Genomic DNA, 50,017 nt, shown 5'->3' on the forward strand with positions numbered 1-50,017 from the left:
AGCAGGCGACTTGTCGCACCCGGCAATCACATAGGCCGCATGATAGCTGTGACCTTCAAAGGTGATATTGACTGCCGCCGCAGTGTGGTTGCGCGACGCCAGTGAATAACTTTGTCCGATATTGTTTTGCGCTGTGCCATCACAAATGACCGGGACATGAAACAGGAAGGGAACACCCCCCATTTCCCAAATGCGAATTGCCGCCATCAATGCCTGTGGACGGTCCAGAAGATGGGCCGGATGATCCGGTGCACCGCCGATGATTGCGATCCGCGGGCGGTTTTCCACCAAACGTCCGACGACATCCTTGATCTCGGGCACGACAAAACCACGATCACGGCCAACAACCGGGTTCTCATTCACCGCATCACGCAGCAGACGGACCACTGTGATCGGTTGATTTGCCAATCCCTGAATGCAGTCGCGATACGGGTTGGCTTTTTCATCAATGATGATCGGGGTATTAGGCAGGTTTGCGGGCGACGACATATTGTTTTTCCAAGTTCGAACAGTGGCCTTCGGGCTTACACCCGTCAAAACAGGCGATCAGACGATGCCGCCATCAACGATGAAGTTCTGCGATGAACAAGCCGATGAGACATCTGATGCCAGAAATAGCACCATCTGTGCAACATCATCTCCCACCAATCGGCGCTTTACGCATTGCTGTTCCTGAATACGTTCCTCATCCGCAGGGGAAATCCACAGATCAAGCTGGCGCTGCGTAATGATGCATCCCGGCGTCACCGCGTTAACACGGATGCCATGTCCCCCCCAATCCCGCGCAAGAGCACGGGTAAGCCCGATGATTCCGGCCTTTGCAGTCTCATACGTTACGAGATCCGGCAAGCCCATCATATAACTTACGGAACTGAAATTAATAATACTGCCCGACCCTTTTTCCTTCATGCCCGGCGCCACAGCCTGAGCACAGAAAAAATGGTGATTCAAATTGACATCAAGTCCGTCACGCCATTTTTCAGGATCAATATCTTCCGGCGTGTGGCGGTCATCGCGCGCGGCATTATTTACCAGAACCTCTATCGGGCCGATTGCAACCGACATTTCACGGACCGCCTCGGAAATCGAGGATTGCTGCCGTAAATCAAGAGACTTGTAGACCGGGGTTACGCCGTATTCGTCCTGAATGGCTGCAATAAGTTTTTGCGCAGCAGCATCATCAATATCGAAAAATCCGACACGCGCTCCTTGCGCACAGAATGCACGAACGATAGAGGCGCCAATCCCGGATGCGCCGCCTGTTACAAGCACGGACTTGCCGTCAATGTCGTGATAACTCGCTGTCATAACGTTCCCTGTCACTTTTCATATTATTTTAGGTGAATGAATTAAATGCTGCAGCGCACCATCCAATATCAGCCATAATTCAACCAATGATTATGATTTAATCCCGATTGATACACCAAATTCGCTGTTTTTAATTTATTCACTAAAAAATATTTGACAGGACGCCTTCTTCACGTCAACATTTTTTCGACAACAAAAATAAATGTCATCTAAAGACACTCACATTCAGGGAAGAAACCGATGAAAAAACTCCTATCGACGGCCATGTTGGCCGGAACCGTACTTCTGTCTGCAAATGCCTTTGCCGCTGACCTGACCGTTGGCGTCAGCTGGTCGAACTTCCAGGAAGAACGCTGGAAAACCGACGAAGCCGCCATCAAGGCCGCTCTTGATGCCGCTGGCGCCGATTACATCAGTGCTGATGCTCAGAGCAATCCTTCAAAACAGCTTGCCGATATCGAAAGCCTGATTGCCCGCGGTGCCGATGCACTGATCGTACTGGCACAAGACTCCGCTTCGATTGGTCCGGCAGTCCAGCTTGCACTTAACGAAGGCATTCCGGTTGTCGGGTATGACCGCCTGATTGAAGACCCGAACGCCTACTACATTACGTTCAACAACAAGGAAGTCGGTCGTCTTCAGGCCGAGGCTGTTTTTGCTGAGCAGCCAAAGGGCAACTATGTCTTCATCAAAGGCGCACCGACCGATCCGAACGCCAACCTTCTGCATGAAGGTCAGCTTGAAGTTCTTCAGGCAGCAATTGACGCTGGCGACATCAATGTCGTTGGCGAAGCTTACACCGACAGCTGGCAGCCTGCGATTGCCCAGCGCAACATGGAACAGTTCCTGACGGCTGCAGACAACAAGGTTGATGCAGTGGTGGCCTCGAATGACGGCACCGCCGGTGGCGTGGTCGCGGCCTTGTCAGCACAGGGCATGCAGGGCATCCCGGTATCGGGTCAGGATGGTGACCATGCAGCACTTAACCGTGTTGCTCTTGGCACCCAGACTGTTTCGGTCTGGAAAGATGCCCGCCTTCTTGGTCAGCGCGCGGCTGAAATCGCCGTCGAACTGGCAGGTGGCACGAAACTGGGCGATGTTGGTGGCACGCAAGACTGGCAAAGCCCGAATGGCGTAACGATGAAATCGTTCTTCCTTGATCCGGTTGCAATTACCCAGAACAAGCTCGACCTGGTGATTGATGCCGGCTGGGTTTCCAAGGACGTTGTTTGCCAGGGCGTTACCAATAGCAAGGTTACTGCCTGCAACTAGGCATCCCTGTTTCTTCTGACCTTGCTTAAACCCGGGGCCGACTGCATTTCCCATCTCGCGCAGATATTGTATGTCGGCCCCGCTGTATTACGAGCTTATTCATGTCACGACTGCTTTCAAAAATGGAAGTCGACCGCCGTCTGGTCGGCCTCGCCGTTGTCCTGCTGATCATCTGGGTCGGTTTTGACATTGCTTCTGGCGGGCGTTTTATAACCCCACGCAACATCTTTAATCTGTCGGTTCAGACTGCCTCTGTTGCTGTAATGGCATGCGGTATGGTCCTGATCATTGTCACACGCCATATTGACCTGTCAGTTGGGGCTGTTCTTGGCGTTCTTGCCATGATCATGGGAGTTGTTCAGACTGATTTCCTGCCACAGTTTTTTGATTACAATCATCCTTTGACCTGGGTGCTTACACTGGCAATCGGCATTGCAGTCGGTGCGATGATTGGCGGCATACAAGGCGTTGCAGTCGGCTACCTTGGTGTCCCGGCCTTTATTGTAACGCTGGGCGGACTTCTGGTCTGGCGCGGGGCGGCATGGTGGGTCACGCAGGGGCGCACCGTAGCACCGCTTGACCAAAACTTTATCCTGCTGGGTGGCGGCATCGAGGGAACGATTGGCGCGACCTGGAGCTGGATTGTTGCTCTGTTGGCGACCCTGGCGATCATCTATGCCGCAATCATGGAACGCCGTCGTCGCCTTTCATTCGAGTTTCCGGTCAAACCGATCTGGGCCGAATATACCAACACCATCATCAAGGCCGGTCTTGTTCTGGTGGTCATTGCCACCTTGAACGCCTACCACCTGCCCACCCGCGCGGCAGAACGCCTTCTTGAAAACAAGGGCATTCCGGTAACGCCTGAAAACCTTGAAATTTCTCATGGCATTCCAATCCCGCTTCTGATCGTTGCTCTGGTCGCAATTGTGTTGACCATTGTGGTCAAGCGCACGCGCTTTGGCCGGTATGTCTTTGCGATTGGCGGCAACCCGCAAGCCGCCGAACTTGCCGGCATCAACGTCAAGCGCATGACTGTTGCTGTCTTTGCGTTGATGGGTGTTCTGTGTGCGATCAGCGCGGCCATCTCGTCGGCACGCTTGCAGTCAGCAGGCAATGATCTGGGCACACTTGATGAACTTCGTGTGATTGCTGCGGTTGTGATTGGCGGGACATCCCTTGCTGGCGGACTTGGTACGATCTATGGCGCACTGATCGGTGCGCTGGTGATGCAAAGCCTGCAAAGCGGTATGGCGCTTCTGGGTGTTGATACCTCGCTGCAAAGCATTGTCATTGGCCTTGTCCTTGTTCTGGCGGTCTTTAGCGACAAGTATTTCCACCGCCGCTACAGCGATCCCAGCGCGTAAGGAGACCCGTAATGACAGATACAAAGCAGACCACCGACCCACTGGTCGAAATGCGCGACATCCACATCAGTTTTGGTGGTGTCAAAGCAGTCGATGGCGTCTCCATTGACCTTTATCCTGGCGAGGTTGTTGGCGTTCTGGGCCACAACGGCGCAGGAAAATCGACACTGATCAAAATCCTGTCCGGCGCCTACAAGGCTGATAGCGGCCAGATCGTTGTCGATGGCAAAGAAGCAAAGATCGAAACAGCCCGCGATGCGCGCGACAACAATATCGAAACCATCTATCAGAACCTGGCGCTTGCCGACAATCTTGACGCTGCCCAGAACCTGTTTCTTGGCCGTGAAATCACCGACAAGTTCGGCTTTCTTGATGATGCGGCCATGGAACACAAGGCACGCGAAGTCCTTCATCGACTGAACCCGAACTTCAAAAAGTTCACATCCCCCGTCTCGGCGCTGTCCGGTGGGCAGCGTCAATCCGTGGCGATTGCACGAGCACTGCTGTTCGAAGCCCGCGTTCTGATCATGGATGAACCGTGTGCCGCCCTTGGCGTGCATGAAACAAAGATGGTCGGCGAACTGATTGATCAGCTCAAACGTGACGGTCTTGGTATTTTGTTGATTAGCCATGATCTTCATGATGTCTTTGACCTTTCGGACCGACTGCATGTTATGAAGAACGGGAAGCTCGTCGGCAGCGTTCGAACCGAAGACGTCACCCATGACGACGTTCTTGGAATGATTATTTTGGGCAAAATGCCCGAACACCTTCTGCATCTGGCGGGTCCGGGCGCAACCAACGCCCCGGATGCACAATCTGCCGCCAACAACAGCTAAGCAAGCGAGATACCGAGATGACCAAAGGTTTTCCGACAAATACTTCCGATATCCTGCCTGATGACGCCAACCGAGCCGTCCTGATTGGTCGAATATGGGATCCACGCGTGGCAGGTCCGACGCCCGTCCTTCTTGATGGGGAAACGCTGCGTGACATCAGCAAGCTTGGCCCAACCATTAGCCAGATCTTGGAACGTGATGATCTGCTGGAAAGTCTTTCAAACGCTGCAAACTTCCCAACAGTAGCGTCGCTTGACGAAATTCTTGATCAATCGCGTCCGGATGCTGATGAAAACAACCCGCATCTTTTGGCACCGAACGATCTTCATGCGATCAAGGCCAGCGGCGTGACATTTGTCGCAAGCCTTCTGGAACGCGTCATCGAAGAACAAGCACGCGGTGACGCCAGCAAGGCCGACCAGATCCGAACCGAGATTACAGGCATCATCGGCGATGACCTGTCACAGATCGAGCCGGGCTCTGCAAAGTCTGCCGACATCAAAAAGGTGCTGATCGAAAAAGGCGCCTGGTCTCAGTACCTTGAAGTCGGTATCGGACCCGATGCCGAGATCTTTACCAAAGCCCCGGTCATGTCCGCAGTTGGGCACGGCGCGCATGTCGGCTTGCATCCGATCTCAAACTGGAACAACCCCGAACCGGAAGTGGTTCTGACGGTAACGTCGCTTGGTAAAATTGTCGGCGCGACCCTTGGCAATGATGTCAACCTGCGTGACGTCGAAGGGCGTTCGGCATTATTGCTTGGCAAGGCAAAAGACAATAACGGCTCCTGCGCCATTGGGCCGTTCATCCGCCTGTTTGACGATCACTTTACCCTTGAAACCGTCAAGTCGGCCGATATCGCCATGGCCGTTGATGGGCCGGATGGCTACCACCTTGATGCGGTCAGCTCGATGAGCCAGATCAGCCGAACGCCGGAAAGCCTTGTTGGACAAGCGATTGGAAAACACCACCAATACCCGGACGGTCTCATGCTGTTTCTTGGGACGATGTTTGCACCGACCGACGACCGTGGCGGGGCCGGCAAGGGCTTTACCCACGAGATGGGCGACCTTGTCAGCATCTCCACGCCCAGCCTTGGCAAGCTGGTCAATCAGGTTGATCGATCAGATGCCATCAAACCCTGGGATTTCGGAATCAGTGCCTTGATGAACAACCTTGCAGGTCGCGGATTACTGTAATAACGACCATGCAGGCAACCAATCCGCTTGCCAAAGCGGTGTTTGAGATGACCATATTGACCCGGTCGAGTACGTTTTTGATCGGGTTAATTTTAAAAGGATACAGTCCGACCTCATGATGCGCCGCACAGAAAGCGAGACCCCACGCCAGCCATCCCAAACCGCCATTTTGCGGTATCTGCGGGTGCACGGCCCGGCTGCGCGTATTGATATTGGCACAGCAACAGGATTGAGCCCGGCGACGGTGACCTCCCTGACAGCTGACCTTATGGCGCAAGGATTGGTCCGCGAAAGCGAAGGCGGCAACGGCAACACAAACGGCAACACACGTGGCCGCCCCAAGGTCCTGCTTGATCTTGTCCCGAATGCTGCTTGTGTCATCGGCGTTAAAATCACCATTAATCTGATCGAAATCGCTTTGGGTAACTTCAAGGGCGAGATCGAACGCAGCATTGAACACAGCATCAATACGCGTGATCTGGGATCAGAGGAGCTCACCAGAACCCTGATTGCACTGATTGATCGCTTTGTTGAACGCAATCAGGACTTCTGCAAACATCCACCGGCAGGTATCAGCATTGCCGTTCAGGGCGTGACAGATAGCAATAGCGGCGAAATCATCTGGTCTCCGGCCCTGCGCCATCGCCATATTCCGCTGGTTCGGTCTTTGACAGAGCGCTATGGCGGCGCCGTCCAGATGTCCAACGACGCAAACTGTATCGCAACCGCGATATCGCAAAACACCAACCTGCATGATGGCGGTGACTTTGCCGTGATCATGCTGGGCTACGGGATTGGCATGGGGCTTGTGCTGAACGGAAACGTTTATAACGGCGATTTCGGCACCGCCGCCGAGTTTGGCCATACCAAGTTTCAGCCCGACGGCCCGCTTTGCAATTGCGGACGACGCGGCTGTCTTGAGGCCTATATCGGGGACTACGCCATCCTGCGCGATGCCCGCGGCCTGATTGACCTGCCCGAAGCCAACAACCTGCATCCCAGCGAAGATCAGATGATGGATCTGGTTGCGCGCGCACGCAATGGCGATACAGGCCTGGCCGAGCTGTTCCGCCACGCTGGCAAGGTTCTGGGTTACGGGATTGCCAACCTGATTGCCCTGTTAGGTCCAAAACAAATCTTCATTACCGGATCGGGCGCACGCGCCTTTGACATGATGGAACCGGAACTGCGGCGCGGTCTGGCAGAGGCACAAGTCCCGGAACTCAGTCGCGGGCCGACAATTACCCATCTGGCATGGGACAAGGACCTTGCCCTGCAAGGGGCAATTGGCCAAAGTCTGCTCAGGCATGACGAAAACATGTTTCAGGCCGCAGGAACAGCCCACAACTAAATCAGTCGCCCAATCAAAAAAGCCGCCCGGTTGGGCGGCTTTTCTTTGATGTTTTCAAACGTCCTATTGCCAGGATCAGGCAATGTCGGCTGGCAACACATCCGTCGGGATGTTCTGATAGCAGACCGGGCGCAGGAAGCGACGGATTGCCATCGTTCCGACCGAGGTTGCCCCGAAGTTGGTCGAGGCCGGATACGGACCGCCATGTACCATGGTGTCAGATACCTCGACACCGGTCGGGAAGCCATTGGCCAGAACACGACCAGCCTTGTGTTCAAGGATCGGCAGAAGCGAACGGGCATCCTCTGCGTCAGAGGCATCCAGATGCAGCGTGCAGGTCAGCTGACCTTCAAGTGATTTTGCAATCTTGCGCATCTCTGCGACATCCTTGACCCGGACAACAAGACCAAGCGGACCAAAGACCTCTTCGCCCAGTTCATGGTTGGCAAGCCAGTTTTCACCAGTGGTTTCGAACAGATACGGTGTTGCATTGCGCAGGTCACACGATGTGGTCAGAACCTCTTTGACACCTGACGTCGCGGCAACACGCTTTGCACCGGAACGATAGGTTTCCGCCATGCCATCGGTCAGCATGGTCTGCGGGCCAACTTCCGACAGGCCTTCCTTGGCGGCCGCGACAAATGCATCCGCATCCGGGCCTTCGATCACAACGGCGATCCCCGGGTTGGTGCAGAACTGGCCGGCACCCATGGTAAGCGAACCTGCCCAGCCTTTGCCGATTTCCGCACCGCGCGCCTTAACAGCATTCGGCAGCAGGAACATCGGGTTGACGGAACCGAGTTCACCAAAGAACGGGATCGGTTCAGGACGGGCAGCACAAAGATCATAAAGCGCACGACCACCGCCAAGCGAACCGGTAAAGCCAACCGCCTTGATCAGCGGGTGCTGCACCAGGCTTTGTCCAACATCGCGCTTGCCACCCTGAATCAGGCTGAATACGCCCGGATGAACGCCGCATTTCTTGATGGCAGCGTCAATTGCCTGTGCGACAATTTCGCCCGTGCCCGGATGGGCAGAATGGCCTTTGACCACGACCGGGCAACCAGCAGCCAATGCCGATGCAGTGTCACCCCCCGCGACAGAGAAAGCCAGCGGGAAGTTGGACGCACCAAAGACAGCAACCGGACCAATCGGACGCTGCATCAAACGCAGGTCAGGACGCGGCAGCGGCGCACGATCCGGAAGGGCTTCGTCATAACGACGGTCCAGATATTCGCCATCAAGAATGTGGCTGGCAAACAGGCGGAGCTGACCAACGGTACGGCCACGTTCGCCCTGAAGGCGGGCTTCGGGCAGACCGGTTTCCTGCGTACCGATTTCGGTGATTTCTTCACCGCGCGCATCAATCTCATCGGCAATGGTATTGATGAGTTTCGCGCGCTCTTCGCGGCTTGAATAACCATAGGTCCAAAACGCTTCTTCAGCCGCCTTTGCAGCCTGATCAACAAGCGCAGGCGTTCCAACCGGGAAGGTATTGGCCGGACCATGGGCAGGTTCAGACTGGAAGGTCGTCTCGCCAGCGACCCAGTCTCCGGCAATCAGATGTTTTCCTGTCAGGGTATAAGACATTTCAATCAATCCTCTGGAATTCATGGATGGGGTAAAAATGGCTGCGTTACCGTCAAGGTAACCGGGACTTTACCGAGTTGCCAGCCATTCCTCATACTTTTTCTGATTCTCTTCTTTGGTGCAGGGATAAAGTCCGATGATTGACGCACCATTGGCCACCTGTTCGATCACAAAGGCCTCGTAACTTTCCATACCTGCACAGGCATCGGCGATCTCGTCTGCAAGATGTGCGGGGATCACCATGACCCCGTCCGTATCGCCAACAAGCACATCACCCGGGAAGACGGCAACATCACCACAGGCAATCGGAACGTTGATATCAAGCGCTTCATGCTTGGTCAGGTTGGTCGGGGCTGACGGGCCAGCATAGTAGGCAGGCATGTCAAGTTCACCGATCCCCTCGGCATCGCGGAAACCGGCATCTGAAACGATCCCGGCACCACCGCGCACCGCAAGACGGGTAACAAGGATCGACCCGGCCGATGCCGCTGAGGCATCCTTGCGACCATCCATCACCAGAACATGACCCGGCGGGCAGGTTTCAATCGCAACACGTTGCGGATGGTCTTCGTTGCGGAACACCTCGATCGGGTTGCGGTCTTCACGTGCCGGGATATAGCGCAGCGTAAAGGCCTGCCCGACCATGTTCTTCTTTTTCGGTGCCACCGGTCGGACACCCTGAATGAACTGGTTGCGCAGGCCCCGCTTGTAAAGCTGGGTTGCAACAGATGCAGTGGACGCGCGCATCAGTTTTTCGCGCGTGGCATCAGACAATACATATTCCGTCATGGTCGGTGTCCTTAGAAAATGTCAGGTTCGCCGGCAGTTTTGCCGAAATCGGTTTCAAGGAAGTCAAAATCGCAGCCCTGATCGGCCTGGGTCACATGGCGCGAGAACATATAGCCATAACCACGTTCGAACCGCGGCTCCGGCGGTGTCAGGGCCTTGCGCCGCGCTTCAAGCTCTTCTTCGGGCACGAGCATATCAAGCGAGCGATTTGGCAGATCAAGGCGGACCGTATCGCCATTTTTCAGAAGTGCGAGTGGCCCACCGATATAGCTTTCCGGGCTGACATGCAAAACACACGCGCCGTACGATGTGCCCGACATACGGGCATCGGAAATCCGCAACATGTCACGATGGCCCTGTTTGATCAGCGCCTTGGGGATCGGCAGCATGCCCCATTCCGGGAAACCGGGACCACCTTGCGGACCGGCATTGCGCAGAACCATGACGTGATCCGGCGTGATATCAAGGTTCTCGTCGTCGACGGCCTTTTTCATTTCCGGATAGCTGTCAAAGACCAGTGCCGGTCCTTCATGCACATGGAATTTGGGGTCACAGGCGGCGGGCTTGATCACGGCACCCGTCGGGCACAGGTTGCCCTTGAGCACGGCAAGGGAGCCTTCCTTGTAGACCGGGTTATCAAGCGGACGGATGACATCGTCATTGTAAACTTCCGCCCCCTCAAGGTTTTCACCAAGGGTCTTGCCGGTGACGGTAACGCAACTGGTATCCAGACGATCTTCCATCTGTTTCATCAGGGCGCGCAAACCGCCCGCATAGAAGAAGTCCTCCATCAGGTAATCCTTGCCCGATGGCCGGACATTGGCAATCAGCGGCGTGTTGCGGCCAAGCTCGTCGAGATCTTCAAGCTTAAGACCCACACCAGCACGTTTGGCCATCGCAATCAGATGCACCACGGCATTGGTCGAACAACCGGTCGCCATGGCAACAATGGCCGCATTTCGGCAGGACGCGTCGGTGATGATCTGATCGGGTGTCAGGTCTTCCCAGACCATTTCGACAATACGACGTCCACAATCAGCCGACATGCGCTGATGGCCGCTATCCACCGCCGGGATCGATGACGCACCGGGCAAGGTAAGCCCCATGGAATCGGCAATGGCCGTCATGGTGGATGCGGTGCCCATGGTCATGCAGGTCCCGGCAGAACGGGCAATCCCGCCCTGAATGCCAAGCCATTCTTCGTCACTGATATTGCCTGCGCGCCGTTCATCCCAGTATTTCCAGGCATCCGAACCCGACCCCAGGATTTTACCGGCATAGTTACCGCGCAACATCGGGCCGGCTGGCAGGTAGATCATCGGCACCCCGGCCGAAATCGCACCCATGACAAGACCCGGCGTGGTTTTGTCACAGCCCCCCATCAGGACCACACCATCAAGCGGGTGACAGCGAATGTTTTCCTCTGTCTCCATGGCAAGCAGGTTGCGATAAAGCATTGAGGTCGGCTTGGTGAAACTCTCATCGACTGACAGGGACGGTAGTTCGACAGCAAAGCCGCCCGCCTGCGCGACACCGCGTTTGACATCAACCACCCTTTCTTTGAAATGGGCGTGACAGGTGTTGAGCTCCGACCAGGTATTGAGAATGCCGATAATTGGCTTTCCGCGAAAATCATCTTCGGAGTAGCCAAGCTGCATCATCCGGGACCGATGTCCAAATGAACGCAGATCATCGGGGGAAAACCAGCGTGCCGATCTCAGGTCCTGAGGCTGTTTCTTACTCATTGTCTTATCCTCGGAATGTAAAACGTAACCGTGACAGCGTTGGGCGGCGATCAGACAGGCGATCTCCGATCTTGGACGCAAACACACTCATCCGAGGGTTTCCGCCGCCATCATCAAACACGGAAAGATATTCGCTTTTGACTGCTTGATATAGTAATATATTAGTGCATATCCAGCAAGACGCCTGTATACAAATTGCCTGACCAGACATGAATTGCGGGAACATCATGGTCGAAAACCTGTTCAAAGATGCACCGATTGCCAAGAAACGCCTGCCCAAACTCAAACGGGGTTCGGCCAGCACGCAACTCCATAATTCCTTGCGTGAGCGCATCATTGATCTTGAACTTGCGCCCGGCCAGTACCTGTCGCGGGTCGAAATTGCCGAAGCATATGGTGTCAGCCAGACGCCGGTTCGTGATGCTTTGCTCAAGCTAGAAGAAGAAGGTCTGGTAGATACCTTTCCGCAATCCAAGACAGAAGTTTCGCGCATTGACGTCGAACACGCGCTTGAAACGCAGTTCTTGCGCCTGTCGGTCGAGCTTGAAATCACCCGCCGTCTGGCAAATGCCAATGACCCTGCCCTGACTGTCAAAGCACACTCCATTCTTGCTCAGCAAAATGCGGTCAGCACCGCAAACGATCTTGATACCTTTGGCAAACTCGATCGCGATTTCCATTACGCGCTGTATGAGGCAGCCGGCGTTGCCCAACTCTATGGCGTGGTCGAGGCACGATCCGGTCACATCGACCGCCTGCGCAAACTCAACCTGCCAGACCCGGGAAAATCGGCATCTATCCTTGATTGCCATAGCCGCATCCTGGATGCGATTGACAAGGGCGATGCCGATACCGCCTGCGAGGTTGTCCGCGAACATCTGATGGGCACGCTTGCCACCGTCGAAGACATTCGCGAACGTCATCCATCCTACTTCTAGGACGGGTTGCCCAAACCCCTTCGACTTAGCCGATCAACCCGTTGCTCTTCATGAAGCTTGCCAGTTTTTCCTGCTGCACATCCGTCAGCGGCCAGGCGGATGGCGGACGGGTTGCGCCACAATCATCACCCAGCAGTTTGAGTGCCGCCTTTACGCCGGTAACGTTCGTGCCATTCATTTCCTCGGCCCGAACATCCTCGAATGCCTTCATCTCGGAAATCAGTTTGCGTGCCGTGGCGTAGTCACTGGCCTCAAGGGCGGCGTGAATGGCCATCGAACGTTCCGGCCAGACATTAATCAGGCCTGATGTAAAGCCGCGCGCGCCCACGGCATAGAATGCCGGCGCCCATGTTTCGGCCAACCCGCCGACCCAAACAATATCCGGGTCACAGGCATTGATCGCCTCGGCCAGTTTCATCGGGTTTGGCGTTGCCCATTTAACCCCGGCAACACCTTCGACCGCGCACAAATCAGCGATTGCTTTGGTGCCAATAGCATCGTTGCGCAAATAGAGCATCATCGGCAGGCCACCGGATGCGTCAGCAACACGTTTGATGTAGTCAACCACGCCACGCGGGGCGACAAACGGGTCCGGCGGCTGATGGATCATAAGCGCCTCTGCCCCGGCCTCGGCCGAGGCCTTTGCAAGCGCACAGGCATCACGTACACCACGACCGATTCCGGCCAGCATCGGCGCACGGCCATCGAGCATTTCGGCAACCGACTTCGCCATCGTGATCGCCTCGTCGGTGGTCAGGGCGTAAAATTCACCGGTATTGCCATTCACAACCGGGAAATGAACACCTGCAGCCAGCGCACGATCAATCACCGGCATGAGCTTCTTGGGCGCGACATCGCCATTGTCATCATAGGGCGTGACCAAAATGCCTGAAATCCCTGACAAAACATCGCGCAATTCGGTTTTTGAAAGTGCCATGGTTTCCTTATCCCCGTGCCGTATCCCGCAGGTACCGAACCAGTCGGCACAGGCGTGTGCGGGATCGTCTTGTAATATTTACTTACATCTTGAATAACAAGTATCGCACGCGATGGCAATTCCCTTTGTTTACACACGGAGCTTTAAACCCCACACGCCAAGGACATGTGCAGGTGCACCTGTCGTTAAGACAAGCAGTCAAAGGAAATTTACAAGTTCGGGAAGATTATTGGTCGGTCAGGCAAACCGGCGGAACAGCCCGCGCCGTTCACGGCAAATCATGGTAAGGCCCGCTTTTCGGGCAAGGTTCACTGCCGTCAAGGTGGGGCCCGAAAGCGTTACAAGCCCACCTACGCCAAACTGTACGGTCTTGATGACAATTTCATAGGAACAACGGCTGGTCATCAGAACGAAACCGCCAGCCGGATCAATCCCCAGCCGCGCCACAGCGCCAAGCACCTTGTCGAGTGCATTGTGACGACCGATATCTTCGCGGACCACAACGATGTTGCCGCGTCCATCAACAAATGCACTGGCATGCAGCAACCCGCCACCTTCGCGATTGCGGGTCTGATGTTCGGGAAGCGCATCAATCGCGCGCAAGACGACATCCTGTGACAGGCTAGATGGGGTGACCGTCCCGATCTTGTCCATCGCAACAGCATCAAGCGATTGCACACCACACAAACCACAGCCGGACCGGCCTTCAAGGGTGCGTTGACGATCTGCAAGGCGATCAAAAACATCCTCGTGAAGGTCTGCTTCAATCACATAACCCTGCAGGGTCTTGCGCACATCGCGCAGGGTGATCTGGGAACTACTGTCAGCAATTCCTTCTGACAGGGCAAAACCCACCATGAAATCTTCAAGGTTGTGGGGCGACACCATCATCACAGCATAGGAGTGCCCATTGAATGTCAAAGCAGCCGGAACTTCCGGCTGCAACATGATGGGGGTATCATCAGTGCCATCATCGCCTGAAACGGCGCGCGCAAGATCAACGTCACGCCCGTCCAGAATGCGATTTTCAGATGGATTGGCCGTCATGCGTCTTCCTTGACCTTCCGGATCTTTGGTGCGGCTTTCAGAACCAGAGGATGGAAGTCGGCATTGCCTTCCGCGATCATGTCAAACAGTTGCTTGCGCATGCGCGGTTCCCAGAAATCGCTGATATGGTTGGCGACACCTTCGGCAGCCTCATTCTCGGGCTGGGACTTGAAAAAGGTCGCGATCTGATTGGCCATGTAGACAAGTTTGTCAGGTGCCATTGCGGTTCACTCTTTGACTGTAAACTTCAGAGACAGACAGGAAATACCAGACACTGGATCAGGTGACCCTAACACAGTGTCTGGCAGATATCCTATTCAGCGGCATCAACGCGCGGTTTGATCCGACGCGACTGTTCGGCCTGACGATCATATTCCACCTGCCATTCGGTCGGGCCATTGCTTGGCGAGACCTGAACCGCGGTTACCTTGTATTCCGGGCAGTTGGTCGCCCAGTCGGTATAGTCGGTGGTGATCACGTTGGCCTGCGTGCCGGGATGGTGGAATGTCGTGTAAACCACACCCGGTGCGACACGGTCGGTAATGGTGGCACGAAGGGATGTTTCGCCCGACCGCGATGCCAGACGGATCCAGTCGCCTTCACGAATGCCCCGCTGTTCGGCATCGTGCGGATGGATTTCCAGCAAGTCTTCCTTATGCCACGTGCTGTTTTCCGTACGCCGGGTCTGCGCGCCCACATTATACTGACTAAGGATACGTCCCGTGGTCAGCAAAAGCGGGAAGCGCGGACCGGTGCGTTCATCCGTCGCAACATATTCGGTTACAACAAACTTGCCCTTGCCACGGACAAAGCCATCGATATGCATGACCGGGGTCCCTTCCGGGGCCGTGTCATTGCAAGGCCACTGGACCGAGCCTTTTTCTTCAAGCAGGTCATAGCTGACATTGGCAAAGCTTGGCGTGGTTGCGGCAACTTCGGCCATGATCTGTGACGGATGGGTGTAATTCCAGTCCAGCCCCATCGCCCGCGCAAGATTCTGGGTAACCTCCCAATCGGCAAAGCCGTTCATCGGGGTCATAACCTTGCGCACGCGGTTAATGCGGCGTTCGGCGTTGGTGAATGTCCCATCCTTTTCAAGGAAGGTCGAACCGGGCAGGAACACATGCGCGTAGTTGGCGGTTTCATTGAGGAACAGGTCGTGGACGACCACACATTCCATTGCTGCCAGACCAGCTGCCACATGTTTGGTATCCGGATCTGACTGAAGGATATCTTCGCCCTGAATATAGATGCCCTTGAATGTGCCTTCGACAGCCGCATCAAGCATATTGGGGATACGAAGACCCGGTTCATCATCCAGTTTGACACCCCAGATATCCTCGAAAACATCGCGGGTGGCGCTGTCCTGAATATGGCGATAGCCCGGCAGTTCGTGCGGGAACGATCCCATATCGCACGAACCCTGCACATTGTTCTGACCACGCAGCGGGTTCACGCCCACACCCGGACGGCCGATATTACCGGTCGCCATGGCAAGGTTGGCAATCGCCATCACGGTGGTGGAACCCTGGCTGTGTTCTGTCACACCAAGACCGTAATAGATCGCACCATTGCCGCCGGTGGCAAATTCACGTGCGGCCGTGCGCATGGTCTGGGCATCAACACCGATCATCTCGGCGATTGCTTCGGGGCTGTGTTTTGGATCGGAAACAAAGGTTGCCCAATCCTGGAATTCATCCCAGTCGCAGCGTTCACGCACGAACGCTTCGTCAAACAGGCCTTCGGTGACGATCACATGGGCAAGCGATGTCAGAACCGCAACGTTCGTCCCCGGACGCAGCGGGATATGGGCGACCGCCTCGATATGCGGGGAGCGCACAAGGTCAATACGACGCGGATCGATGACGATCAGTTTCGCACCTTCGCGCAGACGCTTTTTCAGGCGCGAGGCAAAGACAGGATGGCCATCGGTCGGGTTGGCCCCGATCAGGATAACAACATCGGTATGTTCGACAGAATCAAAATCCTGCGTCCCGGCCGAAGTACCAAACGTGGTTTTCAGACCATAGCCGGTCGGCGAATGGCAAACACGCGCGCAGGTGTCGACGTTGTTATTGCCAAAACCGGCACGGATGAGTTTCTGAACAAGGAAGGTTTCCTCGTTCGTGCAGCGTGACGAGGTAATCCCGCCCAGCGCGCCCTTGCCGTATTTGGCCTGAATGCCCTTGAACTTGTCGGCTGTAAAACGAAGCGCTTCTTCCCAACTGACTTCCTGCCACGGATCGTCAACGTTCTCACGGATCATCGGGTTCAGGATGCGGTCCTTGTGACTGGCATAGCCATAGGCAAAACGCCCCTTCACACAGGAATGGCCGCGGTTGGCCTTACCATCCTTATAGGGGACCATGCGGACAAGTTCTTCGCCGCGCATTTCCGCCTTGAACGAGCAGCCAACCCCGCAATAGGCGCAAGTGGTAACAACCGAGTGTTCCGGCTGACCGATCTCGATGACCGATTTTTCCTGAAGCGTTGCCGTCGGGCAGGCCTGAACACAGGCACCGCACGATACACATTCGGAATCCAGGAAGTTTTCATGCATGCCGGGCGACACACGCGATTCAAAACCGCGACCTTCGATGGTCAGCGCAAAGGTGCCCTGCACTTCTTCGCAGGCACGCACGCAACGCGAACAGACAATGCATTTTGACGGGTCATAGGTGAAATACGGGTTGGTTTCATCCTTGGCCATATAGCGCGGGTTTTCTTCACCGTTCTGGCGGACCTGAACGTGGTTTTCACCCTCATAGCCATAACGCACATCACGCAGGCCAACCGCGCCTGCCATGTCTTGCAATTCGCAATCGCCGTTGGCCGCACAGGTCAGGCAATCGAGCGGATGGTCAGAGATGTAAAGCTCCATCACGCCTTTGCGGATCTTCTTGAGCCGCTCGGTCTGGGTATGGACAACCATGCCCTCGGATGCTGGCGTCGTACAGGATGCCGGTGTGCCGTTACGGCCTTCGACCTCGACCAGACACAGGCGGCATGATCCGAATGCATCGACCATATCGGTCGCACACAGTTTAGGGACCTGAATACCGGCCTCCATCGAGGCGCGCATGACAGAGGTGCCTTCAGGCACGGTGACATCCTTGCCATCAATGGTCAGGGTGACGGTCTTTTCGGAATTCTTCGCCGGGGTTCCGTAGTCAACTTCTTTGATCAAGGACATCGTTTCACTCCGCAGCTATATCAAGCGCGCGTGGCTTGAAGTCATCAGGGAAATGGGTCAGTGCGCTTAAGACCGGATAGGGCGTAAAGCCACCCAGCGCGCACAGCGATCCGAACTTCATGGTTTCACAAAGATCGCGCAGGAGTTCGAGCTGCAATTCAGGTTCTTCACCACGTTCAAGTTTGTCGACCACTTCGGTCCCGCGTACAGAGCCAATCCGGCATGGCGTACATTTGCCGCACGATTCAATCGCACAGAATTCCATGGCAAAGCGGGCCTGCTTCATCATGTCGACCGTGTCATCAAACACGACAATACCGGCATGGCCGATCAAGCCATCGCGCTTCATGAATTCTTCGTAGTCAAAAGGCGTATCAAACAGTTCCTTGGGGAAATAGGCACCCAACGGACCACCGACCTGAACCGCCTTGATCGGGCGGCCCGATGCCGTGCCACCACCGATCTGTTCGACAATTTCGCCCAGCGTCAGGCCAAAGCCAACTTCGTAAAGCCCGCCATGTTTGACGTTCCCGGCAATCTGGATCGGGATGGTGCCGCGCGACCGGCCCATACCGTAATCGCGATAGTATTCCGCACCCTTTTCCAGAATGACAGGCACAGAGCACAGTGAAATCACGTTGTTGACCACGGTCGGTCGGCCAAGGAAACCTTCAAGGGCAGGCAATGGCGGCTTGGCGCGAACAACCCCGCGCTTGCCTTCCATGCTATTCAGAAGGGATGTTTCCTCCCCGCAGACATAGGCGCCCGCGCCCATGCGGACTTCCATATCGAACGCCTTGCCGGATCCAAGGATATTATCGCCCAGAACACCGGCGGCACGGGCGACCTTGATCGCCTCGTTCATGACATCGATCGCGGTCGGGTATTCCGAACGGGTATAGACGTATCCCTTGGTCGCGCCGGTGGCGAGACCGGCAATGATCATGCCTTCGATCAGAACAAACGGCTCGCCTTCCATGATCATGCGATCGGCAAAGGTCCCGCTGTCGCCTTCATCGGCGTTACAGACGATGTATTTTTGATCGGCTGGCGCTTCGCGGACGGTATTCCATTTGATGCCCGTCGGAAAACCGGCACCACCGCGCCCGCGCAGGCCGCTATCGGTGACGGCCTTGACGATTTCCTCGTCCGTCATCTTGAGCGCATTTTCAACACCGGTCAGGCCTTCATTGGCGCGATAATCTTCGAGCGATACCGGATCAATGATGCCGCAGCGCTGGAAGGTCAGGCGCGATTGGCTTTTCAGGAACGGGATATCCTGTGTGCGGCCAAGATAAAGCTTATGATCACCACCGGTCAGGAAGTCAGCCTCAAACAATGTGTCGATATCATCGGTGCTAACCGGGCCATAGGCAACGCGTCCACGCGGTGTTTCAACCTCGACCATCGGCTCCAGCCAATACATGCCAAACGAGCCGTTGCGCACGATCTTGATATCAGCACCGGATTTGGATGCCTTGGCGGCAATGGCGGATGCAACGTCATCGGCACCCAATGCGACAGAACCGGAATCAAGCGGAACGTAAACCTTGATGCTCATGATCCCACCTTTTCCAAAATGCGATCCGCACTGACACGGCCAACAACCTTGCCATCAATCATTGCGGCTGGCGCACAGGCACACAGACCAAGGCAGAAAACAGGTTCCAGTGTGACCTTGCGATCAGCAGTGGTTTGCGACCAATCGACATTAAGGTGACGGCGAACCTTGTCGCCAAGCGCATCCGCCCCCATCGCCTGACAGGCTTCGGCCCGGCAGATCTTGATGACATGCTTGCCCGCCTTTTCTTCGCGGAAGTCATGATAGAAGCTTGCCACCCCATGGACTTCCGCCCGGCTGAGATTGAGCTTCTTTGCAATGGTCTGAAGCGCGCCATCGGGGATAAAGCCAAACTCTTCCTGCACCTCGTGCAGAATTGGCAATAGCGGCCCTTCCAGAGTGATCAACTGATCACAAATGGCAGCGACGCGGACGTTTTGGTCCTCGGTCGTTTCCGACATGCAAGCCTCTCTCTCAAGCATGTTGAAGAATTATTCTTTATTGCGGCTATTTTCCGCCAATCGGCGTGGCTGTTCAATAAAGCCATCCCGTTACGCGATAGGGAAAACCTATCAAACGGTCTGCAGCTCAGAGATATGCGCTGCTTCCTTTAAAAGTGCAGAAACCACCGGCGTTGCAGGCTCACGTTTTGCCGCTATCAATCCCACTGTCTGACTGGCATCGGGCTCGATGATTGGAATGGCTTTGACACGATCGCGCATCCCGAAGCTTTCCACCATTTTTTCTGGCATGATACTGGCCCAGTTGCCTGTTTGCACGTGGGTGAACAGGGCAATCATCGAGTCACTTTCAAGCGTCGCACTGACCTTGGCACCCGCCATGTGGAGTTGCTGATCAATGATGCGACGGTTTTGCATGTCGGGCGTTAAAAGACACAAGGGCAAGCTGGCCGCTTCACGCCACGTGATGGCTTCGTAGTCCCCCAACTCCTTAAGGTTGGAGGTCACCAGTTGGTAGCGTTCCCGATATAGCGGAATGGATGTCACCCGCCCGAGGGGTTCGTTATCAAGATAGGTAATCCCGGCATCAATTTGCAGATCATCAAGGAGCGCCTTAATCTCCGTCGACGTCCGCGACAGGATCGCAAAGCTGACATCGGGGTGTTTTTCACGAAACGGCGTGGTCAGTTCATGGACCATCGAAAGCGCGGTCGGGATGACGGCAATCTGCACCTGCCCGGTCAGGCCAAAGCGCATGGCGCGCATTTCGTCGCGCATGGAACGTGTGCTGCCGACAATATGACGCGCCCATTCCAGAACACGCTCACCTTCGGGTGTCAGGCCCTGATAACGCGACCCGCGTTTGACCAATACCACGCCAAGATGGTCTTCAAGCTGACGCAGCGCACTTGAAAGGGTTGGCTGGGTCACACCGCATTCTTCGGCAGCATGTCCAAAATGCTGCTCGCGGGCGAGAACCATAAACATTTCGAGCTTATCGATCATTTCATATCCGGCACGGCGTCTGGCATCACATTGATCGGATGCAAGCTTTGGGATGCGCCACAATTTGTGGGGCTCTGAACGTGTTGCAGGATAACCGATTATCCCTATGCGCTAAAAGGTTATTCCTGCACCCCATACCATACAATGTAATCGACAAGCAGCTTTGGCTTTCCGGTTCTGATCGAACGCCTAACCTTCCTTGCGGTGAATGGCGAATGGCGACCAGCTTTGGCTGACCGGCATGACTTCAAGTGAGTTGACGTTTACATGTGCTGGAAGGTTCGCCACCCAAAAGATGCTTTCAGCGATGTCTTCTGGCTGGATCGGATCGGCACCGCGATACAGGTTGTCATAGGCTTCCTTGTTGCCGCCGGTGCGAACCAGGGTAAATTCGCTTTCGCACAGACCCGGCTCGATCGAGGTGACACGAACACCCGTGCCCGCAAGGTCACAGCGAATGCCTAGCGAGAATTGCTGAACAAAGGCCTTGGTCGCACCGTAAACATTGCCGCCCGGATACGGCCAGTTCGATGCAATCGATGCCAGATTAACAATCGCCCCTTTTCGTTCGATCAGCTTATCAAGCATGATACGCGTGATCGCCACCAACCCCTTGTTGTTGGTATCGATCATTGTCATCCAGTCCGACAGCTTGCATTCCTGTGCCGGTGCGGTGCCCAATGCCAGCCCGGCATTATTGATCAGCAAATCAACATCGGCGAAGTCGGCAGGCAGACCATCAACCGCCACCTGAATGGCATCGGCATCCTGAATATCAAAGCACAGCGCATGGGCGACCGTGGCACCGCCGAGTTCATCGACAAGAGCGTCAAGGCGCTCGGCACGGCGGCCGGTGACAATGACTTTCCAACCTTCCTTGACGAACCGGCGGGCCGTTGCCGCCCCAAAGCCAGAAGTTGCGCCGGTAATGAGTGCTGTTTTGGTCATGGATATCTCCGGTGGTGGAAGCAATTTTGATTTAAGGGATCACAGACCAACCGCGATGGTCTGCGCGAAACCGATAATGGCAATGAGAACGAGACTGATGGCACAGACACGCCGCCAGGTGGTTGCCGACATCCGGCGATAGATCATCTCGCCCGGGAAATAGGCGATCATGGCAATCACCAGCAACGGCAAGACAAGTGCGATGAAATCATTGGGCAACATGCCCGCAGCAGCGCGGGTGATAAATCCCAACACATCGACCGACCCAAAATAGATCGCAAGCGTGTTGCGGACCCGCGCATCCTGCGTTCCGCCCGCCAAAAGCCATGCGGCGACCAAAGGACCGCCAACCGCAAAGCCCGACATCAGGATACCAACCGAACAGGCCAGAAGCGCCCCGATGACAAAATGGCCCATCCATTTTGGCGGATGATGCAGCATGGCCACCAAGGCTGCCACCGCGATTGCAAGGTTGGTCGCGATCCGGATGGTCTGGTCATCAAGCGCAAAGGCGACATATGGGCCAAGCACCGCCCCGAAAAGCCCGAAACTCAGCAGGATCGAACAGGCCCGCCAGTCGACCTTGTTCCGATCAAAGTCGCGCAGGATCAGCCCCGTCAGGACAATGTCGATAACCAGAATAATCGCGGTCGCAGTTGCCGGAGCAAGCACCGTCGACAGACCAAGAGCGGCCAGCAAAGCAAAACCGAAACCGGTGATGCCACGAAACAGGGCAGCGACCGCGACAATCATGCCAGACAGGATCAGTTCCATGAAATTCCTCGTTGTTACAGACCTGAATTACGCCACTGATTGCTATGGCAATAGAGCCACATCGACGCTTTTAATGGAGCCACATGGCGATCTGGACCTAAATATTGTCGAGTTGTGGCACTAACGCTGTGTCAGATGACCGGTTTAGCTAGCAGCATAACATTTACACCCGCACTCTTGCCGACAGGAGCCAGCATGAACGTGTCCGCCAAACCGAACATGACCAATCATTGGATGCCATTCACCAACAACCGTCTGTTTCACGAAGAACCGCAGATGTTTGCCAAGGCAGAAGGCGTAAAATACTGGACACCGGAAGGCCGCGAGATTCTGGATGGTTCGTCGGGTTTGTTTTGTTGTGCGGCCGGTCACGGACGCCCGGAAATTGCCGATGCCGTCTACAAGCAGCTGAGCACACTGGACTACTCACCACATTTCCAGCGCGCAGCCCCTGTTTCGTTCGAGTTTGCCGAAAAGCTGGCTGGTATCCTGCCCAATGGGCTTGATCGTGTGTTCTTTGCCGGTTCAGGCTCCGAGGCGGTGGATACGGCAATGAAAATGTGTCTGGCCTATCACCGTGCCACGGGCAACGCGCAGCGCACCCGGTTTGTATCGCGTTCATGGGGGTATCATGGCGTCAACCTTGGCGGTACGTCGCTTGCCGGGATGGTTAATAACCGTCGTGATTTTTCGGGGATCACCTGTGACGTTGTCCATATGCGCCACACCTGGACCGAAGAACAGAAGTTCACCCGTGGTCAGCCGGAAACTGATGCCGATCTGGCCGATGATCTCGAAGAAATCTGCAAGACCTATGGTGGCGATACCATTGCTGCCGTCTTTGTCGAACCGATTGCCGGGTCGATTGGCACCATTGTGCCCCCCAAAGGATACCTAGAAAAGCTTCGCGCGATTTGCGACAAGTACGGCATCTTGCTGGTATTTGACGAAGTGATTACCGGTTTTGGCCGAACAGGTTCTGCTTTCGCCTCCCAGGCATTCGCAGTCAAGCCGGACCTGATCACCATGGCCAAGGCACTGACCAATGGCGCTATTCCAATGAGTGCGGTTGCCACCAGTGCCGAAATTCAGGCCGCTGTCTTTGACGCGGCGGGCGATGCGGACCGCCCGGAATTCTTCCATGGCTATACCTATTCGGCCCACCCGGTGGCCTGTGCCGCCGGGATCGCAGCGCTTGATATCTATGCCAATGACAATCTGTTCGAACGTGCCAACAGCCTGTCGTCGCACTTCCTTGATGGTGTGTTTGGTCTGCGTAACCTGCCCCATGTCAGCGATCTTCGCGGCTATGGCATGATGTCGGGCATTCAGCTGACACCGGGTGATGCGCCGGGCGCAAAGGGAAGCTGGGCACAGCGCGCGCTGTTTGACGAAGGCCTGCATGTCAAGGCAACCGGCGATGCGATCATTTTCGCCCCGGCATTCGTCAGCACAGAACAGGACATCGACGATATGGTTGCCATCCTGCAGAAGGTTCTTGGCACACCGATGTAATGTGCTGGCGGGGGACACAAGCCGATTCCGGGGGAGTTGGGGCCACGGGGATCGCCATGCAGATTACTCTGCGGCGGTCCCTTTTCTGTTTTCAGCCATGATCGCCATAATGGCGTCACGCAATTGGGAAATACCCGGCGCGATCTGATCGCGCTCTATCACGGCAAAACCAAGCCGAAGACGGTTGCGTGGGGCACTGTCGGCATCGCAATAATGCACATCCCCCGGTTCCACAAGAACCCCGCGTTTGGCGGCCTCACGGTGCACGGCCCAAGCGTCCATGTCACCGGGCAAAGTAATCCAAACCGCGGAACCGCCGGTCGTCGGCGTTACGTGCAGCTCTGGCAATTGGCGGGCAATTTCATTTTGCATCAATTGCCATTTTTCCGACAATCGATCTCGCGTGCGTCGAAGATGTGCATCAAGATGCCCTTCGCCGATGAACAGGGCCATGGCACGCTGATCTTGGGCGGATGGATGGCGGTAATTCAGGCGGCGCAGTGCACGCAGTTCCTTGATCAGCTCGCTATCGGCAAGGATGTAGCCAATACGCAACCCCGGGAACATCAATTTGGTCAGACTGCCGATATAGATGATATGGCCTGAATTATCATAGCTTTTGAGCGCCGCACGCTGATGACCAAGGTAATTCAGCTCATGCTCGTAATCGTCCTCGACCAGGATGAAATCATCCTTGCGCGCGCGTTCAACAAGCTGAAGACGCCGGTCAAGCGACATGGTCACGCTTGTCGGGCATTGATGTGACGGTGTGGTATAGACCATGTCACAATCCGCCAGAACTGCCGAGTTGGCCAGCCCTTCGCTGTCGATTGGCAGAGAACAGATATTCGCCCCGGTTGATGCAAAGATATTGCGCGCATCGACATAGCCCGGATCTTCGACGCCAACCGTGCGTCCCCGCCCTGCCAGAAGCTGCCCGACCAGAAACAGCGCGTTCTGCGCACCGATGGTGATCAGCAACTGTTCGGGATGGGCACGCAAACCGCGATGGGGCAGAATGCGGGTGATGATCTGCTCAAGAAGTTGCGGATCATCCATATCGACCTGATCGCCAACCCAGCTTTGCGAATGTGCAAGCGACCCCGCCAACCGCATGGAATCGCGCCACCGCGCAATGGTGGTCTTGTCCGGTGCGACTTGCCCGTAAATGAAGGGAAAGGGAAAATCCCGCCAGTTGGCCGGTTTGACGATGTTGCGGGCTTCAGACGGGCGGAACTGCAAATGGCGGCGCCACAAATCAGGATCGCGTTCCTTGGAAAACAACGAGGCGGTGCGTGTATCCACGCTCAGTCGCAATTGCTGGCGGATATATTGTTCATTGACGAAGTGCCCGCGACGCCAGACCGCCGTCAAATAGCCGTCATCAAGAAGCCGTTGATAAACAAGGACAACCGTATTGCGCGACACCTTGAGCGCGGAGGCAAGATCGCGGGTTGAGGGCAACGGTTCATGCGACGGCAAACGGCCTTCCAGAATCGCATCGACAAGACCCTGATGCAGTTGTTGCTGCAGGGTTTGACCGGCCACCGCCGGGTCCTCAAGTCGGATGTCTAGCATCGGGAACAGACCTTTTAGTTCGGCACTGCAACAGGATCGCCTGTCTGGCACCATAGTTTTTGCCTTGTGGCTCTATTACTAGAGTAACCGGCAGATATACCATTTTGTCAATGCGATAAAACAGGAACAAGAACCGCGATCATAATGCGGTCGGTTCAGGGAAGTTATGTCCACCAGGGAGGCGCATGGTGCGCCGCACATAAGGGAAAAATCCCGGCTATCAGGAGACATACGGATGACCAAGTTCAATTCCGGCCCCAAATTTAACCGGCGCACACTTCTCAAGGGCTCGCTTGCCGCCGGCTCAGCATTGGCAATGCCCGCGATCATCAGCAAAAAAGCACTCGCTTCTTCGGGCGAGATCAACATTTTGATGTGGTCCGACTATCTGCCGGAAACGTTTCTCAAGTCATTTACCGATGCCACCGGCATTCAGGTGAATTATACCGGCATCGGTTCGAACGAGGAAATCATCAACAAGATGAAGGCCTCCAAAGGTCGCGGTTTTGATATTGTTTCGCCGACCAACAACCGTGCCCTCCAGTGGAAGGCACTGGAACTGCTTCAGCCGTTCGACATGTCCAAAGTCGCCATTGACGCTGTAAACCCGGCAATGGCCAAAATCGGCAGCACCGACTGGGCGTTTGAGGCTGGCTCGACCTACTGGCTGCCGCACATCTGGGGCACCGAAGGCATGGCATGGCGCACCGACCAGTTCCAGCCGGATGGCACCTTCCCGTCCTATGGTGATGTCTGGGCGGAAGAAAATGCTGGCAAAACCATGGGCCGCGCACACTCCATGATGCTGGGTGCCGGTCTCTACATGGAAACCACCGGCGAACTGGCGCCTGGCTCGGTCTGGAAGGCTTACACCTCCGAAGAGGAAATGCGCCCGGTTTGGGACAAGATCACCGAATGGTGCATTGCGCGCAAAGGCAACATCAAGCTGATCTGGAACGATGCCGACACCCAGAAGAACGGTCTTCTGAACGAAGGCGTCATCGTTGGTCAGACCTGGGATGGCCCGCCGCTTGCGCTGAAAACGGCTGGTGAACCGGTGATGTATCGCGCACCGAAAGAAGGTGCAATGGCGTGGGTCGATGGACTTGCCTTGCCGACCGGTGCCGAAAACATCGAACAGGTTTACGAGTTCATCAAATATGCCTACATGCCGGAGCTGGCCGGTGAGGCAATTGACCATCATGGTTACAACTCACCGGTTCTGGGTGCCGACAAGTTCGCTGGCGAAGCCTATGCCAAGAACTTTGCCGATGCCTATCCGGGGGATGCACTGGCCAACCTCAACCCGTGGCCGTCCGAACCGCAGTGGTATGCGGACATGCGTACCGAGTACGTGAACCGCTTCGAAAGCGCCTGATTTCAGCCTTGTGGGGGCGGCATGGCTTTGCGCTTGCCGCCCTTTTTGGGTTTATCCGACCCAATCTATTTCAAACAACAATAACGCAATGTCGTCCTGACACGGGGACGAACATGGCATTGACGTTTTCGGGGGTTGTCAGCTCTATGACCAAAGAAATTTCGCTTGAGCATGTCTGGGTCGAATTCGGCGAATTCACCGCTGTCCACAAGGCAAATCTGAACATCGCAGGTGGCGAGTTCTTTTCATTTCTCGGCCCGTCAGGCTGTGGCAAGACAACGCTTTTGCGCTGCATTTCCGGGTTTCAGGAACCGACACGCGGCAAGGTAAGAATAGGGGGCGAGGACATGAAAGGTGTCGGCCCCAACAAGCGCCCCACTGCCCTTATTTTCCAGAACCTTGCCCTTTTCCCGCTGCGTTCGGTTGCAGATAACATTGCCTTCCCGCTGGAAGTGCGTGGCGTTGACAAGAAAACCCGGCGCAAGCGCGCTGATGAGCTGCTTGAACTGATTGCCCTGCCCGGACAGGGAGACAAGAAAGTAAGTGAACTTTCCGGTGGTCAGAAGCAGCGCGTTGCCATTGCCCGCGCACTGGCGGTTGAACCTGATATTCTGCTGCTTGATGAACCGCTTTCCGCCCTTGATCTGAAGCTGCGTCAACACATGCGCACCGAACTGCGCGCCATTCAAAAACAAGTCGGTTTGACCTTTATCTACATCACCCATGATCAGGGTGAAGCACTTACTATGTCGGACCGGATTGCCGTGATGAACAAGGGCAAGATCGAACAAATTGGCGATGGCAGGTCAATATATGACCATCCGACAACAAGCTTCGTCGCTTCGTTTGTTGGTGAAAACAACGTGCTTGATGGCACTGTTCTTTCCAATGACGGCAAGGTGATGCAGATCGATGCCGGTATGGGCACCCCATTCACGGTCGAAAGCCACCCGGCCGGTGGCCCGGCACTTGCCCCGGGTGATGCCTGCCATCTGTTCATTCGCCCGGAAGCCCTTCGGGTGTCACGCGATGACAGTTCCGTCAACCAGTTCGAAACCAACTTCGTCACCGAAGAATTCGAAGGCAATATGCGCCATATCATGATGAACACGAATGGCAAGGATTTGAAACTTTCGCTGATCAATGATGGCACCAACGCGATTGATGCCAATTCCCCGGTCAAACTTGATTTCGCACCGGAGCTGGGCATTGCGCTCAAACCGGGCGAACTGGCCAGCGCGTAACGGGGGCCCTGTATCATGCGTGATTTGTTTTACGATCTTGTCCGCCGCAACGGGATGGCAGTGTGCATCTATTTAATGCTTGCCGTCAGCATATGGGTGTTCCTTTTGATCATCCTGCCGCAGCTGACCATGCTGGATTATTCTTTCCGTTTTAATTTGCCACCCGCCAAAATCGGCGGCCCGGAAGATGTCTATACTCTTGAGCAATATCGGTATTTCTTTCAGGGCAGCGGGGCGTCGGACGGGATAAACACCCTGGATATCGGGATCCTGTTCAAAACGCTGCTTTCGGCAGTGTTTGTGACGATATTCGATCTGATCATTTGCTATCCGGTTGCCTTTGTACTGGCAAAGTCATCGACCGGTGCCAAGGCGCGGTTGCTGGTTCTTGCCCTGATCGTTCCATACTGGATCAATGAAATCCTGCGCGCCTTTGCGTTTCGCATTTTGTTTGGCGCGACGGGCGTGATCAATGAAACCGGTATGGGGATCGGACTTTGGGATACGCCGATTGACTTCATCCGCGAAGATGTCGCGCTCTATGCCGGGTTGGCATATGCCTATATCCTGTTGATGATTTTCCCGCTTTATAACGCGATTGAAAGCCTTGATCGCAACCAGATCGAAGCTGCGCGCGACATGGGCGCCAACTGGTGGCAGGTCCATGCCAAGGTTGTTATCCCCTATGCCAAGCCGGGTATTGCATCGGGCATGACCATGGTGTTCATGCTGACATCCGGCGCCCTTGCTGCACCACAGATTTTGGGTGGCCCGTCAAACCTTTGGTTCACGCAGCTGGTCTATCAATGGTTTAACTCTGGCGGCAACTGGCCGCGCGGATCGGCCTATGCGATGGTCCTTCTGATTGTCTGTATCGCGCTTGTCTTGCTTGTGATGCGCCTGTTCAAGGTTTCAATCGGGGAGATCAGACAATGAAAATGAAATCCCCGACAACCATGATTCCGGGTTTGTATCTGACCCTGTTCTTTGCCTATTTGTTCGGGCCGCTGATCATCATGGTGATCACCGCGTTTAATTCATCCACCTTCCCGCGTGTTTCCCCGTGGGAGTGCTTTACCACCGACTGGTTTGGCAAGCTTGCAAGTGATGACAAGCTTCTGGCAGGCCTTGGCAATTCGCTTCTGATCGGGGTCGGGGTTGTTTGCGTTGCCATTCCGATTGGTCTGGCCGCGGCCATTACCCTGTCACAGGTTGGCCCCAAATTACGGGCAGCCCTTTATACGATCTTTATTGCCCCCATTTTGGTGCCAGGCGTTGTCATCGGTCTTTCGACCCTGATTTTCTGGGACCGCATCGGCACGCTGTTCAATGCGCCCTATGAAAGCTTTTTCTATGACGGAACGTTCCTGACGATCTTTGGTCAGGTTACCTTTATCGCGGCTTATTCGATGCTGGTGTTCCTGTCGCGTATCCAGCGGTTTGACACCACGCTTACCGAAGCAGCCCTTGATATGGGTGCAACCCCGACACAGGCATTCGTCAAAGTGCTTTTGCCGTTCATGGCACCTGCGATTGGCTCGGCCACCGTCCTTGCATTTCTGGCATCGCTTGAAAACTACAACACTACAGTGTTCACGATTGTTTCAAGCAGCACCTTTACGACAGTTCTGTCGTCCAAGGTGCGTTACGGTCTTGATCCGTCGATTTCGGCTGTGGCGGTGATCATTATTGCCATCACGCTGATCGGGGCAATCATTTATGAATGCCGCAACCGATACAACACCAAGGGCTGGGCACATGTCATCGCAGACCGCCCAGTCCTGAAGATCGCGACCCATCCGGGAACGGTTGCAGCAATCTTGGGCGTTTTGACCCTTGCCGCGGTTGTGTTCATCCAGAACCATGATTCGAGTGCCTGCACCGCGCAAGTCCTTGAAGAAAAGCGTGCGCTTCAACAGCAATTGATGGAACAGCAATCGCTGAACACACCGGAAAAGACCGTCCCGGCACCGACCATGCCCAACCTCGGCCCGCTGGGCGGTGACGAAGGGGGTACTTCGGCACCCAGCCCGTTTGGCAATAATATCTTCTCGCCGGAAAATCTTGGAACCAGTGCACCGGCGGAAAATTAACGCTTAACCACTGGAAGACTGACGAACGCAAAAGGGCAGCACATCGCGTGCTGCCCTTTTGCAATGCGGATGACCTGAAACGTTATCAGGACGGGATGGCGGCTGTCGCCTCGATCTCGACCAGGGCCTCGTCTTCGACGAGTTCCTTGACCACAACCATGGTCATGGCCGGGAAATGCTTGCCAAGGACGCGCTGATAAGCCTGACCTACTTCGCGCTGATGGGCGAGATATTCCTTCTTGTCGGTGACATACCAAGTCAGGCGTGCAAGATGTTCGGGCTTTCCGCCCGCAGCTTCAAGAACGGCGACAATGTTTTTAAGCGCCTGTTCCATCTGGCCAACGAAATCCTTGGCCTCAAAGACCTGATCCGCGTTCCAGCCAATCTGGCCACCAATATAAAGTCGTGCACCGTCGGCCAATACGCCGTTGGCATATCCCTTGGGTTGCTTCCATCCTTCAGGCTGAATGATTTTATGCATTGTTTTCTACCACTTGATTGATTTCTTTTTCGATTTTGGCACGCAAATCATCTGGCCATGCCACTGACTTTCCGGCCCCGTGCTTTGTAAAGACCAGGGTAACCGTTGTTTTCACGCGTTGCTCGCCGCCTGACTGTGCGGTGATTTCCAGCTCTAAACTGGACCGTCCGATCCGGGTCGGGATCAATGTAAATTCAAGAACATCGCCAAGCTTGCTCGGTGCGGTGAAAGCAACACTCAGCGCTGCGGTCGGAACCGCGACCTTCATCGGACCATGCATGGTCGGGAAACCGCACCCGATGACCTGATCAAACCATTCCTCGACCGTGGCATTCACCATCTCGAAATAGCGCGGATAAAAGACAATCCCCGCCGGATCGCAATGCTGAAACAGAACCTTCTGCTGATAGGTGAATGCCGCCATCTCAGACCCCCAGATACCGGTCAGCGAGATCGTCGGTCAGCTCATTCACCGCACCGGTCCAGGCCGTGATGCCCTTTTCGACAATCACATAGCGATCAGCGACACCTGAAAGTTCCTTAAGCGATTTATCGACCACAAGGATCGTCAGCCCCGATTGTTTAAGCTGATTGATCGCCGCCCAGATTTCCTGACGCACGACGGGTGCCAGCCCCTCGGTTGCTTCATCAAGGATCAGCAAACGTGGATTGGTCATCAGCGCCCGGCCAATTGCCAGCATCTGTTGTTCACCACCAGAAAGGGTCATGGCCTTTTGATCATGGCGTTCCGCCAGACGCGGGAACAGACCCGCGACACGATCAAAATCCCATTCGCCCGGACGGGCAGCCGCGATCAAGTTTTCGGTGACGCTAAGCTGGGCGAAGCACCGGCGTCCCTCGGGCACCAGACCAAGGCCCAGTTGGGCTGCCTTGTGCGATGGCATTTTTGCCAGATCCTGACCGGCAAAATGGATTGAGCCATCACGATGTTCCATCATGCGACAGATGGTTTTGATCGTTGTGGTTTTGCCCATGCCGTTACGGCCCATAAGGGCGACGGCCTCGCCCTCATTCAACGACAGGTCAATGCCAAACAGGGCCTGTGACGCGCCGTAAAACGCGGTAACACCACTGAGTTCGAGAAGTGCAGTCATATCAGGCGTCCTCCCCGAGATAGGCACGTTTGACATCATCATTGCCGCGGATTTCGTCGACAGTGCCGGTGGCAATAATCCGGCCATAGACCAGAACCGAAATCCGGTCTGCCAATGCAAAGACCGCATCCATGTCATGCTCGACCAGAAGGATCGGCGCCTGCGCACGCAAACCATCAAGGAAACCGGTCAGGCGTTTGGAGCCCTCTGGCCCCATGCCGGCCATCGGTTCATCAAGCAGAAATGCCTTGGGTTCAAGTGCAAGGGCGACGGCCATTTCAAGCTGGCGACGTTCGCCGTGTGAAATGTCGGCTGCACGCATTTGCGCACGATCTGCCAAGCCAACCCGTTCAAGCTGTGCCATCGCCGGATCAACCAGCGACTTGTCGCCCAGAACCGGCTTAAAGAAACGAAACACCTTGCCGCTAACCGATTGGCGCGCCAACATCACGTTTTGCAGGACCGAGAATTCCGGCATAAGCGACGACACCTGAAACGTTCGGGCCAGCCCCATGCGCGAACGTGTCACCGCATCAAATTCATTGATGTTTTGACCGTCGAAATGGATATCGCCGCGATCAGATTTGATCTCGCCCGCGATCTGTTTGATCAGGGTGGATTTACCCGCCCCGTTCGGACCGATCAGAGCATGGATTTCGCCCGGTTGCAGATCCAGCGTGACACTGTCACTGGCCAGCAGAGACCCGAACTGTTTGGTGACATCGGAAAGCGAAAGAATGGCATCAGACATGTTTACGCTCCCCCGCCAGAACACCGACAAGACCACCGCGCGCGAACAGCACGACCAGAAGCAGCAACACGCCCAATGGCAACTGCCAGAATTCCCAGACACCCCCCAGAAGATGTTCGAGAATGATGTAAAGTGCCGCACCGGCAAGCGGGCCGAACAGACGGCCTACCCCGCCCAAAATGACAAACACCATGATTTCCCCTGACATATGCCAGGACAGCATCGTCGGGCTGACAAAGCGGTTGAGGTCGGCATAAAGCGCACCGGCAAGGGCGGTGATCATGGCCGAAATCACAAAGGCCACCAGTCGTATGCGAAACGGCGCAATGCCAACGGCAGTCATACGTTGCGGGTTCTGACGCGCCCCCTGAAGGGCAAGGCCGAACCGGGACCGGATCAGAACAGCCGAAAATACCATTGCAATCGCCAGCATCGCGGCACAAAGGGCAAAGAAGCTGATCGGATCAAGGGTGTTAATCCCCGGGAAGCCGTTGCGCACATAAATCGACAACCCGTCTTCACCACCATAGGCCGGCCATGAAATCGCGAAGTAATAGATCATCTGCGCGAAGGCCAGCGTGATCATGATGAAATAGACACCGCTGGTGCGAAGCGTGATCACCCCGATCACAAGCGCGACCAATGCCGAAAAAATCAGGGCGACAATCCAGATAACAATCATCTGGGTCGTGCCTTCGATCAGAAACGGGCTTTCCATGATCGGTTCATAGTTCAGCGCATGACTTGCAAGAATACCTGCTGCATAACCGCCGATGCCAAAGAACGCCGCATGGCCAAATGACACAAGCCCGCCATAACCAAGCACAAGGTTGAGCCCTACCCCCGCCATGGCAAAAATCGCAACCTTTGTGGCAAGGGTGATGATGAATGGTTCATCCATGCCAAGCGCGATCAACGGTACGGCGACCAGCGCAATGGCAAGAATGGAATTGATAAGAAACTCGCGGTTCATGGTCATCAGGAAGTCGCCCCGAACAGACCGCTTGGCCGCAGGAACAGAACCAGCGCCATCACGATATAAATCAACATGGATGCCAGTGCGGAGCCAATGGCCGTCGCACTTGACGGATCAAGGAAGGTCGCAAAAGCATGCGGCAACAGGAAACGCCCCATAGTATCGGTAAATCCGACCAGCAAAGAGCCAACAAGCGCCCCCTTGATCGAGCCGATGCCGCCAATGACGATCACAACAAAGGCCAAAATCAGAACCGGTTCGCCCATGCCAACCTGTACCGATTGTGTCGTGCCGACAAAGGCACCGGCCAGCCCGGCCAGGGCCGCACCAAGGGCAAATACGATGGTGTAAAGACGATCAATATCGACACCAAGGGCGGCGATCATGCCACGATCGGCCTCGCCCGCACGGATGCGGATGCCCAGACGGGTTTTGCCGATCAACAAGAACAAACCGACCGCAACAGCAAGCCCGGCAACAATAATAGCCAAACGGAAAAGCGGGTATTGCGAACCGCCCGGCAGGATAACTGTGCCGGTCAGGAAATCAGGCACGCTTAAAAACAGCGGGAAGGATCCGAAAATCCAGCGTGTGCCTTCGGAAAAAATCAAAATAAGCGCAAATGTCGCCAGAACCTGATCAAGGTGATCACGGTTATAAAGACGGCGAATAATCAACATTTCGACCAGTGCACCGGCGATGGCAGCCGCCATCAGACTGGCCACAAGTCCCAGCCAGAAAGAACCGGTCCATGCAGCCACCGCCGCACAGGCAAATGCACCGACCATATAGAGCGAGCCATGGGCAAGGTTAATCAGCCCCATCACACCGAAAACCAGCGTCAGCCCCGATGCCATCAAGAACAGCATCACCCCGGACTGAAGGCCGTTTAACAGCTGCTCCAGAAAAAGAGAAAACATTATTGGAAACTCCGTCACAAGGTATAGGGTCCAAACTCATGCACATAGTCGTCCCGGTCATGCGAATGAGTTTGGACCCCAGGGGACCGATTACAAAATCGAAACCGGTCCCCGGCCTCTTGTCAGCTCTTTATTACATCGAGCATTCTGACGCATAGGCGTCAGAGTGATCCGTCAGTGCGGTGCCAACGATCTTGTTGGTCAGGATATCGCCTTCTTTGACGACTTCACGAACATACAGATCCTGGATCGGGTGCTGGTTCGGACCGAAAGTGAACTTGCCACGCACGGAATTGAAATCAGCCGCACGCAGGGCTTCACGGAACGCATCCTTGTCGGAGATGCTTGCCTTATCCATTGCCGACAACAGCAGGTTGGCAGTATCGAAGCCGAACGATGCATAAAGCGACGGCAGACGATCATATTCTGCCTTGAAGCTTTCAACGAAGGCCGCATTGGTCGGGTTGTCGATGTCTTTGGACCAGTTCGAGGTGTTTTTCACCCCGAGTGCTGCGTCACCAACGGCACCAAGGATACCCTGATCCATCGAGAAAGCCGGACCAATCAGCGGCTTGTCGACGCCAGACTGGGCGTACTGTTTCATGAACGCGATGCCCATGCCACCCGGCAGGAAGAAGAAGACGTGATCCGCATCCGACGCACGAATTTGCGCGATTTCGGCTGCATAGTCCGTCTGACCAAGCTTGGTGTAAACTTCGTCGGTGATATCGCCAAAGAAGTAACGCTTGAACCCGGTCAGGGAGTCTTTACCGGCCGGATAGTTCGGCGCAAGGATGAACGCCTTTTCATAACCGGCACTTGATGCGTATCCACCGGCTGCTTCGTGCAGGTTGTCGTTCTGATAGGAAACGCTGAAATAGTTCTTGTTGCAGCCACGACCAGCCAGTTGCGACGGTGCTGCGTTAACCGACATGTAGATCTTGTCCTGAGCCACTGCAGACGGTACCACCGCCACCGCAAGGTTCGACCAGATGATACCGGTCAGGACATCAACCTTTTCCTGCTGGATCATTTTATCAGCAAGCTGAACAGCAACATCGGGTTTGCGCTGGTCATCCTCGATAACAACTTCGAGATCCGGATTGTTTGCCTGTTTGACAGCAAGCATGAAGCCATCACGTGCATCAATCCCAAGCCCGGCACCACCACCAGAAAGCGTGGTGATCATGCCAACCTTGACCGGCTCTGCCTGCGCAGCACCGGCAGCAAGCAATGCTGCAGCTGCTGCAATGGTTGTCTTAATACCCTTCATTAAAGCCTCCGTGTTTATACAATTTTTCATTTAGCAACACGTTGATCCCACGACATTTATGTCTTTGTGCGTCGCGGTTTTTGTGAACCTGATGCCTGCCCCTGATTTTGCAGTATTTGCATCCGGTCCGTCCATCCTCAAAGCGATGTTCTTACCCGCCAGAGTTCCGGAAACAGTTCTATTTCCAACATTTTTTTAAGGTAGCTCACACCACCAGTTCCCCCGGTACCGCGTTTAAAACCAATAACGCGTTCAACCGTGGTCACGTGGTTAAAGCGCCAACGACGGAAATAGTCTTCAAAATCGACCAGCTTTTCAGCCAGCTCATACAACGACCAGTGTTTGGCCGGATCGCTGTAAACCTTGTGCCATGCTGCGATGACTGCGTCATCGGGCGCATAGGGTGCCGAAACATCCCGGTTCAGGACATTGGCGGGCACCTCAATTCCCTCGGCATGCAACAAACGCAATGCTTCGTCATACAGGCTGGGTGTTGCCAGTTCCGCCTTGAGCATTGCGGTAATGTCTTCGCGGTGCGCGTGGGGGCGCAACATGGCGTGATTGCGATTGCCCAGCATGAACTCGATCAAGCGGTACTGAAAGGACTGAAACCCCGATGACGGTCCAAGTGCATCACGAAACGTCGTGTAGTCGCTGGGCGTCATGGTGCGCAGGACGTCCCAGGCATTATTCAGCTGTTCAAAGATGCGCGACACGCGTGCCAGCATCTTGAACGCCGGGCGCAGATCACCACCGTGGATCGCTTGCCGCGCGGCACTGATTTCGCGAATGGCAAGTTTCATCCAGAGTTCCGACGTCTGGTGCTGGATGATAAACAGCATCTCGTCATGGGCATCAGATTTGGGATGCTGCGCGGTCAGGATCGCATCAAGCGACAGATAGTCCCCATAAGACATCTGATCGGAGAAATCGGTGCGCGCGCCTTCGGTGCTTGGATCATATGGTTTGGTGTGTTTTGCCATGATCAGGTCACCGCATTGCGTTTATGAAATTCCGGCTTGTCCCAGGCACGGCTTTCCATGATGTCTGCAAGGATTTTGATCGCACCATCTACATCGCCATTGTCGATATAAAGCGGGGTAAAGCCAAAGCGGATGACGTCAGGTGCGCGGAAATCACCAATGACACCGCGCGCGATCAAGGCCTGCATAACCGCATAGCCCTGATCAAACTTGAACGATACCTGTGACCCACGTTCTTCGGGGTTGCGCGGACTTGCCAGCTCCAGCATCGGACAGCTTGCCTCAACCCCGGCGATGAATTGTTCACATAGTTCGATACTGCGTTTGCGGATATCGGCCATCTCGATGCCGTCCCATGCCTTCATGGCTTCTTCCAACACCGTCATCTGAATGACAGGCGGCGTTCCCACGCGCATACGCGATACATCCGCAGCCGGGGTATAATCGGGATCAAAGGCAAAGGGTGCCGCATGGCCAAGCCAACCCGAAAGCGCCGGACGGGCGACCTTGGCATGATCAGGCCGGACATAGATAAAGGCCGGCGCACCCGGTCCGCCGTTGAGATACTTATAGGTACAACCCACCGCAAAATCGGCATTGCACCCGGCCAAATCAACCGGCACAGCCCCGGCTGAATGCGCCAGATCCCAAATCACCAGCGCACCGGCGGCATGGGCCAGTTCAGTGATGCGTTTCATGTCATGCATCCGACCCGTGCGGTAATCCACCTGGGTCAACATCAATACAGCCAGATCCTCGTTGATCAGGCTTTCGACATCTTCCGGGTTCGGTGTTTTCAATACATGACCACGATCAAGCGACTTGATCAGTCCATCTGCCATATAAAGATCGGTCGGGAAGTTGCCGTTATCAGAAACAATTACCTTGCGATCCGGGCGCATTTCAAGCGCACTTGCAAGCGCCTGATAGACCTTGATCGACAGGGTATCCCCCATCACCACAGTACCGGGTGCCGCCCCGATCAAACGCGCGACAAGATTGCCGACACGTTCGGGTTGCTCCATCCATTTGGCATCGTTCCAGCCACGGATAAGCATTTCCCCCCATTCCTGTTCGATCATCTCCTTGGCACGGTTTGCAGCCGTTTTCGGCAGCATGCCAAGCGAGTTCCCATCAAGGTAAATCACACCTTCGGGAATATGGAACAGGGATTTGGTGGCGGCAAAGTCGGTCATGCAGACGGTTCCTGTTTCAGTCTGAAGCGCTGGATTTTTCCAGTCGCGGTTTTTGGTAACGCCTCGATAAAGACGACGGAGCGCGGGTATTTAAACGGCGCAATGGTCGCTTTTACATGATCCTGAAGCGCCTTGGCCATCTCTGGTGTCGGATGGAAACCGTCTGCCAGAACGATATGGGCTTGAACGATCGTACCGCGTTCTTCATCGGGTGCGCCAACAACCGCACATTCCGCGACCGAAGCATGTGCTAACAACGCCGCCTCGACCTCTGGCCCGGCAATATTATAGCCCGATGACACGATCATATCGTCGTTGCGTGCGGCAAAGTGATAATAGCCGTCTTCATCCACAAAGAACGCGTCCCCGGTCAGGTTCCAGCCATCGCGCACATAAACGCTTTGCCGCACATCATCAAGATAACGGCAACCTGTGGGTCCCCGCACAGCAAGTCGTCCAACGGTTCCAACCGGAACTTCGTTCATGTCGTTATCAACGATTTTGGCCTCATATCCCTTAACCGGGCGGCCGGTGCAGGCCTGATGGCTGTCGCCAAAGCGGTTGGAGATAAAGATATGGAGCATCTCGGTCGCACCAATACCATCAAGCATCGGCTTGCCGGTTTTTTCCATCCACGCTTCATAGACCGGGGCGGGCAGGGTTTCCCCCGCCGAAACGGCCGCACGAAGGGATGAAAGGTCCGCACCATCTTCCATGGCCGACAACATCACGCGATACGCGGTCGGCGCTGTGAAACACACGGTCGCCTTATAGGTTTCGATGATTTCGATCATGTTGGGCGGGGACGCCTTTTCAAGCAGCGTCGCCGTCGCCCCGAAACGCAACGGAAAGATCGCAAGCCCACCAAGGCCAAAGGTAAAGGCCAGCGGCGGGGACCCGACAAACACGTCATCGGGCGTTACATTCAGCACTTCCTTGGCATAACCATCAGCAATGATCAGAAGATCCCGGTGGAAATGCATGGTGGCCTTTGGACTGCCCGTGGTGCCCGATGTAAAGCCAAGCAAAGCAACATCATCACGCCCGGTCTTGACCGCTTCGAATTTGACCGATTTGGTCAGGGCAATGCGATCAAGCTCCGCATCATGATTGGCCGTACCATCAAAGCCGATGACCTTTTTAAGGAACTTGCTTTCCTTGGCGCACGCCACCAGTTCATCCATCAGGCGGGTATCGCACAGGGCAAACTCGATCTCGGCCTTGTCAACGATCTGGCCCAACTCGCCAGCACGCAGCATCGGCATGGTATTGACCACAACCGCCCCGGCTTTGGTCGCCGCCAGCCAGCAGGCCACCATTGCAGGGTTGTTGGCCGAACGGATCAGGATGCGGTTGCCGGGCTTGACACCGTAATCCTCGGCAAGTGCATGGGCGATCCGGTTCGTCCAGTCTGCCAGTTCCTTATAGGTACGCTGACGTCCGTTGCCGATCAGGGCTGTGTTATCGCCGAATCCCTGTTCGACCATTTTGTCGGTCAGTTCGACCCCGGCGTTCAGATATTCGGGATAATCAAACCCATCCAGATTGATTTCCGGCCATTCTGCAAACGGGGGCAATTTATCCCGTGTGAAGCTATCGGTATGTGCGGTTGGTCCGAGCATTGTGAAGTCCCTGATACAGCCATTATTACGCCAGCGTTTGCCGTGCGATGATTATTTTCTGGACGTCGGATGCGCCTTCATAAATGCGAAGAGCGCGGATTTCCCGGTAAAGCGATTCAACGATGTGCCCGCTGCGCACACCATCGCCACCATGGATTTGCACCGCCTTATCAATGACGGTTTGTGCATGATCTGTTGAATAAAGTTTGGCCATCGCCGCTTCGCGACTGACGCGCGCAGCACCACTGTCCTTAAGCCAGGCGGCGCGATAAACCAGAAGGGCCGAGGCATCTATATCAAGCGCCATGTCCGCGACATGCCCCTGGACCATCTGCAGATCAAAAAGTGGCGCGCCAAACAGTTCGCGTTCCTGAACGCGGGTGATGGTTTCATCAAGCGCCCGTCTGGCAAAGCCAAGAGCGGCCGCGGCAACGGTTGACCGGAAAACATCCAGAACCGACATCGCGATCTTGAACCCATCCCCACCCTTGCCCATCAGGGCGGAAGCCGGAATACGGCAATTGGTAAATTTCAAACGTGCCAAAGGATGCGGGGCGATGGTGTGCAGACGTTCCGCGATTTCAAAGCCGGGCAGGTCCGCCGGAACGATGAAGGCCGAAAGACCCTTGGCACCGGGGGCTTCACCGGTGCGGGCAAAGACACAATAGAAATCAGCGATGCCGCCATTGGAAATCCATGTCTTTTCGCCATTCAGGACGAAGTCATCACCATCACGTTTGGCTTCAAGCGCAATATTGGCAACATCCGAACCTGATTGCGGTTCGGTCAATGCAAAGGCGGCAATCGCCTTGCCGGAACGTACTTTTGGCAACCAGTTATCTTTCTGGTCGGTTGTTCCAAACAAGGAGATTGCGCCACTCCCCAACCCCTGCATCGCAAATGAAAAATCCGCAAGCCCGTCATGGCGCGCCAGTGTTTCACGGATCAGGCAAAGCGATCTGACATCAAGCTTCGACCCCACATCATCCGGATCAATCGCCGCATGGCGCAACCAGTCGCCACCGGCAAGACGTGCCACAAGGTCGCGACAGGCCGCATCGACATCCCCGTGGTCAATGCCCTTGATGTTGGCCGCGGCCCAATCATCAAGCTTGGCCGCCAGTTCACGATGGCGATCTTCAAAGAATGGCCAATCAAGATAGGTCTTATCTGCCATCAGTCGCCCTCGAAAACCGGTTTTTCCTTGGCAACGAATGCCTTGTAGGCACGATTGAAATCCTCGGTCTGCATGCAGATTGCCTGCGCCTGTGCTTCGGACTCAATCGCCTGCTCGATGGACATATTCCATTCCTGGGCCAGCATGGTTTTGGTCATCATGTGACCGAAGTTCGGCCCCTTGGAAATGCGTGTCGCCAGCTCAATGGCTTCTGCTTCAAGAACATCTGCCTCGACAAGGCGGTTATAGAATCCCCAACGCTCGCCTTCCTCCGCCGACATGGATCGGCCGGTATAAAGAAGCTCTGCCGCCCGGCCCTGTCCAATGATGCGTGGCAGGATGGCACATGCCCCCATGTCACATCCGGCAAGCCCGACCCGGGTAAACAGGAACGCGGTTTTGGATGCTTCTGTCGCCAGACGCAGATCAGATGCCATGGCAATGATCGCCCCGGCCCCGACACAAACACCATCCACGGCCGCAATCACAGGTTTGCCACAGCCAATGATCGCCTTGACCAGATCACCGGTCATGCGGGTGAATTCCAAAAGGCCCTTCATGTCCTTGTCGATCAGCGGACCGATAATGTCATGCACATCCCCGCCAGAACAGAAATTGCCCCCGTTCGATCCAAACACGACCGCCTTGACGTCATCAGCATAGACCAGATCACGGAATGTATCGCGAAGCTCGGCATAGCTGTCAAACGTCAACGGGTTCTTGCGATTCGGGCGATCAAGCGAGATGACCGCAACGTCGCCTTCCATGCGCCAGTTGAAATGTTTGGGCGTGATGTTTGCCATCTTAGTCATGGTGGGGCGCCTCGTTATGATGGGAAATGTTGCGCAGAATGCGGATCAGGGCATCGGCATCGCCAGATGACAAATCATCAAACAGCTCGGACACCCAGCCTTCGTGCACCAGCGCACGCTCTGCGAAATCTTTTTCTCCGGCCGCAGTCAGACGGACAATTGATGCCCGGCGATCATTTTCGACCGGCACGCGGACAATAAGCCCCTCTGCCACCAGACGATCAACAATACCGGTTACATTGCCGTTCGATACCATCAGCGACTTTGAAAGCTCGCTCATGCGCATGCCATCGCGTTCACGATACAGGGCGGCGAGCACGTCAAAGCGCGGCAGGGTCGTGTTGAATTCCGTGCGCATTTTCTCGCGCAATTCACCTTCGATCTTTCGCGAGACTTTCAGGATTTGAAGCCATGCCCGCAGGCGCGCCTTGGAAAGATCGGATGTCTCATTGCCTGTCGTTTCGGAAAGTCGCTCAGACTTGTTCATGTTCATACTTCTCCTCCCGAAACGGAAATCGCCTGTCCCGTTATCGATGCCGCGTTCGGGCTGCAAAGCCACATGACCGTCTCAGCCACCTCTTCGGGCTGAATGAAGCGATTTTGCGGATTGATCTTGGCAAGGCTGGCCCGTGCGGCTTCATCGCTCATACCGGTTTTGGCAACGATGTTTTCCACGGACTTCGCCAGCATCGGTGTTTCCATGAAGCCGGGGCAAACCGCATTGATCGTAACCGGGCTATTGGCCAATTCTGCCGCCATGCCCTTGACCATGCCGACAACGCCATGCTTCGCCGCACAATACGCCGTAACATAGGCATAACCCTTAAGCCCTGCGGTCGAGGCAATGGAAATCAGTCGACCCGGCTTGGTCTTGTCCATTGCGGTCAATCCTTCGCGGAACGTCAAGAACGTACCGGTCAGATTGACATCCATGGTCCGTTGCCACAGATCGACCGATGTCTTGCCAAGCGGCGCACTTTCAGCCATCCCGGCATTCGCGATCACCAGATCAGGCGTGCCAACCATATCAACCATTGTCGTGAACATGTCTCGAACCGACGTTTCATCGGTCACATCGGCGACAATGGCGGTGATGTTTTCATGTTCGGCGATCTCGGCCAGCACATCTGGTCGCCGCCCGGAAACAGCCACCTTCACACCATTATCGGCCAGCATCCGGGCCATCACGGCCCCGACACCGGAACCACCACCGGTGATCAATGCGTTATGAACGGCAAGATCGGCCATCGGTGCTTATACCTTTCCGGTCATGGTTTCGGCGCGCTCGGCAAGCCGGCACATCTGATCGCGCCCGGCATAGTATGGGGCAGGCCAGTTTTCGGTGCGATTGCCAAGGGTTGCTGCCTGATGCAGCGTCCAATACGGATTGGCCAGATGTGGCCGCGCCAGACACACAAGATCGGCACGCCCGGCCATCAGGATCGAATTGACATGATCAGGCTCATAAATATTGCCCACCGCCATGGTCGGGATATCGGCCTCGTTGCGGATACGATCAGAGAATGGCGTCTGGAACATACGGCCATAGACCGGCTTGGCATCCGTTGTCGTCTGCCCCGCCGAAACGTCACAGATGTCGACGTCGTTGGCCTTGAGCATTCTGGCAATCTCGACGGCTTCTTCGGGCGTAATCCCCGCATCACCGACCCAGTCATTGGCTGAAATACGAACCGACATCGGCTTGTTTTCGGGCCATGCGGCACGCACGGCATTGATGACTTCAAGCGGATAACGCATCCGGTTTTCAAGTGACCCGCCATATTCATCATCGCGGATATTGCTGACCGGACTGATGAAGGATGACAGAAGATAACCATGCGCGGCATGAACCTCGATCATGTCAAAGCCTGCGCGATCGGCCATTTGGGCCGATGCAACAAACTGATCACGAACCATATCCATGTCTTCACGCGTCATGGCCTTGGGCACCGCATTGCGGTCCGACCATGCGATGGCAGATGCCGACATCAGTGGCCAGTTATCATCCTTTAACGGTGCGTCCATTTCTTCCCAACCGAGCTGAGTCGAACCCTTGCGTCCGGAATGACCGATCTGCATGCAGACCTTGGCATCCGTCTCGGCATGGATGAAATCTGTAATCCGCGCCCAGGCCTTCTCGTGGCTGGCATCATAGGCACCCGGGCAGCCCGGCGTGATGCGACCTTCGGGCGAGACACAGGTCATTTCGGTATACACCAGTCCTGCCCCGCCCTTTGCGCGTTCGGCATAATGCACCAGATGCCAGTCGGTCGGGCAACCATCAACCGCCTTGTACTGTGCCATCGGCGAGACAACGATGCGGTTTTTAAGCGACATGTCGCGCAACTGATAAGGCACGAACATCGGATGGCGAACCGGTGCACTTTCCGGAAGGCCCGCCTGCGTCTGGAACCATTTTTCCGCACCTTCAAGCCATTTGGCATCGCGCAGGCGCAGGTTTTCGTGACTGATGCGCTGCGATCTGGTCAGAAGAGAATAGGTAAACTGGGTTGGATCAAAATCGAAATACCGTTCGATTTCCTCGAACCACTCCATCGAGTTGCGCGCAGCCGACTGCAGACGCAGAACCTCAAGGCGTCGTTCGTCTTCGTATTTGCCAAAGGCGGACTTAAGGTCACCTTCGGAATGCAGATAGTTGGCCAGCGCAATCGCGCTTTCAAGCGCAAGCTTGGTCCCCGACCCGATGGAAAAATGCGCCGTCGCCGCCGCATCGCCCATCAAAACGATGTTCTCATAAGACCAGCTTTTGCAAAGAACACGCGGGAAGCTCAGCCAGGCCGAACCACGAATATGGTGTGCATTACTGATCAGTTCGTGACCGCCCAGATGATCCTTGAAGATGTCCTCGCAGGTTGCAATCGACTCTTCCTTGGACATCTCGCCAAAACCATATGCATCCCAGGTCTCCTGGGTGCATTCGACGATAAAGGTCGCCGTTTCGTCATCAAACTGATAGGCGTGCGCCCAAACCCAACCCTTGTCTGTTTCCTCAAAGATAAAGGTAAAGGCGTCATCAAATTTCTGATGCGTTCCCAGCCAGACAAACTTGCATTTGCGGGTATCGATATCAGGCTGGAAATGCTCGGCAAATTCGGTACGGGTCTTGGAATTCAGGCCATCACTGGCAACAACCAGATCGAACTCCTTGGCATAATGGGCAGCACTTTCGGCTTCCGTCTCAAAGCGCAGCTCAACACCCAGTTCACGTGCACGTTCTTGCAACAGGATCAAAAGCTTTTTGCGGCCAATGCCGCAAAACCCGTGGCCGGTGGAAATCGTCTTTTCGCCGCGATACTGAACCGCAACGTCATCCCAATAGGAAAAGTTGGCGCGAATGGCCTCGGCACTTTTGGTGTCATTCTCGGCCAGATTGTCCAGCGTCTCGTCAGACAGCACCACGCCCCAGCCAAATGTGTCATCTGGCTTGTTGCGCTCAATCACAACAACCTCGTGCGCGGGGTCGCGCAATTTCATCGAGATCCCAAAGTAAAGCCCCGCAGGACCGCCACCCAGACAAGCTACTCTCACCAGCTTTTCCCTTCCTGATTTGTTTGGTTGTTTCGGGAAACTGATAAAACGGTACGCCTCGAATTCATTTATTTCAAGCACAAATATTTTAGGTTTGAAATATTTTCAGATTTGCCTAGACTCCCTCCCATCATCAGAATGCGCCCGGTGATATCACCAAGCGCCACAACACAGAATTTCAGGGAACCGACCATGATTACCGACTGGGATGATGCTTATGCCAATGGCGATCACATCGCCGATGCCGCAACCTATCCGGAGTTATGGGCGACCCAATCGGCACAATTTCGCGATGAACTCTCAAGCGATGATCGCGCCCGGCTCGACATTGCCTATGGCGACGCACCGCGCGAGAAATATGATCTTTTCCTCCCCTCCGGCACGCCCAAGGGCTTGGTCGTCTTTGTACATGGCGGTTATTGGAAGGCGTTTGACAAATCCAGCTGGTCGCATCTGGCCAGGGGTGCGGTAACCAGAGGCTGGGCTGTTTGTATGCCAAGCTACACGCTTGCCCCCGATGCACGGCTTTCTGAAATCACCCTGCAAATCGGCGCGGCCATAAGGCACGCAGCCACCAAGATCGCAGGCCCGATCCATATCACCGGTCACTCCGCAGGCGGGCACCTTGTCAGCCGCATAGTATCTGACACATCCCCACTGGCTCCATCAGTTCTGACGCGGATTGAAAACACTGTTTCGATCAGCGGTCTGCATGATCTGCGCCCGCTGCTCAAAACGACGATGAATGATGTTCTGCAGCTCGATGAGAACGAAGCAACGCGTGAAAGCGCAGCCCTGCTAAAGCCCGCCTTGCCATGCTCGATCACCTGCTGGGTCGGGGCCGATGAACGCCCGGAATTCGTTCGCCAGAATGATTTGCTTGCCAATATCTGGACCGGCCTTGGCGCCTGCACACGAAGCGTGCACGCCCCGGACAAACATCATTTCAATGTCATTGCCGATCTCGCAGACCCTGACTCCGATCTTGTCGCCTGCCTGCTCACCCCGATCCGTGCGGAGGACGCATAAAATGTCGACCGTCACGCTTACAATTGAAAACGCGATTGCCTTCATCACGATCAACAATCCGCCAATCAACGCCACCAGTCATTCGGTGCGTGATGGCCTTGTTGATGCACTTGATCAGATTGATGGTAATGATGACATCCGGGCTGCGATCCTGATCTGCGAAGGCAAAACCTTTATTGCCGGTGCCGATGTTAGTGAATTCGGACAACCGCCAAAGCCCCCGATCCTGCCCGAAGTAATCAAACGCCTTGAGGCCACAACCAAGCCGGTCATTGCCGCCATTCATGGCCACGCCCTTGGCGGCGGACTAGAGGTCGCGCTGGGCTGCCATTACCGCATTGCTGACAGCAAAGCCAAACTCGGCCTGCCGGAAGTCAATCTTGGCCTGATCCCGGGTGCGGGCGGCACCATCCGCCTGCCCCGTCTGGTTCCGGTCACAGAAGCCGTCAGCATGATCACCAGCGGCAAACCGGTTTCGGCGACCACGGCGAATGAAATCGGCCTGCTCGACGCGATTGCTCACGGTCTACTCATTGATGCCGCCTGCGACTTTGTCCAGACCATTCTGGACCGCGAAGTGCCGAAGCCGCTTCTGCTGCGCGATCCCGTTAGCGTTCCGAGTACCGACGAATGGGATGACATCACCGCCGCAACCAAGAAGAAAGCACGTGGACAGGCCGCACCCCTTGCCGCGATCTCCGCTATTCGAACCGGAATAGAAGAAGGCCCGGATGCAGGCATTGCCTTTGAACGTGAAAAATTCATCGAATTGCGCGACAGTGATCAATCAAAGGCACTTCGGCACATCTTCTTTGCCGAGCGTTCAGTCGCCAAGCTACCTGAACTCAAGGGCGTGGAACCCAACCTGCTCCATCAGATCGGCGTCATTGGCGGCGGCATCATGGGGGCCGGAATTGCCACGGCATCTCTGCTCGCGGGCTTTGACGTCACAATCATCGAACGCGACGACGCTGCCTGCGCCAATGGCCGCGCCACGGTCGAAAAGCATCTGTCGGGCAGCCTCAAGCGTGGCCTGATCAGCCAGGATCGCTTTGAAGCGCTAATGGCCTCGCTTACGACAAGCACCGACTATGCCGCTCTGGCCGATGCCGATCTGGTGGTCGAGGCCGTGTTTGAAGACATGGCGGTCAAGCATGACGTGTTTGGCAAGCTTTCGCTTCATTGCAAGGCGGATGCAGTCCTTGCATCAAACACGTCCTATCTTGATATCAACGAAATCGCCTCACGGTGCATCAATCCAAAACGCGTGATCGGACTGCATTTCTTCTCTCCTGCCCATATCATGAAGTTGCTTGAGGTTGTCCGGACCGACAAGGCCGACGCCAAAAGCCTCGCGACCGCATTCGACTTCGCCCGTGCCCTTGGCAAGATCGCAGTACCGTGCGGGGTGTGCGACGGCTTTATTGGCAACCGGGTCATGTCGGCATACCGCAAGCATTGCGAATATATGCTCGAAGATGGCGCACTCCCCCATCAGATTGATGCTGCGATGGTGGAATTCGGCTTCCCGATGGGCCTGTTTGCCATGCAGGATATGGCGGGCCTAGAGATTTCCTGGGCCACCCGCAAACGCCTTGCCCCGTTCCGCGATCCGGCCGAACGCTATGTCGCCCTGGGTGATTACCTCTGCGAGATGGGCCGTTTTGGCAAAAAGAACGGCCTTGGCTGGTATCGTTATGATGAAAACGGCAAGCCGCATCCCGATCTGGAAGTCGACGCAATGGTGATTGCCGAATCAGAGAAAAAGGGCATTACACGCCGCGACTTCACCAGCGCGGAAATCATGGATGTGATCCTGACCGCCATGCGCAATGAAGGCGACAAGATCCTCTCAGAAGGGATCGCCATCAGCGCCGATGCCATTGATGTGGTGATGATCAATGGCTATGGCTTCCCAAGGCATAAGGGCGGGCCGATGTTTGCAACCAAAGCGGGCTGACTTATTGTGAAAAGCGCCACACCTTACGTTGCCTTTTCCCTCACCTTGTTTTGAGAAGAACCGATGGTGTTGCGCCCGTTTCGTTTCGCGTCATAAAGCGCTGCGTCCGCGTTTTGGACCAGTTCATCAAGGGATTGGCCCGGCTGATACTGTGCATAGCCAAGGCTTAAGGTGACCAAAATCTGCGAGCCGTCATAGTCGATTTTTTGTGTCGCCATTTGGTCGCGTAGGCGCTTGGCAAGCGCCTCGGCTTCGCTGGCCCCTGAATCCGGACAGCAAAACGCGAACTCATCTCCCCCAATTCGTGCGGCCACATCGCCCGCGCGGACATTGCGTTTCAAAACTTCACTGACCTTGCGAAGCACATGATCACCCGCAACATGGCCATAGGTGTCATTCACTTCCTTAAAGAAGTCGATATCCGCAACCAGTACAGACATGTCCCCATCATTGCGTTTGATCCGTTCGATATCGCGCGATGCCGTTTCAAAAAAGCATCTGCGGTTCGGAAGTCCAGTCAAAGCATCTGTGCGTGCCTCTTCCTCTGCACGTTTTTTCGCTACCTCCAGCTCAGCCGTACGTGCACGAATCTGGATACGCAGACTGGCGATGTGCAACACCAACAGCACTGCAATGACGAGAATGACCGCTGCACCGATATTCTCGCGCTGCCGATACAAAACATCTACAAACCGATCGAAGTCATCAGACGGGTGAAGGAACGCCCGCATCTCAACCGGCCCCTTGAGACGCCCCTGCTCGGTAAATATCTCGGCGATACGTTCCCAACGCTCAATATTCATATAACCAAGCGGCACAACATTGGGCAGGATCAGTTCAATTGACTGACGCGCCTCAAACATCAGATGGGCGCGTGACTTTCCTTGACTGTTGTATTTCTTAAGGATCAGATCAACAATCTCTTCGGGATGCTCAACCGCATAACTCCATCCACGCAATGTCGCCGCACGAAAATCCTCTACCAGATCGCTGTTGTTCGTGATTTTGGCCTCTGTGGTGAACAAGGTATCTCCATAAAAGTCGACACCATACGCCATTGGCGCAAACACCTGAAAATCGACACCCCGGTTTTCCAGCCCAAAGGGTTCATTTGTCAGATACCCGTTGTAAGCATCAGTCTTGCCATCTACCAGCGCATCAACGGACGTATCGTCAGGCACCAACTCTACATCTTCAAGACTAAGTCCCGCCGCCTGAAGCATCGCCACCAGTTCGGCATTCATATAGCCACCACTGAGCATCACACGTCGGCCCCTGAGGTCGGCCAGGTCGGTGACATCACCCGCCCCACGGGTCATAAGAATTGAAGGTGAATGCTGAAAAATCGAGGCTAGCGCCACAATGGGGACACCAACAGACCGGTAGATCAAGGCGCCGGTATCAGCCACGGCAAAATCAACCGCGCCCCCCATGAGTTGATCAATCGGGACGACACCATTTTCGACTTCAAGCAATTCGACATCCAGACCGGCGTCGCGATAGAACCCCTTTTCAAGGGCCGCGTAATATCCTGCAAACTGAAATTGATGGCGCCATTTTAACTGAACTCGAACCTTGCGCTCAGTCATCTTGTCTTGTGCGGCGGTCTTTACACTGCTTTGCAGGGCCTCCGTCTGGGCCTGCACTGAGTTCATGAAGGCTGCTAGAAATAAGAGCCCGATCAAGCAAGTAGTCATCAATCCCTTACCGCCGAGCATCCGCACCGCCACCTCCACAACCCAAGGCCTATTTATCGCCCCCTTAAGCTCTTCAACTATGCACAACTTAAGCGAGACCGACAACTATCAACCGTGAATGCTGACCCAAGACTAAAACGACAAAACCCCGCCAATGGCGGGGTTTGTTGTTTTGGTTGCGGGGGCAGGATTAGTCTCCGCCCTTCGGGCTCCGCCAGCTTCGGCCAAAGGCCTTCGCAAAGAACCTGCAAACAGGCTATGCCTGTTTGCGATGTCCCAATCCGCATGCACCCGACAATCGAACATTAAAAAAGCCCGCCACAAGGGCGAGCTGGTAACGGATA

General features: G+C 55.2%; 44 protein-coding genes (1 of these 44 only partly in view). 13 read left to right on the plus strand and 31 right to left on the minus strand.

All coding sequences use genetic code 11. The features are described from left to right. Together AUQ43_RS19800 and AUQ43_RS19805 are read right to left on the minus strand one after the other, a co-directional pair. Positions 1 to 489: the 5' portion of a dihydroxy-acid dehydratase gene (locus AUQ43_RS19800; protein ID WP_062958027.1), read on the minus strand. The gene continues 1,677 nt to the left of window position 1, outside the view; 489 of the gene's 2,166 nt are visible here — the first part of the coding sequence; it begins with the start codon at positions 487 to 489; its stop codon lies off the left edge, out of view. 57 nt (positions 490 to 546) lie between these two features. After that, a complete protein-coding gene (locus AUQ43_RS19805; protein WP_062958028.1) occupies positions 547 to 1,308 on the minus strand; it encodes an SDR family NAD(P)-dependent oxidoreductase in 762 nt (253 codons plus the stop codon). A gap of 240 nt (positions 1,309 to 1,548) precedes the next feature. Between AUQ43_RS19805 and xylF the strand changes: the two genes are divergently transcribed. From xylF to AUQ43_RS19830, 5 genes are all read left to right on the plus strand, one after another. Continuing rightward, the gene (gene xylF / locus AUQ43_RS19810; protein ID WP_062958029.1) at positions 1,549 to 2,580 is read left to right on the plus strand and encodes a D-xylose ABC transporter substrate-binding protein; all 1,032 of its coding nucleotides are present in this window, start codon (positions 1,549 to 1,551) and stop codon (positions 2,578 to 2,580) included. 101 nt (positions 2,581 to 2,681) lie between these two features. Then, entirely contained in the window at positions 2,682 to 3,947 is a 1,266-nt protein-coding gene (locus tag AUQ43_RS19815; RefSeq protein WP_198157194.1) for a sugar ABC transporter permease, read from the plus strand. Between the two features lie 11 nt (positions 3,948 to 3,958). After that, positions 3,959 to 4,786 (plus strand): ATP-binding cassette domain-containing protein, encoded by an 828-nt coding sequence (locus tag AUQ43_RS19820; protein ID WP_181838590.1) that lies wholly within the window; start codon positions 3,959 to 3,961, stop codon positions 4,784 to 4,786. A gap of 17 nt (positions 4,787 to 4,803) precedes the next feature. After that, on the plus strand, positions 4,804 to 5,985 hold the full coding sequence (locus AUQ43_RS19825; protein ID WP_062958030.1) for a fumarylacetoacetate hydrolase family protein: 1,182 nt from the start codon (positions 4,804 to 4,806) through the stop codon (positions 5,983 to 5,985). Between the two features lie 115 nt (positions 5,986 to 6,100). Further along, positions 6,101 to 7,336, plus strand: a complete 1,236-nt coding sequence (locus AUQ43_RS19830) for an ROK family transcriptional regulator (RefSeq protein WP_062958031.1) — start codon at positions 6,101 to 6,103, stop codon at positions 7,334 to 7,336. A gap of 75 nt (positions 7,337 to 7,411) precedes the next feature. On the opposite strand, the gene AUQ43_RS19835 is transcribed toward AUQ43_RS19830, so the two are convergent. The 3 genes from AUQ43_RS19835 to araD form a co-directional block, all read right to left on the minus strand. Beyond that, positions 7,412 to 8,926 carry an aldehyde dehydrogenase (NADP(+)) gene (locus AUQ43_RS19835; RefSeq protein WP_062958032.1) on the minus strand — a complete coding sequence of 505 codons (1,515 nt, stop codon included), beginning with the start codon at positions 8,924 to 8,926 and terminating at the stop codon, positions 7,412 to 7,414. 69 nt (positions 8,927 to 8,995) lie between these two features. Beyond that, complete coding sequence (locus AUQ43_RS19840) at positions 8,996 to 9,715, minus strand: ribonuclease activity regulator RraA (RefSeq protein WP_062958033.1); 720 nt, start codon at positions 9,713 to 9,715, stop codon at positions 8,996 to 8,998. Positions 9,716 to 9,726: 11 nt separating this feature from the next. Beyond that, positions 9,727 to 11,460 (minus strand): L-arabinonate dehydratase, encoded by a 1,734-nt coding sequence (gene araD, locus AUQ43_RS19845; protein ID WP_062958034.1) that lies wholly within the window; start codon positions 11,458 to 11,460, stop codon positions 9,727 to 9,729. 227 nt (positions 11,461 to 11,687) lie between these two features. Here araD and AUQ43_RS19850 point away from each other — a divergent pair, with 227 nt between their 5' ends. Continuing rightward, positions 11,688 to 12,398, plus strand: a complete 711-nt coding sequence (locus AUQ43_RS19850; RefSeq protein WP_062958035.1) for a GntR family transcriptional regulator — start codon at positions 11,688 to 11,690, stop codon at positions 12,396 to 12,398. 25 nt (positions 12,399 to 12,423) lie between these two features. On the opposite strand, the gene AUQ43_RS19855 is transcribed toward AUQ43_RS19850, so the two are convergent. The 9 genes from AUQ43_RS19855 to AUQ43_RS19895 all read right to left on the minus strand — a co-directional run bounded on the left by AUQ43_RS19855 (position 12,424) and on the right by AUQ43_RS19895 (position 22,324). After that, the gene (locus AUQ43_RS19855; RefSeq protein WP_062958036.1) at positions 12,424 to 13,335 is read right to left on the minus strand and encodes a dihydrodipicolinate synthase family protein; all 912 of its coding nucleotides are present in this window, start codon (positions 13,333 to 13,335) and stop codon (positions 12,424 to 12,426) included. 237 nt (positions 13,336 to 13,572) lie between these two features. Next, on the minus strand, positions 13,573 to 14,382 hold the full coding sequence (gene fdhD, locus AUQ43_RS19860; protein WP_062958037.1) for a formate dehydrogenase accessory sulfurtransferase FdhD: 810 nt from the start codon (positions 14,380 to 14,382) through the stop codon (positions 13,573 to 13,575). Beyond that, a complete protein-coding gene (locus AUQ43_RS19865; RefSeq protein WP_062958038.1) occupies positions 14,379 to 14,603 on the minus strand; it encodes a formate dehydrogenase subunit delta in 225 nt (74 codons plus the stop codon). Before AUQ43_RS19865 ends, fdhD begins: the two co-directional genes overlap by 4 nt. A gap of 92 nt (positions 14,604 to 14,695) precedes the next feature. Then, on the minus strand, positions 14,696 to 17,575 hold the full coding sequence (gene fdhF, locus AUQ43_RS19870; RefSeq protein WP_062958039.1) for a formate dehydrogenase subunit alpha: 2,880 nt from the start codon (positions 17,573 to 17,575) through the stop codon (positions 14,696 to 14,698). A 4-nt stretch (positions 17,576 to 17,579) separates the two neighbouring features. Continuing rightward, positions 17,580 to 19,136, minus strand: coding sequence for an NADH-quinone oxidoreductase subunit NuoF (locus AUQ43_RS19875; RefSeq protein ID WP_062958040.1), 1,557 nt, complete (start codon positions 19,134 to 19,136; stop codon positions 17,580 to 17,582). After that, positions 19,133 to 19,597, minus strand: coding sequence for a formate dehydrogenase subunit gamma (locus AUQ43_RS19880; protein WP_062958041.1), 465 nt, complete (start codon positions 19,595 to 19,597; stop codon positions 19,133 to 19,135). The genes AUQ43_RS19875 and AUQ43_RS19880 overlap by 4 nt, the downstream gene beginning before the upstream one ends. A 111-nt stretch (positions 19,598 to 19,708) precedes the next feature. After that, positions 19,709 to 20,602, minus strand: coding sequence for a LysR family transcriptional regulator (locus AUQ43_RS19885; protein ID WP_062958093.1), 894 nt, complete (start codon positions 20,600 to 20,602; stop codon positions 19,709 to 19,711). A gap of 189 nt (positions 20,603 to 20,791) precedes the next feature. Beyond that, on the minus strand, positions 20,792 to 21,550 hold the full coding sequence (locus AUQ43_RS19890) for an SDR family oxidoreductase (protein WP_062958042.1): 759 nt from the start codon (positions 21,548 to 21,550) through the stop codon (positions 20,792 to 20,794). A 39-nt stretch (positions 21,551 to 21,589) separates the two neighbouring features. Then, on the minus strand, positions 21,590 to 22,324 hold the full coding sequence (locus AUQ43_RS19895) for a sulfite exporter TauE/SafE family protein (RefSeq protein ID WP_062958043.1): 735 nt from the start codon (positions 22,322 to 22,324) through the stop codon (positions 21,590 to 21,592). 195 nt (positions 22,325 to 22,519) lie between these two features. Between AUQ43_RS19895 and AUQ43_RS19900 the strand changes: the two genes are divergently transcribed. Continuing rightward, a complete protein-coding gene (locus AUQ43_RS19900) occupies positions 22,520 to 23,839 on the plus strand; it encodes an aminotransferase class III-fold pyridoxal phosphate-dependent enzyme (protein ID WP_062958044.1) in 1,320 nt (439 codons plus the stop codon). A gap of 63 nt (positions 23,840 to 23,902) precedes the next feature. Here the strand turns inward: AUQ43_RS19900 and AUQ43_RS19905 are convergent, their stop codons facing one another. Continuing rightward, on the minus strand, positions 23,903 to 25,417 hold the full coding sequence (locus AUQ43_RS19905; protein WP_062958045.1) for a PLP-dependent aminotransferase family protein: 1,515 nt from the start codon (positions 25,415 to 25,417) through the stop codon (positions 23,903 to 23,905). Positions 25,418 to 25,652: 235 nt separating this feature from the next. Between AUQ43_RS19905 and AUQ43_RS19910 the strand changes: the two genes are divergently transcribed. The 4 genes from AUQ43_RS19910 to AUQ43_RS19925 all read left to right on the plus strand — a co-directional run bounded on the left by AUQ43_RS19910 (position 25,653) and on the right by AUQ43_RS19925 (position 30,132). Then, entirely contained in the window at positions 25,653 to 26,795 is a 1,143-nt protein-coding gene (locus tag AUQ43_RS19910) for a substrate-binding domain-containing protein (RefSeq protein WP_062958046.1), read from the plus strand. Between the two features lie 146 nt (positions 26,796 to 26,941). After that, positions 26,942 to 28,039 carry an ABC transporter ATP-binding protein gene (locus AUQ43_RS19915; RefSeq protein WP_062958047.1) on the plus strand — a complete coding sequence of 366 codons (1,098 nt, stop codon included), beginning with the start codon at positions 26,942 to 26,944 and terminating at the stop codon, positions 28,037 to 28,039. 15 nt (positions 28,040 to 28,054) lie between these two features. After that, positions 28,055 to 28,975 (plus strand): ABC transporter permease, encoded by a 921-nt coding sequence (locus AUQ43_RS19920; RefSeq protein WP_062958048.1) that lies wholly within the window; start codon positions 28,055 to 28,057, stop codon positions 28,973 to 28,975. Further along, positions 28,972 to 30,132, plus strand: a complete 1,161-nt coding sequence (locus tag AUQ43_RS19925; RefSeq protein WP_062958049.1) for an ABC transporter permease — start codon at positions 28,972 to 28,974, stop codon at positions 30,130 to 30,132. The genes AUQ43_RS19920 and AUQ43_RS19925 overlap by 4 nt, the downstream gene beginning before the upstream one ends. Before the next feature lie 85 nt (positions 30,133 to 30,217). Here the strand turns inward: AUQ43_RS19925 and AUQ43_RS19930 are convergent, their stop codons facing one another. The 15 genes from AUQ43_RS19930 to AUQ43_RS20000 form a co-directional block, all read right to left on the minus strand. After that, on the minus strand, positions 30,218 to 30,613 hold the full coding sequence (locus AUQ43_RS19930; RefSeq protein WP_062958050.1) for a RidA family protein: 396 nt from the start codon (positions 30,611 to 30,613) through the stop codon (positions 30,218 to 30,220). Beyond that, on the minus strand, positions 30,606 to 31,037 hold the full coding sequence (locus AUQ43_RS19935) for a thioesterase family protein (protein ID WP_062958051.1): 432 nt from the start codon (positions 31,035 to 31,037) through the stop codon (positions 30,606 to 30,608). The genes AUQ43_RS19930 and AUQ43_RS19935 overlap by 8 nt, the downstream gene beginning before the upstream one ends. Before the next feature lies 1 nt (position 31,038). Then, the gene (locus AUQ43_RS19940) at positions 31,039 to 31,728 is read right to left on the minus strand and encodes an ABC transporter ATP-binding protein (protein ID WP_062958052.1); all 690 of its coding nucleotides are present in this window, start codon (positions 31,726 to 31,728) and stop codon (positions 31,039 to 31,041) included. Between the two features lies 1 nt (position 31,729). Continuing rightward, positions 31,730 to 32,479: an ABC transporter ATP-binding protein gene (locus AUQ43_RS19945; protein WP_062958053.1), complete on the minus strand. Its 750-nt coding sequence runs from the start codon at positions 32,477 to 32,479 to the stop codon at positions 31,730 to 31,732. After that, positions 32,472 to 33,458, minus strand: coding sequence for a branched-chain amino acid ABC transporter permease (locus tag AUQ43_RS19950; protein WP_062958054.1), 987 nt, complete (start codon positions 33,456 to 33,458; stop codon positions 32,472 to 32,474). The genes AUQ43_RS19945 and AUQ43_RS19950 overlap by 8 nt, the downstream gene beginning before the upstream one ends. Beyond that, entirely contained in the window at positions 33,458 to 34,375 is a 918-nt protein-coding gene (locus tag AUQ43_RS19955; protein WP_062958055.1) for a branched-chain amino acid ABC transporter permease, read from the minus strand. Before AUQ43_RS19955 ends, AUQ43_RS19950 begins: the two co-directional genes overlap by 1 nt. 133 nt (positions 34,376 to 34,508) lie before the next feature. Continuing rightward, positions 34,509 to 35,648 carry an ABC transporter substrate-binding protein gene (locus AUQ43_RS19960; RefSeq protein ID WP_062958056.1) on the minus strand — a complete coding sequence of 380 codons (1,140 nt, stop codon included), beginning with the start codon at positions 35,646 to 35,648 and terminating at the stop codon, positions 34,509 to 34,511. A gap of 137 nt (positions 35,649 to 35,785) precedes the next feature. Next, positions 35,786 to 36,631: a tryptophan 2,3-dioxygenase gene (kynA, locus tag AUQ43_RS19965; protein ID WP_062958057.1), complete on the minus strand. Its 846-nt coding sequence runs from the start codon at positions 36,629 to 36,631 to the stop codon at positions 35,786 to 35,788. Between the two features lie 2 nt (positions 36,632 to 36,633). Then, positions 36,634 to 37,827, minus strand: a complete 1,194-nt coding sequence (gene kynU / locus AUQ43_RS19970; RefSeq protein WP_062958058.1) for a kynureninase — start codon at positions 37,825 to 37,827, stop codon at positions 36,634 to 36,636. After that, positions 37,824 to 39,449 (minus strand): AMP-binding protein, encoded by a 1,626-nt coding sequence (locus tag AUQ43_RS19975; RefSeq protein WP_062958059.1) that lies wholly within the window; start codon positions 39,447 to 39,449, stop codon positions 37,824 to 37,826. Before AUQ43_RS19975 ends, kynU begins: the two co-directional genes overlap by 4 nt. Positions 39,450 to 39,474: 25 nt before the next feature. Further along, positions 39,475 to 40,626: an acyl-CoA dehydrogenase family protein gene (locus AUQ43_RS19980; protein ID WP_062958060.1), complete on the minus strand. Its 1,152-nt coding sequence runs from the start codon at positions 40,624 to 40,626 to the stop codon at positions 39,475 to 39,477. Next, the gene (locus tag AUQ43_RS19985) at positions 40,626 to 41,438 is read right to left on the minus strand and encodes an enoyl-CoA hydratase family protein (protein WP_062958061.1); all 813 of its coding nucleotides are present in this window, start codon (positions 41,436 to 41,438) and stop codon (positions 40,626 to 40,628) included. Before AUQ43_RS19985 ends, AUQ43_RS19980 begins: the two co-directional genes overlap by 1 nt. After that, complete coding sequence (locus AUQ43_RS19990; protein WP_232310760.1) at positions 41,431 to 41,925, minus strand: MarR family winged helix-turn-helix transcriptional regulator; 495 nt, start codon at positions 41,923 to 41,925, stop codon at positions 41,431 to 41,433. Before AUQ43_RS19990 ends, AUQ43_RS19985 begins: the two co-directional genes overlap by 8 nt. A 2-nt stretch (positions 41,926 to 41,927) precedes the next feature. After that, a complete protein-coding gene (locus AUQ43_RS19995) occupies positions 41,928 to 42,686 on the minus strand; it encodes an SDR family NAD(P)-dependent oxidoreductase (protein ID WP_062958063.1) in 759 nt (252 codons plus the stop codon). Between the two features lie 6 nt (positions 42,687 to 42,692). Beyond that, a complete protein-coding gene (locus tag AUQ43_RS20000; protein ID WP_062958094.1) occupies positions 42,693 to 44,987 on the minus strand; it encodes a bifunctional salicylyl-CoA 5-hydroxylase/oxidoreductase in 2,295 nt (764 codons plus the stop codon). 192 nt (positions 44,988 to 45,179) lie between these two features. Here AUQ43_RS20000 and AUQ43_RS20005 point away from each other — a divergent pair, with 192 nt between their 5' ends. Beyond that, positions 45,180 to 46,016 carry an alpha/beta hydrolase gene (locus tag AUQ43_RS20005; RefSeq protein WP_062958064.1) on the plus strand — a complete coding sequence of 279 codons (837 nt, stop codon included), beginning with the start codon at positions 45,180 to 45,182 and terminating at the stop codon, positions 46,014 to 46,016. A gap of 1 nt (position 46,017) precedes the next feature. Next, on the plus strand, positions 46,018 to 47,976 hold the full coding sequence (locus tag AUQ43_RS20010) for a 3-hydroxyacyl-CoA dehydrogenase NAD-binding domain-containing protein (RefSeq protein ID WP_062958065.1): 1,959 nt from the start codon (positions 46,018 to 46,020) through the stop codon (positions 47,974 to 47,976). A gap of 23 nt (positions 47,977 to 47,999) precedes the next feature. On the opposite strand, the gene AUQ43_RS20015 is transcribed toward AUQ43_RS20010, so the two are convergent. Beyond that, complete coding sequence (locus tag AUQ43_RS20015; RefSeq protein ID WP_084272182.1) at positions 48,000 to 49,694, minus strand: GGDEF domain-containing protein; 1,695 nt, start codon at positions 49,692 to 49,694, stop codon at positions 48,000 to 48,002. Positions 49,695 to 50,017: the final 323 nt, after the last annotated feature.

It is taken from the genome of Thalassospira sp. MCCC 1A01148 (assembly GCF_001613795.1).
GTDB lineage: Bacteria > Pseudomonadota > Alphaproteobacteria > Rhodospirillales > Thalassospiraceae > Thalassospira.

Coding starts and splice junctions, on each gene's coding strand:
- AUQ43_RS19985 (WP_062958061.1), bottom strand. CDS start 41,438: ATGACTAAGATGGCAAACATCACGCCCAAACATTTCAACTGGCGCATG.
- AUQ43_RS20010 (WP_062958065.1), top strand. CDS start 46,018: ATGTCGACCGTCACGCTTACAATTGAAAACGCGATTGCCTTCATCACG.
- kynA (WP_062958057.1), bottom strand. CDS start 36,631: ATGGCAAAACACACCAAACCATATGATCCAAGCACCGAAGGCGCGCGC.
- AUQ43_RS19880 (WP_062958041.1), bottom strand. CDS start 19,597: ATGTCGGAAACGACCGAGGACCAAAACGTCCGCGTCGCTGCCATTTGT.
- kynU (WP_062958058.1), bottom strand. CDS start 37,827: ATGACCGACTTTGCCGCCACCAAATCCCTGTTCCATATTCCCGAAGGT.
- AUQ43_RS19940 (WP_062958052.1), bottom strand. CDS start 31,728: ATGACTGCACTTCTCGAACTCAGTGGTGTTACCGCGTTTTACGGCGCG.
- AUQ43_RS19805 (WP_062958028.1), bottom strand. CDS start 1,308: ATGACAGCGAGTTATCACGACATTGACGGCAAGTCCGTGCTTGTAACA.
- AUQ43_RS19835 (WP_062958032.1), bottom strand. CDS start 8,926: ATGTCTTATACCCTGACAGGAAAACATCTGATTGCCGGAGACTGGGTC.
- AUQ43_RS19815 (WP_198157194.1), top strand. CDS start 2,682: ATGTCACGACTGCTTTCAAAAATGGAAGTCGACCGCCGTCTGGTCGGC.
- fdhF (WP_062958039.1), bottom strand. CDS start 17,575: ATGTCCTTGATCAAAGAAGTTGACTACGGAACCCCGGCGAAGAATTCC.
- AUQ43_RS19930 (WP_062958050.1), bottom strand. CDS start 30,613: ATGCATAAAATCATTCAGCCTGAAGGATGGAAGCAACCCAAGGGATAT.
- AUQ43_RS19850 (WP_062958035.1), top strand. CDS start 11,688: ATGGTCGAAAACCTGTTCAAAGATGCACCGATTGCCAAGAAACGCCTG.
- AUQ43_RS19950 (WP_062958054.1), bottom strand. CDS start 33,458: ATGACCATGAACCGCGAGTTTCTTATCAATTCCATTCTTGCCATTGCG.
- AUQ43_RS19840 (WP_062958033.1), bottom strand. CDS start 9,715: ATGACGGAATATGTATTGTCTGATGCCACGCGCGAAAAACTGATGCGC.
- AUQ43_RS19825 (WP_062958030.1), top strand. CDS start 4,804: ATGACCAAAGGTTTTCCGACAAATACTTCCGATATCCTGCCTGATGAC.
- AUQ43_RS19915 (WP_062958047.1), top strand. CDS start 26,942: ATGACCAAAGAAATTTCGCTTGAGCATGTCTGGGTCGAATTCGGCGAA.
- AUQ43_RS19910 (WP_062958046.1), top strand. CDS start 25,653: ATGACCAAGTTCAATTCCGGCCCCAAATTTAACCGGCGCACACTTCTC.
- AUQ43_RS20015 (WP_084272182.1), bottom strand. CDS start 49,694: ATGCTCGGCGGTAAGGGATTGATGACTACTTGCTTGATCGGGCTCTTA.
- AUQ43_RS19980 (WP_062958060.1), bottom strand. CDS start 40,626: ATGGCAGATAAGACCTATCTTGATTGGCCATTCTTTGAAGATCGCCAT.
- xylF (WP_062958029.1), top strand. CDS start 1,549: ATGAAAAAACTCCTATCGACGGCCATGTTGGCCGGAACCGTACTTCTG.
- AUQ43_RS19990 (WP_232310760.1), bottom strand. CDS start 41,925: ATGAACAAGTCTGAGCGACTTTCCGAAACGACAGGCAATGAGACATCC.
- AUQ43_RS19855 (WP_062958036.1), bottom strand. CDS start 13,335: ATGGCACTTTCAAAAACCGAATTGCGCGATGTTTTGTCAGGGATTTCA.
- AUQ43_RS19830 (WP_062958031.1), top strand. CDS start 6,101: ATGATGCGCCGCACAGAAAGCGAGACCCCACGCCAGCCATCCCAAACC.
- AUQ43_RS19945 (WP_062958053.1), bottom strand. CDS start 32,479: ATGTCTGATGCCATTCTTTCGCTTTCCGATGTCACCAAACAGTTCGGG.
- AUQ43_RS19960 (WP_062958056.1), bottom strand. CDS start 35,648: ATGAAGGGTATTAAGACAACCATTGCAGCAGCTGCAGCATTGCTTGCT.
- AUQ43_RS19820 (WP_181838590.1), top strand. CDS start 3,959: ATGACAGATACAAAGCAGACCACCGACCCACTGGTCGAAATGCGCGAC.
- AUQ43_RS19955 (WP_062958055.1), bottom strand. CDS start 34,375: ATGTTTTCTCTTTTTCTGGAGCAGCTGTTAAACGGCCTTCAGTCCGGG.
- AUQ43_RS19895 (WP_062958043.1), bottom strand. CDS start 22,324: ATGGAACTGATCCTGTCTGGCATGATTGTCGCGGTCGCTGCCCTGTTT.
- AUQ43_RS19935 (WP_062958051.1), bottom strand. CDS start 31,037: ATGGCGGCATTCACCTATCAGCAGAAGGTTCTGTTTCAGCATTGCGAT.
- AUQ43_RS19900 (WP_062958044.1), top strand. CDS start 22,520: ATGAACGTGTCCGCCAAACCGAACATGACCAATCATTGGATGCCATTC.
- AUQ43_RS19905 (WP_062958045.1), bottom strand. CDS start 25,417: ATGCTAGACATCCGACTTGAGGACCCGGCGGTGGCCGGTCAAACCCTG.
- AUQ43_RS19975 (WP_062958059.1), bottom strand. CDS start 39,449: ATGCTCGGACCAACCGCACATACCGATAGCTTCACACGGGATAAATTG.
- AUQ43_RS19920 (WP_062958048.1), top strand. CDS start 28,055: ATGCGTGATTTGTTTTACGATCTTGTCCGCCGCAACGGGATGGCAGTG.
- AUQ43_RS20005 (WP_062958064.1), top strand. CDS start 45,180: ATGATTACCGACTGGGATGATGCTTATGCCAATGGCGATCACATCGCC.
- AUQ43_RS19875 (WP_062958040.1), bottom strand. CDS start 19,136: ATGAGCATCAAGGTTTACGTTCCGCTTGATTCCGGTTCTGTCGCATTG.
- AUQ43_RS19925 (WP_062958049.1), top strand. CDS start 28,972: ATGAAAATGAAATCCCCGACAACCATGATTCCGGGTTTGTATCTGACC.
- AUQ43_RS19865 (WP_062958038.1), bottom strand. CDS start 14,603: ATGGCACCTGACAAACTTGTCTACATGGCCAATCAGATCGCGACCTTT.
- AUQ43_RS19995 (WP_062958063.1), bottom strand. CDS start 42,686: ATGGCCGATCTTGCCGTTCATAACGCATTGATCACCGGTGGTGGTTCC.
- AUQ43_RS19885 (WP_062958093.1), bottom strand. CDS start 20,602: ATGATCGATAAGCTCGAAATGTTTATGGTTCTCGCCCGCGAGCAGCAT.
- AUQ43_RS19890 (WP_062958042.1), bottom strand. CDS start 21,550: ATGACCAAAACAGCACTCATTACCGGCGCAACTTCTGGCTTTGGGGCG.
- araD (WP_062958034.1), bottom strand. CDS start 11,460: ATGAGTAAGAAACAGCCTCAGGACCTGAGATCGGCACGCTGGTTTTCC.
- fdhD (WP_062958037.1), bottom strand. CDS start 14,382: ATGACGGCCAATCCATCTGAAAATCGCATTCTGGACGGGCGTGACGTT.